Annotated in this window: 45 protein-coding genes; 26 read left to right on the top strand and 19 right to left on the bottom strand. The window is 72.1% G+C overall.

Annotated features, from left to right (window positions below):
* Window positions 1-52 precede the first annotated feature (52 nt).
* Window positions 53-556, top strand: coding sequence for an SAV_915 family protein (locus ACFY9V_RS28875; protein WP_391049427.1), 504 nt, complete (start codon window positions 53-55; stop codon window positions 554-556).
* A 69-nt stretch (window positions 557-625) separates the two neighbouring features.
* Here ACFY9V_RS28875 and ACFY9V_RS28870 read toward each other — a convergent pair whose 3' ends face one another.
* Entirely contained in the window at window positions 626-1,468 is an 843-nt protein-coding gene (locus ACFY9V_RS28870) for a UTRA domain-containing protein (protein WP_391163588.1), read from the bottom strand.
* Between the two features lie 352 nt (window positions 1,469-1,820).
* Here ACFY9V_RS28870 and ACFY9V_RS28865 point away from each other — a divergent pair, with 352 nt between their 5' ends.
* The 6 genes from ACFY9V_RS28865 (at window position 1,821) to ACFY9V_RS28840 (ending at window position 10,477) form a co-directional block, all read left to right on the top strand.
* Window positions 1,821-3,119 carry an extracellular solute-binding protein gene (locus ACFY9V_RS28865; protein WP_355338898.1) on the top strand — a complete coding sequence of 433 codons (1,299 nt, stop codon included), beginning with the start codon at window positions 1,821-1,823 and terminating at the stop codon, window positions 3,117-3,119.
* A gap of 78 nt (window positions 3,120-3,197) precedes the next feature.
* On the top strand, window positions 3,198-4,169 hold the full coding sequence (locus tag ACFY9V_RS28860) for an ABC transporter permease subunit (RefSeq protein WP_391163586.1): 972 nt from the start codon (window positions 3,198-3,200) through the stop codon (window positions 4,167-4,169).
* A gap of 179 nt (window positions 4,170-4,348) precedes the next feature.
* Complete coding sequence (locus tag ACFY9V_RS28855; protein WP_355339482.1) at window positions 4,349-5,098, top strand: carbohydrate ABC transporter permease; 750 nt, start codon at window positions 4,349-4,351, stop codon at window positions 5,096-5,098.
* 126 nt (window positions 5,099-5,224) lie between these two features.
* The gene (locus tag ACFY9V_RS28850) at window positions 5,225-6,811 is read left to right on the top strand and encodes a family 20 glycosylhydrolase (RefSeq protein WP_391163585.1); all 1,587 of its coding nucleotides are present in this window, start codon (window positions 5,225-5,227) and stop codon (window positions 6,809-6,811) included.
* Between the two features lie 54 nt (window positions 6,812-6,865).
* A complete protein-coding gene (locus tag ACFY9V_RS28845) occupies window positions 6,866-8,290 on the top strand; it encodes a cellulose binding domain-containing protein (RefSeq protein WP_355338895.1) in 1,425 nt (474 codons plus the stop codon).
* 195 nt (window positions 8,291-8,485) lie between these two features.
* Window positions 8,486-10,477 (top strand): sigma-70 family RNA polymerase sigma factor, encoded by a 1,992-nt coding sequence (locus ACFY9V_RS28840; RefSeq protein WP_391163584.1) that lies wholly within the window; start codon window positions 8,486-8,488, stop codon window positions 10,475-10,477.
* Window positions 10,478-10,496: 19 nt separating this feature from the next.
* On the opposite strand, the gene ACFY9V_RS28835 is transcribed toward ACFY9V_RS28840, so the two are convergent.
* The gene (locus ACFY9V_RS28835) at window positions 10,497-11,612 is read right to left on the bottom strand and encodes a DNA glycosylase AlkZ-like family protein (RefSeq protein ID WP_391163583.1); all 1,116 of its coding nucleotides are present in this window, start codon (window positions 11,610-11,612) and stop codon (window positions 10,497-10,499) included.
* 176 nt (window positions 11,613-11,788) lie between these two features.
* On the opposite strand from ACFY9V_RS28835, the gene ACFY9V_RS28830 reads away from it, so the two are divergent.
* Together ACFY9V_RS28830 and ACFY9V_RS28825 are read left to right on the top strand one after the other, a co-directional pair.
* The gene (locus tag ACFY9V_RS28830) at window positions 11,789-12,364 is read left to right on the top strand and encodes an RNA polymerase sigma factor (RefSeq protein ID WP_355338887.1); all 576 of its coding nucleotides are present in this window, start codon (window positions 11,789-11,791) and stop codon (window positions 12,362-12,364) included.
* On the top strand, window positions 12,361-13,428 hold the full coding sequence (locus ACFY9V_RS28825; RefSeq protein ID WP_391163582.1) for a CU044_5270 family protein: 1,068 nt from the start codon (window positions 12,361-12,363) through the stop codon (window positions 13,426-13,428). The genes ACFY9V_RS28830 and ACFY9V_RS28825 overlap by 4 nt, the downstream gene beginning before the upstream one ends.
* A 121-nt stretch (window positions 13,429-13,549) precedes the next feature.
* On the opposite strand, the gene ACFY9V_RS28820 is transcribed toward ACFY9V_RS28825, so the two are convergent.
* The 5 genes from ACFY9V_RS28820 to ACFY9V_RS28800 form a co-directional block, all read right to left on the bottom strand.
* Entirely contained in the window at window positions 13,550-14,722 is a 1,173-nt protein-coding gene (locus ACFY9V_RS28820) for an XdhC family protein (protein WP_391163581.1), read from the bottom strand.
* A 43-nt stretch (window positions 14,723-14,765) separates the two neighbouring features.
* Window positions 14,766-16,232, bottom strand: a complete 1,467-nt coding sequence (locus ACFY9V_RS28815) for an NCS2 family permease (RefSeq protein WP_355338878.1) — start codon at window positions 16,230-16,232, stop codon at window positions 14,766-14,768.
* 136 nt (window positions 16,233-16,368) lie between these two features.
* On the bottom strand, window positions 16,369-18,783 hold the full coding sequence (locus tag ACFY9V_RS28810) for a molybdopterin cofactor-binding domain-containing protein (RefSeq protein WP_391163580.1): 2,415 nt from the start codon (window positions 18,781-18,783) through the stop codon (window positions 16,369-16,371).
* Between the two features lie 2 nt (window positions 18,784-18,785).
* Entirely contained in the window at window positions 18,786-19,262 is a 477-nt protein-coding gene (locus tag ACFY9V_RS28805; RefSeq protein ID WP_355338872.1) for a (2Fe-2S)-binding protein, read from the bottom strand.
* Window positions 19,253-20,158: a xanthine dehydrogenase family protein subunit M gene (locus ACFY9V_RS28800; RefSeq protein WP_355338869.1), complete on the bottom strand. Its 906-nt coding sequence runs from the start codon at window positions 20,156-20,158 to the stop codon at window positions 19,253-19,255. Before ACFY9V_RS28800 ends, ACFY9V_RS28805 begins: the two co-directional genes overlap by 10 nt.
* Before the next feature lie 272 nt (window positions 20,159-20,430).
* On the opposite strand from ACFY9V_RS28800, the gene ACFY9V_RS28795 reads away from it, so the two are divergent.
* Together ACFY9V_RS28795 and ACFY9V_RS28790 are read left to right on the top strand one after the other, a co-directional pair.
* Window positions 20,431-22,092 carry a PucR family transcriptional regulator ligand-binding domain-containing protein gene (locus tag ACFY9V_RS28795; protein WP_391163579.1) on the top strand — a complete coding sequence of 554 codons (1,662 nt, stop codon included), beginning with the start codon at window positions 20,431-20,433 and terminating at the stop codon, window positions 22,090-22,092.
* 222 nt (window positions 22,093-22,314) lie between these two features.
* Window positions 22,315-23,067, top strand: coding sequence for a hypothetical protein (locus ACFY9V_RS28790; protein WP_391049409.1), 753 nt, complete (start codon window positions 22,315-22,317; stop codon window positions 23,065-23,067).
* A gap of 102 nt (window positions 23,068-23,169) precedes the next feature.
* On the opposite strand, the gene ACFY9V_RS28785 is transcribed toward ACFY9V_RS28790, so the two are convergent.
* Both ACFY9V_RS28785 and ACFY9V_RS28780 read right to left on the bottom strand, forming a co-directional pair.
* Window positions 23,170-24,012, bottom strand: a complete 843-nt coding sequence (locus ACFY9V_RS28785) for an NmrA family transcriptional regulator (RefSeq protein ID WP_355338860.1) — start codon at window positions 24,010-24,012, stop codon at window positions 23,170-23,172.
* A gap of 87 nt (window positions 24,013-24,099) precedes the next feature.
* Window positions 24,100-24,828 carry a GntR family transcriptional regulator gene (locus tag ACFY9V_RS28780; RefSeq protein WP_355338857.1) on the bottom strand — a complete coding sequence of 243 codons (729 nt, stop codon included), beginning with the start codon at window positions 24,826-24,828 and terminating at the stop codon, window positions 24,100-24,102.
* 418 nt (window positions 24,829-25,246) lie between these two features.
* On the opposite strand from ACFY9V_RS28780, the gene ACFY9V_RS28775 reads away from it, so the two are divergent.
* From ACFY9V_RS28775 to ACFY9V_RS28765, 3 genes are all read left to right on the top strand, one after another.
* On the top strand, window positions 25,247-26,230 hold the full coding sequence (locus ACFY9V_RS28775) for an acetylxylan esterase (RefSeq protein ID WP_391163577.1): 984 nt from the start codon (window positions 25,247-25,249) through the stop codon (window positions 26,228-26,230).
* A gap of 226 nt (window positions 26,231-26,456) precedes the next feature.
* The gene (locus ACFY9V_RS28770) at window positions 26,457-27,332 is read left to right on the top strand and encodes a (2Fe-2S)-binding protein (protein ID WP_391163576.1); all 876 of its coding nucleotides are present in this window, start codon (window positions 26,457-26,459) and stop codon (window positions 27,330-27,332) included.
* 175 nt (window positions 27,333-27,507) lie between these two features.
* A complete protein-coding gene (locus ACFY9V_RS28765; protein WP_355338847.1) occupies window positions 27,508-28,575 on the top strand; it encodes a DUF2637 domain-containing protein in 1,068 nt (355 codons plus the stop codon).
* Window positions 28,576-28,655: 80 nt separating this feature from the next.
* Here ACFY9V_RS28765 and ACFY9V_RS28760 read toward each other — a convergent pair whose 3' ends face one another.
* A complete protein-coding gene (locus ACFY9V_RS28760) occupies window positions 28,656-29,111 on the bottom strand; it encodes an ATP-binding protein (RefSeq protein WP_391163575.1) in 456 nt (151 codons plus the stop codon).
* Between the two features lie 384 nt (window positions 29,112-29,495).
* Between ACFY9V_RS28760 and ACFY9V_RS28755 the strand changes: the two genes are divergently transcribed.
* Complete coding sequence (locus tag ACFY9V_RS28755) at window positions 29,496-32,336, top strand: hypothetical protein (RefSeq protein WP_391163574.1); 2,841 nt, start codon at window positions 29,496-29,498, stop codon at window positions 32,334-32,336.
* Between the two features lie 165 nt (window positions 32,337-32,501).
* Here ACFY9V_RS28755 and ACFY9V_RS28750 read toward each other — a convergent pair whose 3' ends face one another.
* Window positions 32,502-34,244 (bottom strand): pyruvate dehydrogenase, encoded by a 1,743-nt coding sequence (locus ACFY9V_RS28750; RefSeq protein ID WP_355338838.1) that lies wholly within the window; start codon window positions 34,242-34,244, stop codon window positions 32,502-32,504.
* A gap of 86 nt (window positions 34,245-34,330) precedes the next feature.
* A complete protein-coding gene (locus ACFY9V_RS28745) occupies window positions 34,331-37,225 on the bottom strand; it encodes a protein phosphatase 2C domain-containing protein (protein WP_391163572.1) in 2,895 nt (964 codons plus the stop codon).
* 380 nt (window positions 37,226-37,605) lie between these two features.
* On the opposite strand from ACFY9V_RS28745, the gene ACFY9V_RS28740 reads away from it, so the two are divergent.
* The 5 genes from ACFY9V_RS28740 (at window position 37,606) to ACFY9V_RS28720 (ending at window position 41,484) form a co-directional block, all read left to right on the top strand.
* A complete protein-coding gene (locus ACFY9V_RS28740; RefSeq protein WP_355338832.1) occupies window positions 37,606-38,601 on the top strand; it encodes a helix-turn-helix domain-containing protein in 996 nt (331 codons plus the stop codon).
* Window positions 38,602-38,844: 243 nt separating this feature from the next.
* A complete protein-coding gene (locus tag ACFY9V_RS28735) occupies window positions 38,845-39,327 on the top strand; it encodes a DUF456 family protein (protein WP_391049398.1) in 483 nt (160 codons plus the stop codon).
* 156 nt (window positions 39,328-39,483) lie between these two features.
* Window positions 39,484-39,870, top strand: coding sequence for a PPOX class F420-dependent oxidoreductase (locus ACFY9V_RS28730; protein ID WP_355350185.1), 387 nt, complete (start codon window positions 39,484-39,486; stop codon window positions 39,868-39,870).
* A gap of 193 nt (window positions 39,871-40,063) precedes the next feature.
* Window positions 40,064-41,110 carry a LacI family DNA-binding transcriptional regulator gene (locus ACFY9V_RS28725; protein WP_355350182.1) on the top strand — a complete coding sequence of 349 codons (1,047 nt, stop codon included), beginning with the start codon at window positions 40,064-40,066 and terminating at the stop codon, window positions 41,108-41,110.
* Between the two features lie 236 nt (window positions 41,111-41,346).
* A complete protein-coding gene (locus ACFY9V_RS28720; protein ID WP_188282881.1) occupies window positions 41,347-41,484 on the top strand; it encodes a hypothetical protein in 138 nt (45 codons plus the stop codon).
* Window positions 41,485-41,521: 37 nt separating this feature from the next.
* On the opposite strand, the gene rsgA is transcribed toward ACFY9V_RS28720, so the two are convergent.
* The gene (gene rsgA / locus ACFY9V_RS28715) at window positions 41,522-42,670 is read right to left on the bottom strand and encodes a ribosome small subunit-dependent GTPase A (protein ID WP_391163570.1); all 1,149 of its coding nucleotides are present in this window, start codon (window positions 42,668-42,670) and stop codon (window positions 41,522-41,524) included.
* A 372-nt stretch (window positions 42,671-43,042) separates the two neighbouring features.
* On the opposite strand from rsgA, the gene ACFY9V_RS28710 reads away from it, so the two are divergent.
* Window positions 43,043-43,984, top strand: a complete 942-nt coding sequence (locus tag ACFY9V_RS28710) for an aldo/keto reductase (RefSeq protein ID WP_391163569.1) — start codon at window positions 43,043-43,045, stop codon at window positions 43,982-43,984.
* A gap of 24 nt (window positions 43,985-44,008) precedes the next feature.
* Here ACFY9V_RS28710 and ACFY9V_RS28705 read toward each other — a convergent pair whose 3' ends face one another.
* The 6 genes from ACFY9V_RS28705 to ACFY9V_RS28680 form a co-directional block, all read right to left on the bottom strand.
* Window positions 44,009-45,025, bottom strand: a complete 1,017-nt coding sequence (locus ACFY9V_RS28705; RefSeq protein WP_355350172.1) for a LacI family DNA-binding transcriptional regulator — start codon at window positions 45,023-45,025, stop codon at window positions 44,009-44,011.
* Window positions 45,026-45,184: 159 nt separating this feature from the next.
* The gene (locus ACFY9V_RS28700) at window positions 45,185-45,505 is read right to left on the bottom strand and encodes an L-rhamnose mutarotase (RefSeq protein ID WP_391163568.1); all 321 of its coding nucleotides are present in this window, start codon (window positions 45,503-45,505) and stop codon (window positions 45,185-45,187) included.
* 81 nt (window positions 45,506-45,586) lie between these two features.
* Window positions 45,587-46,690 carry a rhamnose ABC transporter substrate-binding protein gene (gene rhaS / locus ACFY9V_RS28695; RefSeq protein WP_391049393.1) on the bottom strand — a complete coding sequence of 368 codons (1,104 nt, stop codon included), beginning with the start codon at window positions 46,688-46,690 and terminating at the stop codon, window positions 45,587-45,589.
* A gap of 80 nt (window positions 46,691-46,770) precedes the next feature.
* Complete coding sequence (locus tag ACFY9V_RS28690) at window positions 46,771-47,916, bottom strand: ABC transporter permease (RefSeq protein WP_391163567.1); 1,146 nt, start codon at window positions 47,914-47,916, stop codon at window positions 46,771-46,773.
* A complete protein-coding gene (locus tag ACFY9V_RS28685; RefSeq protein ID WP_355350160.1) occupies window positions 47,909-48,964 on the bottom strand; it encodes an ABC transporter permease in 1,056 nt (351 codons plus the stop codon). The genes ACFY9V_RS28690 and ACFY9V_RS28685 overlap by 8 nt, the downstream gene beginning before the upstream one ends.
* A complete protein-coding gene (locus ACFY9V_RS28680) occupies window positions 48,961-50,481 on the bottom strand; it encodes a sugar ABC transporter ATP-binding protein (protein WP_355350157.1) in 1,521 nt (506 codons plus the stop codon). The genes ACFY9V_RS28685 and ACFY9V_RS28680 overlap by 4 nt, the downstream gene beginning before the upstream one ends.
* A 299-nt stretch (window positions 50,482-50,780) precedes the next feature.
* Here ACFY9V_RS28680 and rhaI point away from each other — a divergent pair, with 299 nt between their 5' ends.
* The 5 genes from rhaI to ACFY9V_RS28655 all read left to right on the top strand — a co-directional run.
* Window positions 50,781-51,947 carry an L-rhamnose isomerase gene (rhaI, locus tag ACFY9V_RS28675; protein WP_391163566.1) on the top strand — a complete coding sequence of 389 codons (1,167 nt, stop codon included), beginning with the start codon at window positions 50,781-50,783 and terminating at the stop codon, window positions 51,945-51,947.
* A gap of 248 nt (window positions 51,948-52,195) precedes the next feature.
* Window positions 52,196-54,250 (top strand): bifunctional aldolase/short-chain dehydrogenase, encoded by a 2,055-nt coding sequence (locus ACFY9V_RS28670; RefSeq protein WP_391163565.1) that lies wholly within the window; start codon window positions 52,196-52,198, stop codon window positions 54,248-54,250.
* A 335-nt stretch (window positions 54,251-54,585) separates the two neighbouring features.
* A complete protein-coding gene (locus ACFY9V_RS28665) occupies window positions 54,586-56,091 on the top strand; it encodes an FGGY-family carbohydrate kinase (protein WP_391163563.1) in 1,506 nt (501 codons plus the stop codon).
* Between the two features lie 61 nt (window positions 56,092-56,152).
* Window positions 56,153-56,974 (top strand): (Fe-S)-binding protein, encoded by an 822-nt coding sequence (locus ACFY9V_RS28660; protein ID WP_355350145.1) that lies wholly within the window; start codon window positions 56,153-56,155, stop codon window positions 56,972-56,974.
* On the top strand, window positions 56,971-57,671 hold a 701-nt coding region (locus ACFY9V_RS28655; protein WP_391163561.1), incomplete at its 3' end, for an LUD domain-containing protein. The genes ACFY9V_RS28660 and ACFY9V_RS28655, both read left to right, overlap by 4 nt.

The following is a 57,671-nucleotide window of genomic DNA, read 5'->3' as shown; positions in this document are numbered from 1 at the left end:
CACGCCTCGACCTCGCCGAATGCGCGTCCGGCGGCCGGGTTACGGTGGCTGCATGCACGTGAGCCAGCACGACGGACCCGGTGACCGGACTCCCGAAGGACAGCCCCACGAGCAGACGGCCCCCGCGACGGCCCGCGAGACGCCCCCCGGGCCGGTCTCGCCGACCGCGGAATCCGTGCCCGTACCGGAAGGGCCGCTGTATGTGCCGGTGCGACAGGGGCCCGCGGGCTATGTCGTACGGCTGTGGCGTACGCCCGTCGGCAGCAGGACGGCGGTCGCCTTCACCAGTGACCAGCGGCTGCGCTCGGTGCTGGGGCCGACCCAGCCGTGGATCAAGCTCTCGGAGAGCGCGCTGCGCGCGATGGCCGAGCCGCTGGGCGCCCGGCATCTGACCGTCGACCCGCTGCTGACCGCCCGGCCCCCGGCTTCCTGGACCGATCCGGCGGCGGGCCGCCCCTGCCCGCGCCGCGGCACCGACGGCGCCGCGGCGGGCGCCGCTGAAGGGGACGAGGGCGGCGACGGCATACGCCAGCAACCGGCGGGCCTGGCACCGTAGTTCGCCGTTCGAGACCCCGGCACGCTGAGGGTGCGCCGCGGCGCACCCTGAGCACGTACGCCCCCGGCCTCAGCCCGCGGGCTGCACCTCCCCCACCATCTGCGCCGTCACGTCCCCGCGCCCCGCGAGGTCGCCCGGCGGGATGCCCGGGTGGTGCCGGTCGGCGGACTGCGCGGTCGCGGGCGCGGCGTCGCCGAGGGCCAGCCGGGAGACGATCCGGTAGCGGTCGCCGCGGTAGACGGAGTGGACGTACTCCACCGGGCGGCCGGTGGCGTCCTTGGTGAGCCGTTCGAAGAGCAGCGCCGGTGACAGGACGGGCACGCCGATCAGCCGGGCCTCCTCGTCGTTGGTCACGGTGGGCTCGATGGACTGGACGGCCTCGTGCACGTGGACGCCGTGCCGGGCGCGCAGGAAGTCGTAGAAGTCGCCGGACTCCATGTCCGCCGCGTGCAGGCCGGGCACGAGGTCGGCCGGGACGTGCAGGTATTCGATGGCCATCGGCTCGTCGTCGACCAGCCGGAGCCGGGCGATGTAGGTGATCTCGGCGGCCGGGGAGATGCGCAGCTTGCGGCCGACGCGGGCGCCCGCCTGCACGGTGGTGAACTCCAGGACGCGGCTGGCCCAGGTGCCGGACGCCTGCGGGAGGCGGTGCGCCTGGCCGTCGAGCGCCAGCTCCTGGGTGATCTTGGCGCGGGCGACGAACATGCCGCGGCCGTGTTCGCGGACCAGCAGTCCCGTGGTGACCAGTTCGTCCACGGCGGAGCGGAGCGTGGGGCGGGAGACGCCGAGCTGCTCGCACAGGGTGCGCTCCGACGGGATCGGGTCGCCGGGCGCGCGCGACTCGACCAGTTCCATCAGGTAGTCGCGGACCCGTTCGCGTTTCAGCGCCGAGCGCGGCGGCTCGCTGGCCATGGGGGGCACCTTCCTGCCGCCGACGGGTCACCGGTGTGCCGCCGTCGTGCGGGTGAGTTCGTATGACGTGCTGCTGAGTTCGGGGGCGTGCCGGTGGGTTCATGTGACGTGCTGGTGAGCTGAGGTTATCCAGATGCTGACCAGTATGCCAGCGCTCCTTGCCACCTGGCTTTCGGGGGCCTCATTCGTATACGGCCTGCGTGTGGCGGGTGCGCGGCGGACGGCGGGTCGGCGGGCGACGGGTGCGCGAACTCTTGACGTGCTCAGTGGTCTATGCCATTTTCACTGACCAGCACTAGACCAGTTGGCAAGTGGTAAGTCCTGTTCGCTCCCTGCCCGAGGTGACATCCCCGTGAGATCCAGACTCGTTCCCGGCGCCGCGGCGCTCGTCCTCGCCGTCGCCGCGCTCTCCGCGTGCGGCTCCTCCTCCGGATCCGGCGGCTCCGGTGACTCCGGCGGCACCGGCGGTTCCGCCAAGACGCCGGCCCCCGCCAAGCTCACCGTGTGGATCATGCGCGGCAGCATGTCCGACGGTTTCCTCAGCCGCTTCAGGTCCGACTTCGAGGCCGGGCACAAGGGCACCACCCTGGACATCCAGATCCAGGAGTGGGACGGCATAGGCCAGAAGATCACCAGCGCGCTGGCCAGCAACGACGCACCCGACGTGATGGAGGTCGGCAACACGCAGGTCGCGCAGTACGCGGCGAGCGGCGGCGTCAAGGACCTCACCGACAAGGTGACCGACCTCCAGGGCGCCGACTGGATTCCCGGCCTCGCCGACCCCGGCAAGATCGACGGCAAGCAGTTCGGCATCCCCTGGTACGCGGCCAACCGCGTCGTGATCTACAACAAGGACCTCTTCTCGAAGGCGGGCATCGCCGCGCCGCCCAAGACCCGCGACGAGTGGATCCAGGACACCACCAAGCTCAACACCGGGGGCAACGACGGCATTTACCTGCCGGGACAGACCTGGTACGCGCTGGCCGGATTCATCTGGGACGAGGGCGGCGACCTGGCGGTCCAGGACGGCGACAACTGGAAGGGCGCGCTGGACACCCCGCAGGCCAAGGCGGGCATGGAGTTCTACAAGCGGCTCCAGGCGCTCGGGAAGGGCCCGAAGGACTCCGACGAGGCCAAGCCGCTCCAGGCTGACGTCTTCGCCAAGGGCAAGAGCGCGCAGATCATCTCGGTGCCCGGCGGCGCCGACGCCATCGTCAAGGCCAATCCCGCGATGAAGGACAAGATCGGCTTCTTCCCGATCCCCGGCAAGACCGCCGACAAGCCGGGCGCGGTCTTCACCGGCGGCTCCGACCTGGTGATCCCCGAGGCGTCCCGGCACCAGGCGCTCGCCTACGAGGTGGTCAAGGCGCTCGCGGGCACCAAGTGGCAGACGGACATGGCCAAGGAGATGAGCTACGTGCCCAACCGCACCTCGCTCGCGGGGGTGTTGGCGGGCAACGAGGGCGCCTCGGTGATGGCGGTCGGCGCGGCCAACGGCCATGCCACGCCCAACTCGCCCAACTGGGCGGCGGTCGAGGCCAACAACCCGATCAAGCAGTACATGACGCAGGTGCTGACCGGCAGCGACCCGGACGCGGCGGGCAAGACGGCCTCGGCGGCCGTCACCAAGGCCCTCAACACCGCCTCCTGACCGGCCACGCCCCGCCCGCTCCCTATCTGATCCGCGTCCGCCCGACAGCGTCCGATCAGCGCCCCGAGGAGAACCGCCGTGCTCACCGCTCCCAACGCCGCCTCACGGCCGGCCGTCGCGGAACCGCCACCGCCGCCCCGCGAACGCCGGCGCCGCCGCCGCCCGCTCGCCGCGGTCTGGCCGTATCTGCTGGTCGCCCCCACCGTGGTGGGCACGGCCTTCCTGCTGGTCTACCCGCTGGTCAGAAACACCGTCATGTCGTTCCAGCACTTCGGCCTCGGCGAGCTGATCCGCGGCGGCGCCACCTGGGTCGGCTTCGCCAACTACCGTACGGTGCTGGACGATCCGGAGTTCTGGACGGTGGTCCGCCGCACCCTGTGGTGGACCGGGCTGAACGTCGTGCTGATCATGGTGCTCGGCACGCTGGTCTCGCTGATGCTCGTCAAGCTCGGCAAGCGGATGCGGCTCGCGGTGATGAGCGGTCTGGTCCTGGCCTGGGCCACTCCGGTGATCGCGGCCACCACGATCTTCCAGTGGCTGTTCCAGTCCCGTTTCGGAGTGGTCAACTGGCTACTGGTAAAGCTGGGCTTCGAGTCGTACCGCGACTACACCTGGTTCGCGCACGGCGGCTCGACCTTCGCGATCCTGGTGACGCTGGTGGTCTGGCAGTCCGTGCCGTTCGCGGCGCTGACCCTCTACGGCGGCCTGACCACGATCCCGGCGGAGCTGTACGAGTCGGCCAGGATCGACGGCGCGGGCGCCTGGCAGACCTTCCGGCTGGTCACCTTCCCCATGCTGCGCCCGCTGTTCGCGCTGATCACCTCGCTTGAGGTGATCTGGTGCTTCAAGTGCTTCGCCCAGATCTGGGTGATCAGCGAGGGCGGTCCCAACGGGGCGACCACCACGCTGCCGGTCTACGCCTTCCAGATCGCGCAGTCCCTGCACAAGTACGACCTCGGGTCCGCGGTCTCCACGCTGACCGTCCTGATCCTGCTCGGCGTGCTGGTCTTCAACCTGCGCCGGATGTTCCGTGAGGAGGGCGCGCAGTGAGCACGTTCACCGCAACTGGTAAGGCCCCGCGCGCGGGCGGACCGGGCGGACCGGGCGGACCGGGCGGCGCGGGCGGCGCGGGCCGTCGGAAGCGGCCGGGCCGCGGGTCCCTGCGGCGGCTGCCGCTCAATCTGGCCGCGCTGTTCACGCTGGCGGTCGCCGCCTTCCCCGTCTACTGGATGGTGATCACGGCCTTCAAGCCGACGACCGCCATCCAGGCCGACACCCCGTCCTTCCTGCCGCTGCACCCCACCTTCGCGCACTTCCGCACGGCCATGCACGCCGACGGCTTCGGCACCTTCTGGCGCAACAGCCTGACCGTGACGCTCGGCGCGGTGCTGATGTCGCTGGTGGTGGCGCTGCTGGCGGCCTTCGCGGTCGGCCGGATGCGCTGGCGCGGCCGGCGGGCCTTCATCCTGCTGGTCTTCACCGCGCAGATGGCGCCGTGGGAGGCGCTGCTGATCCCGATGTACGTGATCGCGCGGGACACCGACATGCTCGACAAGCTGTCGATGCTGACGCTGGTCTACTTCATGACGACGCTGCCGTTCACGATCGTGACGCTGCGCGGCTTCCTCGCGGCGATCCCGGTGGAACTGGAGGAGGCCGCCCAAGTGGACGGCTGCACAAGGCCGCAGGCGTTCCGCCGGGTCACCTTCCCGCTGCTCGCGCCCGGCCTGCTGTCCACGTCGCTGTTCGGCTTCATCACGGCGTGGAACGAGTTCGCCTTCGCCAACACGCTGATCATCAAGAACCAGGACGCCCGCACGCTGCCGGTCTGGCTCTCCTCGTTCAGCAATGTCTTCGGTACCGACTGGGGCGCCACGATGGCCGCCTCCTCGCTGTTCATGCTGCCCGTGCTGCTGGTCTTCCTCGTCCTCCAGAACCGGGTCACCACCGGAATGACCGCCGGCGCCGTGAAGGGCTGACCGCGCGACCGCTCCCCGCGCCCTCTGTCCGCGCCCCCTGCCCGCGACCGCTCCCCACGCCCGCTCCCAGGTCACCTCGCTCGACGCCGTCGACCGCCGACCCCCGCCGCCCCCACTGGAGCCGCTGTGATCATTCCGCACCCCTCCCATCTCGCCCGTATCCCCGGCCACTTCACCTTCGACGCGACCACGTCCGTCCGGGCGAGCGACGGCGCCCAGGGCGCGGCGGACCTGCTGCGTACGCTGCTCGCGCCCGCCACCGGGCTGCCGCTGCGGCCCTCGCCCACCGGCCGGGTGGTGCTCGCGCTCGACCCCGAACTCGGCGGTCTCGGCGCGGAGGGCTACGGCCTGACCGTCGGGCCCGACGCGGTGCTGCTGCGGGCGGCCAGGCCGGCGGGGCTGCTGCACGGTGTGCAGACGATCCGTCAACTGCTGCCCGCGCAGGCCCTGTCGGAGCGCCCGGAGAGCGGGGTGGCCTGGCGCATGCCGTGCGTGCAGGTCACGGACGTGCCGAGGTTCGGCTGGCGGGGCATGATGCTGGACGTCGCCCGGCACTTCCAGCCGGTGTCGTTCCTGCGGCGCTTCGTGGACCTGCTGGCGTTCCACAAGCTGAACGTGCTGCATCTGCACCTGACCGACGACCAGGGCTGGCGGATGCCGGTCGCCGCCTACCCCCGGCTCACCGAGGTCGGCGGGGCCAGGTCCCGCTCGATGATCGGGCGTTCGGGCAGCGGCCGGTTCGACGACCTGCCGCACGCGGGGGCGTACACCGCCGCAGAGCTGCGGTCGCTGGTCGCCTACGCGGCCGAGCGCGGCGTCACGGTGGTGCCGGAGATCGAGATGCCGGGGCACACCCGCGCGGCGCTGGCGGCCTATCCGCACCTGGGGAACGTGCCGGGGCGCGAGCTGGACGTGTGGACCGAGTGGGGTGTGTGCCGCAACATCCTCGGCGTCCACGACGAGGTGCTGGACTTCTGCCGCACCGTGCTCGGCGAGGTGCTCGACGTGTTCCCCTCCTCGTACGTGCACATCGGCGGCGACGAGTGCCCGGTCACCGAGTGGGAGGAGAGCCCGGCGGCGCGGCGGCGCGCGGCGGAGCTGGGCCTGGCCGCGCCCAAGGACCTGCGCGGCTGGTTCCTCGGGCGGATCGGCGACTTCCTGATCGAGGCGGGGCGGCGCCCGCTGTGCTGGGCGGAGGACTCGGGCACGCTGCCGCCGGAGTTCACCGTGATGCCGTGGCGGGACACCGACCACGGGCTGGCCGCCGCCCGGCGCGGCCACGACGTGGTCATGGCGCCGCACCGCTCCACGTATCTGGACTACCCGCAGACCGAACAGCCCGGTGAACCGCTCGGCCAGGCGGGCGGAATCGTCGACCTGCGGGCCGTGCACGGCGGCGAGACCGTACCCGCCGACTGGGAACCGGCCGCGGCGGCACGGGTGCTGGGCACGCAGGCGCAGCTCTGGAGCGAATTCGTGCCGACCGCCGAACACGCCGAGTACCTGGTCTTCCCCCGGCTGTGCGCGCTCGCCGACCGGGCCTGGAATCCGGCGGGCGACTGGTCGACGGACTTCCTGCCCGCCCTGCTCCGGCACGAGGACCGGCTGGCGGCGCTGGGTATCGCCCACCGGACGATCCCGCACCCCGCGGTCCCGCCGCCCACCCCCCGAGCCACCTCCCGCACCACCTCTCCCCGGACCATCTCCCAGTAGTCCCGCACCATCACCCCCCTCTGGAAAGGGATCACCGTGTCAGGAAAGTTCCGCATGTCGACCCGCGTCCGTACGGCGATGGCCGTCTGTACGGCGGCCGGTCTCGCCTGCGCCGCGCTCACCGCGATGCCCGCCTCGGCGGCGCAGGACTCGCTGAGCGCGCAGTACCGCACCAGCGCCTCCGGCGCCACCGCCGACCAGTCGGAGCCGTGGCTGGAGGTCACCAACACCGGCAGCACCACGGTGCCGTTGAACACCGTCACCGTGCGGTACTACTTCAAGTCCGACGGCCCGAACGTCAGTTACCGCTTCGCGTGCTCGTGGGCGGTCAAGGGCTGCGGCAACATCACCGGCACCTTCGGGACGCTGGCCAATCCGACGGCCACCGCGGACCGCTACCTGGAGATCGGCTTCACCTCGGGCGCGGGTTCGCTGACGCCGGGTCAGAACACCGGTGACATGCAACTGCGGTTCTACCGCGCCGACTGGCAGACCCTCACGCAGTCCGACGACTACTCCTTCAACGGCTCGCAGACGGCCTACGCGAACTGGAACAAGGTCACGGTGCAGAAGAGCGGCGCCGTGGTCTGGGGCACCGCGCCCGCGGGCAACGACCCGACCAACCCGCCCACCACTCCCCCGACCACCCCGCCGACCGGCAACCCGACCGGTCCCGCGATGTTCGACGACTTCACCTACACCTCCAGCTCCGACCCGGCCGTGCAGCAGCACGGCTGGACGGTCAAGTCCGGTCAGGGCGGCCCCGGTGTGGCCGGCGCCACCTGGTCGCCGCAGGACGTGACCTTCGTCGCCGACGGCGCGAGCAACAAGGTGATGAATCTGCGGCTCACCACCGACGGCACGGCGGCGGGCACCAAGGAGACCGAACTCCAGACCACCGCAAGGAAGTTCAAGAACGGCACCTACGCGGCCCGGGTCAAGTTCAACGACACACCGACCGGCGGCCCCGACGGCGACCACGTCAACCAGACCTTCTTCACCTTCACGCCGCTCAACGCGCCGATGGACCCGAACTACAGCGAGCAGGACTTCGAGTACCTGCCCAACGGCGGCTGGGGCGAGACCCAGAACATCATGTACGAGACGTCCTGGGAGACCTACAACCCGGACCCGTGGAACGCGGTCAACACCCACGGCCAGCAGTACGGCAGCCTCGACGGCTGGCACAACCTCCAGATCACCATCGACAACACGAACATCACCTACTACATCGACGGCAACCAGGTCGCGCAGCACGGCGAGCCGTACCTGCCCGAGACGCCGCAGTGGATCGACTTCAACCACTGGCTGATCGACCTCGCGGGCCAGACGAGCAACACCCCGCGCTCGTACAACCAGCAGGTCGACTACGTGTACTTCCTCAAGGACCAGGTGCTGACGCCCGCCCAGGTGCAGACCCAGGTCGCGGCCTACCGCACGGCGGGCACCACCTTCACGGACACCGTGCCGTCCTCCTGATCCGGTGGCGCGGCCGGGCCCCCGGACCGGGGGCCCGGCCCGCCGTCCGGTCGCCGGCCCCCCGGACCTCCCCGCGCGGGAAGTCCGGGGGGCCGGCGGGTTTCTGTTATCCCCCTGGTCGTGGCAGCGTCTCCTGTCCGAGGGCAGATACGTGTCACCCGGCCGGAGTCCGGGCCAGGACGGAGTGTGAGCAGCATGCGCGCAGGCGACCGGGTCGGTCCCGACCCCGCGTTGGTGAGTGCCGCGCGGGCGGGCGACCAGGCGGCACTCGACCGGCTGGTCGCGGAGTGCCTGCCGCTGGTCTACAACATCGTCGGGCGCGCCCTGGACGGGCACGACGATGTGGACGACGTGGTGCAGGAGACGCTGCTGCGAGTGGTCCGCGGCCTGTCCGACCTGCGCGACCCGGCGGCGTTCCGCTCCTGGCTGGTGGCCATCGCGGTCCGCCAGGTGCGCGACCGCGAGCAGGCGCGAAAGGCGGCGTGGCACCAGCAGACCGCCCTGGACGCGGCGGAGCTGATACCGGACCCGGCCTCGGACTTCGCCGCCGTGACGATCCTGCGGCTCGGGCTGACCGACCAGCGCCGGGAGATCGCGGAGGCCACCCGCTGGCTGGACCGCGACGACCGTACGCTGCTCGCGCTGTGGTGGCTGGAGGAGACCGGCGACCTCGGCCGCTCGGAGCTGGCCGACGCCCTGGGCCTGACCCGGCAGCACGCCGCGGTGAAGGTCCAGCGGATGAAGGAACAGCTCGAAACCTCGCGCACGGTGGTGCGGGCGCTCGGCGACGCGGGCGGCTGCGCGGGTCTCACGCATGTGACCAGCGGCTGGGACGGTGTGCCGAGCCCGCTGTGGCGCAAGCGCTTCGCGCGGCACATCCGCGGCTGCCCGGACTGCGGGCAGCGCGGCCGGACGCTGCTGCCGATGGACCGGCTGCTCAGCGGGCTGCCGCTGCTGCCGGTGCCGCTCGGGATGCCGTTCAGCGCGCCCTTCGGCGGGCACGCCCCGGCGGTGCCCCCGCACACCGGCCCCGCGGGCCCGCCGCCCGCGCACTCCCCGATACCCCCCTCCCAGGCCGCTCCCCAAGCGGCGGCCCCGCGCACCGCTCCGCGACACCGCCCCCCACGGCGGAGCGGTGCGCCCCGGGGAATCCGCGGCAGGCTGCTGCACGGTCCGCTGAGCGTCCCGGCCGCCGCGATGGGCGCGGTCGCGGCGGTGGCGGCCGGAGCGCTGCTGGCCGTGCACCTGTCGGCCGACCGGTCCCCCGGCACCCCGGCCGCCGACAGCACGCCGATCCGTCCTTCGGTGACGATCTCGGCGCCCGCCACGACCGCCTCCCCCTCCCCCACGCCGTCCGCGACGAGGACCGGCGCCAAGCCGACGACGAAGCCGCCGCGCAAGCCCACGCCGACGACCCACGCGCCGCCGCCCGCGGCGCCGCCGCCGGTCGCGCCGGTCTCCTCGGTCCGCAAGGGCGTCGGGGTGTGGTCCTTCCCCGGTGTGAACACCGCGCTCGACCGGTCGGGCGCGGGCTGGTACTACACGTGGTCCACGACGCACGGCGGCATCAGCGGACCCGGCTTCGTGCCGATGATCTGGGGCGGTGACAGCGCGAGTCCGACGGCGCTGGCGCAGGCGAAGGCGGCGGGTCCGTACCTGCTGGGCTTCAACGAGCCGGACATGGGCGGCCAGGCGAACATGACGGTGGATCAGGCGCTGTCGCTGTGGCCGAAGTTGATGACGAACGGCAAGGTGCTCGGCAGTCCCGCGGTCGCCTACGGCGGTGACACGGCCGGCGGCTGGCTCGACCGGTTCATGTCGGGGGCTCAACAGCGCGGCTACCGCGTCGACTTCATCGCCCTGCACTGGTACGGCGGGGACTTCACGACGCCGAACGCGGTCTCCCAGCTCAAGTCGTATCTGACGGCGGTCCACAACCGGTACAACAAGCCGATCTGGCTCACCGAATTCGCGCTGATCGACTTCGCCAACGGCGTCCGCTTCCCGACCGACAGCCAGCAGGCCGCCTTCGTGACGGCCGCGACGAAGATGCTCGACGGGCTGCCTTGGCTCCAGCGGTACGCCTGGTTCGGGCTGCCCGCCGACGACAGCAAGCCGAGCAGCGGGCTGTTCCACAGCGGTCCGGTGGAGACGGCGGCGGGGCGGGCGTTCGAGGCGGCGCGCTGAGCGGTCGCAGCGCGCCGCCTCACCCGGCGGGTCGCTCGAACCGCACCTCGGGCGTCCGCGCCCGCGGGTCGGAGGCGGCCAGCAGCCGCAGACCCTCCGCGTCGAGCGCGTCCCGGTCGGCCGGGCGCAGCGGCGCGAAGGGCGCGACGACGACGGCCGCGGTGTCCTTGGCACGCTCGAACCGCCAGGTGCCGCCGACGAATCCGTCGACCAGGACCGTGCCGCGGATGATGCCGTTGACGGTCATCACCCGCGGCCGGTGCTCGTCGGCGAGGACGCGGGTGCGGTCGGCGTGCGAGAGCAGCAGATTGTCGAAGTCGGCGACGAAGCGCGCGGAGACCTCGGTGGCGGGGTCGGTGAGTTCCGCGTCCGGCAGGTCGTACAGCTCCCTGCCGTCCTCGGCGGTGTAGGTCCGGCAGTCCAGCGCGGTGAAGACCTTCTTGAGGCCGGTGAGTCCGCACCACTTCTGCATGTCGGCGGGGGTGGCGGGGCCGTACGCGGCCAGGTAGCGGCGGACCAGCGCGGCCGGTTCCGCGGCGGTCGCGGCGGGGTCGGCCATCGGCTGTCCCAGCCAGTCGTCCAGCAGGGCGTAGGCGGGCTGGGCGCTCGCGCCCCACAGCCCGCGCGGCGGCACCTGTGCCAGCGGCGCCCACACCCGTAGCGCGTTGACCAGCGAGGCGGGGTCCGCGTCGGGCCAGCGGGCGCTCAGCGCGGTACGCAACTCGGCGGGTCCCAGCGGCCGTTCGGCCAGCGCCTCGCGGCCGTGCGCGACCAGTTCCGCGCGGTCGACGCCCGCGGCCCCGGCCGCCCACTGCGAGCCGCGAAACCCCCGGTCCAGCATCGGCTGGATCCACGGCCGCAGCCGCAGCGCGTCCGCCGCCGTCACCAGATGCACGGTGCCGCGCATCAAGACGACGCGCACCACCGCGCGTTCGGTGAGCAGCGTGCCCAACTCGTCGAAGCGGAAGCCGTTCAGCCGGGTCCACAGGCCCGGATAGGGCGAGGTGGGGTGCTGCGACTGGAGTCCGAGCAGATGGGCGACGGCGTCCTCGGCGGCCGTCCGCCGCCGGTCCAGCAGAAGCTGGCGCGCGAGCAGGGTCCGGTTGAGAGTGCGGCGGTCGAGCGGCGTGAGCATGGCTCCTACGCTAGGGCCCGTCGCGGACAGTCGCTGTCCGCGACGGCGGGCGGGCGGTGCGGGCGGTGCGCGCGACGGCCGAGCCACTGACCACCCTGACCTGCGGGAAGAAACGGTTTTCGGTCCCCGAACCAAGTGATGGGTGACAGGTGGCAGACAGCACAGGAGGTCCCCGCGTGCAGATACCCACGCACGAGCCCGGACGGAACCGAACCCCGTTCGGCGAGGTGTACGAGGCGCACTTCGACGCCGTTCTCGGCTTCATTACCCGGAGAACCACCGACCGGCACTTGGCCGCCGACCTGACCGCCGACGTCTTCGTGGCCGCGCTGGAGGCATTCGAGGGTTACGACCCCAGGCGCGGCACGCACCTCATGTGGCTCTACGGGATCGCCCGGAACACCACGGCCGCGCATGCCCGCCGCGCGGTACGTGAGCGGGACGCGGTGGCCGCGGTCAGCGGTCGGCGGCTGCTGGACGAGCAGGACATGCAGCGCTTCGAGGAGCGCATCGACGCCGAATGGGCGGCCAGGGAGTTGCTCGCCCGGCACGCCGGGCTCTCCGAGCCGCTGCGCGCGGTGATCGACCTCGTCGCTGTCGACGGTCTCACGACCAAGGAGGCCGCGAAGGTGCTCCGGATCTCCCAGGCGACCGCCCGGGTCCGCCTGCACCGCGCCCGCGCCGCCCTGCGTGCCGAATCCACCACCCCGTCCGCCGCATTCGATTCCCCCCTCACGGAGGTCACCCGATGAACACCCCGGTCGGATTCAAGCAACGCCTCGGTGCCGAGCTGGCCCTGCTGGAACAGGTACGAGCCGAACAGCGGGAAACAGAGCGGGCATCCCGACGAAAGCCGCCGGTGGCCGCCCGCGGGATGCTCGCACGTCCCGCCGTACGTCGGACCGCGTTCGCGGGCCTGGCCGCGGGCGTGGCGGCCACCACGATCGTCGCGACCTCCTCCGTCCGGGAAGCGCAGCCCCGGCCGGTACACGCCATGACGGTCGCCCAGGTGCTGGACGCCGCCGCGGACAACGCCGCGAAGGGCCCGGGCAAGGAGCCGGGTCTCCACCAGTGGTTGTACACGGACGATGTTGTCTGCGTGACGACGTGCGGGCACGAGCGGTCCTGGTACCGGTACGACGGTCTCAAGAGCGCGTCGGTCGGCAAGTCATTGGCGTCAGGAAACCGCACTGCCGTCCAGGTGCGCGATGTCTTCACCCCCTTCCGCTCGGGGAAGGTCGGGGACCATCCGCGGGAGACCCGCGAGGTTCTGTCCCGACTGCCCACCGATCCCCACGAGCTCCTCAGGCGGGTGAGTACTGACCCCTTCTTCAACAGTTCAGGAGAAGAGCCGGGCGCGGCCCCCACCAACGGAATATTCCACAGCCTGGGTGAACGGCCCCCGGCCGTCACACCCGCAGCGCAGTTCACCAGGATCCTCCACATTCTGCGGACCGCATCGACCGTCCCGCCCCGGATCAACGCCGCGCTTTACCACGCGCTGGCGCTGATCCCCGGAACCACGCTGGTCAGCACGCCGATGCGAGACGCGGCCGGTCGGCCGGGACTCGCCATCGCCTTCGATTTCCACGATCGGCAACGAACGCACGAGTACCTCATCCTGGACCCGAGCACGTACACCTACCGCGGCGACCGCGTCGACTGGCACGGAGAGAGCGACTTCTCCGATTCCTTCGCCCGCGTGACGACCGGCGTCGTCGACCATCCCGGCCAGATGCCCGGCAGCCCCGCCCCGGACCCCTCGGACATCGTGGAACTGCCCCCGGTCGTCCAGGCGCCGCTCAAAGCACGCTGACCGACACCGCCAACAGGAGTTCGGGCCGCCCTGGACCCGGGCCTCGCAATGGGGGGTGCGGCGAGGTCCGGGTCCGGGTCCCGATCGGGACCCGCACCCGGTCTCGGCGGGCCGGTGGCCGCTACGCGGCCGGGGAGCCCAGGCGGCGGGACGGGGTCTTGGGCTCGTGGTGGATCGGGGTGCGGGCGCCGGTGAGGGGGGCGCCGGAGCCGCCGCGCGAGTGGGCGACGATCTCGGCGGCGATCGACAGGGCGGTCTCCTCGGGCGTGCGGGCGCCGAGGTCGAGGCCGATCGGCGAGTGGAGCCTGGCCAGGTCGAGTTCGGTCACCCCGGTGTCGTGCAGCCGGTCCAGGCGCGCGAGATGGGTGCGGCGCGAGCCCATCGCGCCGATGTAGGCCAGCGGCAGCCGCAGCGCCCGCTCCAGCAGGGGGATGTCGAACTTGGCGTCGTGGGTGAGGACGCAGACCGCCGTACGGCCGTCCAGCCGCCGCTGCCGCGCCTCTGCCTCCAGGTAGCGGTGCGGCCAGTCGACGACCACCTCGTCGGCCTCGGGGAAGCGGCGGGCGGTGGCGAAGACCGGCCGTGCGTCGCAGATCGTCACGTGGTAGCCGAGGAACTTGCCCGCCCGTACCAGCGCGGACGCGAAGTCGATCGCCCCGAAGACCAGCATCCGCGGCGGCGGCACGCTGGCCTCGACCAGCAGGGTGAGCGGCGCGCCGCAGCGGCTGCCGTCCGCGCCGATCACGACGGTCCCGGTGCGCCCGGCGGCCAGCAGCGCGCGGGTCTCGGCCGCCGCCGTACGGTCCCGCTCGTCGTCACCGAGCGAGCCCGCGTACGCACCGGCGCCCTCGGCCTCGCGGACCAGCAGCGCCCGGCCCAGCAGCTCCGCCGGGCCCTCGACCACACGGGCCACCGCCGCCGCCTCGCCGGAGACGGCCGCGGCCAGCGCCGCGACGACCTCGGGCCGTACCGCGGGGTCGATCCGCTGCACGAAGATGTCGATCGCGCCGCCGCAGGTCAGGCCGACGGCGAAGGCGTCCTCGTCGGAGTAGCCGAAGTGCTGGAGGACCGCGGCCGCGTCGGGGCCCGCGGCCAGCACCTCCCGGCACAGCTCGTAGACCGCGCCTTCCACGCACCCGCCGGACACGCTGCCGATGGCGTCGCCGCCGCCGTCGACGGCGAGCGCCGCACCGGGCTGGCGCGGGGCGCTGCCGCCGGTCGCGACGACCGTCGCGACGGCGAACGGACGCCCGAGACCGCACCAGCGGTACAACTCGTCAGCGATGTCCAGCATGGCGTTCCAGCTCCTTCTTCCTACAACTCGCTCTTCCCGGCGGTCACTTGACGCCGAGCCAGCCCTCGATCGGGTGCAGGGCGAAATAGACGACGAAGACGGCCGTGAGAATCCACATGAACAGCCCCGGCTCGCGCCACTTGCCCTGCGCGGCCTTGATGGCGGTGTACGAGACGACCCCGGCGCCGACTCCCGCGGTGATGGAGTAGGTGAACGGCATGAGGGCGACGGTCATGAAGACCGGTACGGCCACGGCGCGGTCGGACCAGTCGACGTGCCGTGCGTTGCTCATCATCATCGCGCCGATCACGACGAGCGCGGCGGCGGCGACCTGGCCGGGCACGATCTGGGCCAGTGGGGTGAAGAACAGGCCGAGCGCGAAGAGGACGCCGGTGACGACCGAGGACAGGCCGGTGCGGGCGCCCTCGCCGACGCCGGTCGCGGACTCGATGAAGACGGTCTGCCCCGACGCTCCCGCGACGCCGCCGATCGCGCCGCCCGCGCCGTCGACGAACAGCGCCTTCGACAGGCCCGGCATCCGGCCCTTGTCGTCGGCGAGCCCGGCCTCGGTGCCGACGCCGATGATGGTGGCCATCGCGTCGAAGAACCCGGCGAGCACCAGAGTGAAAACGATGACGCCGACGGTCATACCGCCGATCGAGCCCCAGCCGCCGAACTCGACATGGCCGAAGAGCCCGAAGTCCGGCATCGAGACCGCGCTGCCCTCCAGCTTGGGCGCGCTGCCTCCCCAGTCGGCCGCCGTGAGGTCGCCCGCCGCGTTGACGATCACGGACAGGACGGTGCCGGCCACGATGCCGATCAGGATCGCGCCCGGCAGATTCCTGGCCTGGAGCATGAAGATCAGCAGCAGGGTCACGCAGAAGAGCAGCACGGGCCAGCCGCGCAGCTGGCCGCCCGCGCCGAGGGCGACCGGGGCCGTGCCGTGCGGGTCGCCCTTGCCGACGAAACCGGCGTTGACCAGGCCGATCATCGCGATGAACATGCCGATGCCGATGGTGATGCCGTGCTTGAGCGCCAGCGGTATCGCGTTCATGACGATCTCGCGCAGCCCGGTGACCACCAGCAGCACGATGACGCCGCCGTAGATCACGCACATACCCATAGCCTGCGGCCAGGTCATGTTCGGAGCCACTTGGGTGGAGATCACCCCGGCCACGCTCAGCCCCGCCGCGAGCGCGAGCGGCACCTTGCCGACGAAGCCCATCAGCAGGGTGGAGACGGCGGCGGCCAGCGCCGTCGCGGTGATCAGCGCGGCGTGGCTGAGCTTGTGCCCCGCGACGTCGGGTCCCGACAGCAGCAGCGGGTTGAGGAGCAGGATGTAGCACATCGCCATGAAGGTCGTGATGCCGCCGCGGACCTCGCGGGGGATCGACGAGCCTCGGGCCGAGATGTGGAAGTACCGGTCGAGCCAGGATCTCCCGGCGGGCTGTCGCGAGCCTTCGCCCGCGTCCTCCGCCGCCGTCCGCGGCTCTACTGGCGTCTGGGTCATGGTGCCAACTCCCAAGGTTCACAGGGGCACTCGTACGCGGTGTACGGGATTTGGGATCTGCGTGGCCTGCACGACCCGGGGGACGGCCCGAGACGAACAAGAAAGGGGGACCGGGGGGCGGGAGCCCCCCGGCCGCCTAGGTTCCGGTCAGGTGCTCCGGCCGGATCGGGGTCCGGTTCAACTCCAGCCCCGTCGCGTTCCTGATCGCCGCGAGGACCGCGGGAGTGGACGACAACGTGGGCGCCTCGCCGACGCCGCGCAGGCCGTAGGGCGCGTGCTCGTCGGCGAGTTCGAGCACGTCGACCGGGATGGTCGGCGTGTCGAGGATCGTGGGGATCAGGTAGTCCGTGAAGGACGGGTTGCGGACCTTGGCGGTCCTGGGGTCGACGATGATCTCCTCCATCACCGCCACGCCCAGGCCCTGCGTGGTGCCGCCCTGGATCTGGCCGACGACCGACAGCGGGTTGAGCGCCTTGCCGACGTCCTGGGCGCAGGCGAGTTCGACCACCTTGACCAGGCCCAGTTCGGTGTCGACCTCGACCACCGCGCGGTGCGCGGCGAAGCTGTACTGGACGTGGCCGTTGCCCTGTCCGGTGCGCAGGTCGAACGCGACGGTCGGGCGGTGCCTGAACTCCAGTTCCAGGTCGACGGCTTCGTCCTCCAGGACGTCCGCGATGTCGGCCAGCGCCTCGCCGCCGTCGGTGACGACCTTGCCGCCCTCCAGCAGGAGTTCGGCGGTGGCCCACGCCGGGTGGTAGGTGCCGAATTTGCGGCGGCCGGTCTCCAGCACCTTCTCGCGTACGGCTTCGCAGGTGTTCTTCACCGCGCCGCCGGTCATGTACGTCTGCCGGGAGGCGGAGGTGGAACCGGCCGAGCCGACCCGGGTGTCGGCGGGCTGGATGGTGACCTGGGTGACGCCGAGTTCGGTGCGGGCGATCTGGGCGTGCACGGTGACGCCGCCCTGGCCGACCTCGGCCATCGCGGTGTGCACGGTCGCGACCGGCTCGCCGTTGATGACCTCCATCCGCACCCGGGCGGTGGAGTAGTCGTCGAAGCCCTCGGAGAAGCCGACGTTCTTGATGCCGACCGCGTAGCCGACACCGCGTACGACGCCTTCGCCGTGCGTGGTGTTGGACAGGCCGCCGGGCAGCGCGCGTACGTCGGCGGCTCCCCCGGCCACCTCCCACTGGCGCTCGGGCGGCAGCGGGCGGGCCTTGACCCGGCGCAGCAGTTCGGCGACCGGCGCGGGCGAGTCGACGGGCTGGCCCGTCGGCATGAGCGTGCCCTGCTCCATGGCGTTGAGCTGTCGGAACTCGACCGGGTCCAGGCCGAGTTCGGCCGCGACCTTGTCCATCTGCGCCTCGTAGGCGAAGCACGCCTGGACCGCGCCGAAGCCGCGCATCGCGCCGCAGGGCGGGTTGTTGGTGTAGAGGGCCAGCGCCTCGATGTCGACGTCCTCGACGACGTACGGGCCGACCGACAGGGAGGCGGCGTTGCCGACGACGGCCGGGGAGGCGGAGGCGTAGGCGCCGCCGTCCAGCACGATCCGGCACTTGATGTGGGTGAGCTTGCCGTCGCGGGTCGCGCCGTGCTCGTACCAGAGCTTGGCGGGGTGGCGGTGGACGTGGCCGAAGAAGGACTCGAAGCGGTTGTAGACGATCTTGACGGGCTTGCCGGTGCGCAGCGCCAGCAGGCAGGCGTGGATCTGCATCGACAGGTCCTCACGGCCGCCGAAGGCGCCGCCGACGCCGGAGAGCGTCATCCGGACCTTCTTCTCCGGCAGCCCGAGGACCGGCGCGATCTGCCGCAGGTCGGAGTGGAGCCACTGGGTGGCCACGTAGAGGTCGACGCCGCCGTCCTCGCCGGGCACGGCCAGGCCGGACTCGGGGCCGAGGAACGCCTGGTCCTGCATGCCGAAGACGTACTCGCCGCTGACGACCACGTCGGCGCGGGCCGCCGCCGCGTCCGCGTCACCGCGCACGATGGGCTGGCGGTGGACGATGTTGGGGTGCGGGACATGGCCGATGTGGTGGTCCTCGCGGCCCTCGTGGACCAGGACGGCACCCGGCGCGGTGGCGGACGCCTCGTCGGTGATCACCGGCAGGTCGACGTACTCCACGCGGATCTTCGCGGCGGCGCGGCGCGCGGTCTCCGGGTGGTCGGCGGCGACCAGCGCCACCGGCTCGCCGTGGTGGCGGACCTTGCCGTGGGCGAGGACCGGGGTGTCCTGGATCTCCAGGCCGTAGTTCTTCACCTCGGTGGGCAGGTCGTCGTAGGTGAGCACCGCGTAGACGCCCGAGGTGGCCAGCGCCTGCGAGGTGTCGATGGAGCGGATCTCGGCGTGCGCGACGGTGCTGCGCAGCGTGTAGCCCCACAGCATGTCCTCGTGCCACAGGTCCGAGGAGTACGCGAATTCGCCGGTGACCTTCAGGATGCCGTCAGGGCGCAGCGTGGACTCGCCGATGCCGCCCTTGGAGGCGGCGCCCTGAGTGAGGCTGGTGGGTGTCCGGGTGACGGACGAACCGGCGCCGGGCGCGGGTGTGTTGGGCATGCTCACACCGCTCCTTCGGTACGGGCGGCGGCCAGCCGTACGGCGTCGAGGATCTTCTCGTAGCCGGTGCAGCGGCACAGGTTGCCGGACAGCGCCTCGCGGATGTCGCCGTCGGACGGCTCGGGGACGCGTTCGAGCAACTCGTCGGCGGCGACCAGCAGTCCGGGGGTGCAGAAGCCGCACTGGACGGCGCCCGCGTCCACGAACGCCTGCTGGACGGTGGAGAGTTCACCGCCCTCACCGGCCAGGCCCTCGACGGTGACGACCTCGCGGTCCTGCGCCTGGCCCGCGGCGACCAGACACGAACACACCGGCACGCCGTCCAGGCGGACCGTGCAGGAGCCGCATTCGCCCTGCTCGCAGGCGTTCTTGGAACCGGGCAGGCCCATCCGCTCGCGCAGCACGTACAGCAGGCTCTCGCCCTCCCATACGTCGTCGGCTTCCTGCGGACTGCCGTTGACGGTGAAGGTCACGCGCATGGCTTGCTCCTGTCGTCCAGCTCGTGGGGCTCGTTGCCGCGGTACTGCTCCCAGGACCAGCCGAGCGTGCGGCGGGCCATGACGGCCAGCGCGTGCCGCCGGTAGGACGCGGTGCCGCGGACGTCGTCGATCGGGTTGGCGGCCCCGGAGACCAGCTCCGCGAACTGCCGGGCGACGGCGGGCGGGATCACCCCGCGGCTCTCCCACAGCCCGGCCTCGTCCAGCGCGGCGGCCAGGAACTCCTCGGCCGTCCGCGCCCGGATCGGGGTGGGCGCGGCCGAGCCGATGCCGGTGCGGACCTCGCGGATCTCGGGGTGCAGGGCCAGGCCGAAGGCGCAGACCGCGATGACCATCGCGTTGCGGGTGCCGACCTTGGAGAACTGCTGCGGCCCGGTCGCCTTCTTCAGCCGCACGGCGCGGATCAGCTCGTCGGGCTCCAGCGCGTTGCGCTTCACCCCCCGGTAGAAGTCGTCGATGGGGATCAGCCGGGTGCCGCGTACGGACTGCGCCTCGACCTCGCCGCCGCCCGCGAGCAGCGCCGGGTGGGCGTCACCCGCCGGGGAGGCGGTGCCGAGGTTGCCGCCGACACCGCCGCGGTTGCGGATCTGCGGGGAGGCGACGGTGTGGCTGGCCAGCGCGAGGCCGGGCAGCTCGGCTCTGAGGTTCTCCATGATCCGGGTGTACGGGACGGAGGCGCCGAGCCGGACGGTGTCCTCGGCCGCCTCCCACTCCTGGAGCTCACCGATGCGGTTCAGGTCCAGGAGAAACTCGGGCCTGCGGTGGTCGAAGTTGATCTCGACCATCACGTCCGTGCCACCCGCGATGGGCACAGCGGAGGGATGCTCGGCCTTGGCGGCGAGCGCTTCCTCCCAGCTGGCGGGGCGCAGGAATTCCATGGGGTTCTCTTCTCGAATCCGAGTGGGCTGTTCATGTCCTGTACACGCGGGGTGGCCCCAGTACACGGCTGTGGGGCCGTCCGGGTGCAGTCACCGAAAACATGAAGCGGTTGGCTGGCCAAGGGGTGGGTCTTGTAGATTCCTCCGAAAGGGTCCGCTCCGAAACCTCGCGGCAGCCCACCCGCAACACCGGTGTTCGACACTGCGACCCGGGCTCCCGCGACGACGGCCGGGACCGCGACCACGACCCGGCAGAGGACAAGGCGACGACTATGCGGCTGCGCGCACTGCTGGACACCGAGGCCCTCGGCCTGCGGCTGCTCGGCGGCGAGGACGAGCTGGACCGTACGGTCCGCGGGGTGATGACCACGGACCTGCGCGACCCCAGCCGCTATCTGACCGGCGGCGAACTGGTCCTCACCGGTCTGGCCTGGCGGCGCGGCCCCGGCGACTGCGAGCCCTTCGTCCGGCTGCTGGCCGGCGCCGGGGTGGCGGCGCTCGCGGCGGGCGAGGCGGGGCTGAGCACGATCCCGCAGGATCTGGTGGCTGCCTGCGCCCGGCACCGGCTGCCGCTGTTCGCGGTGGACGAGACGGTGGCCTTCGCGACCGTCACCGAGTACGTGGTCCGGCAGGTCTCCGGCGGCCGGGCGGGTGATCTCGCGGCGGTCGTGGACCGGCACCGGCGGCTGATGTCGTCGGGGCCCGCGGGCGGCGGCCCCGACGCCGTGCTCGACCTGCTCGGCAGCGACCTGGACCTGCGCGCCTGGGTGCTGTCCGCGGTCGGCCGGGAGATCGGCGGCTCGGGCCAGTCGCTGGCCGCCTCGGTCCGCGCCGAGCTGGCCGGCGCCCAGCAGGCCGCCGCCCGCACCGCCCGGCCCGCGCCGCACCGCGTCGCGGTCCAGGGCGGCCGGATCTACTCGCTCTTCCCGGTCCGCGCGGGGGCTGAGGACGTACGGGCGACCGTACTGTCCGACTGGTTCCTCGCCGTCGAGGCGGACGCCGGAGAGTGGCCCGCGGAGCGCCTGGACCTGCTGCACGGCGTCACGCAGCTCATCGCGGTGGAGCGGGAGCGGCGGGACGCGGCCCGTACGGTACGGCGGCGGCTGGCCGCGGAGGTCTTCGAGCTGGTGCGCGGCGGGGCGCCGCCCGCCGAGATCGGCGCCCGGCTGCGGGCCGCGGCGCCCGTCCTGGTGCCGGGCGCGGGCGGCGCGCCGCAGTGGCAGATCGTGGTCGCCCGGGTCGACTGGGCGGGCGGCGACCTGGCGCCGGGACCGGTGGCGCGGGACCTGCTGGAGGAAGTGCTGGTCGACCCGGCGGCGGCCGGGGCCGAGGCGACGGACCGGATCGCGGTGGCGCACCTGGACGACAAGGCGATGGCGCTGGTACCGCTGCCGCCGCCGGTCCCCGGCGCCCAGGAGGGCGGCGAGGACTCCCCCGCGACCCTGCACGCCGACCGGTTGCTCGACGTGCTGCGCGGCCCGCTCGGCCGCGGGCTCGCCGACGACGGACGGCTGACCATCGGCGTCAGCGCCGCCGTGCAGTCCGCCGAGGGGCTGCGCGGCGCCCTGGAGGAGGCCAGGCACGCGCGCCGGGTGGCCGCGGCCCGCCCCGGCCGGGTCTGCGTGGCCGGGCACGAGGAGCTGGCCTCCCACGTCCTGCTGCTGCCCTTCGTCCCCGACGACGTGCGCCGCGCCTTCACCGCCCGGCTGCTCGACCCGCTGCGCGCGTACGACCGCAGGCACCGCGCCGACCTCATCCCGACCCTTGAGGCGTTCCTGGAGTGCGACGGCTCCTGGACGCGCTGCGCCACCCGGCTGCACCTGCACGTGAACACGCTGCGGTACCGGATCGGGCGGATCGAACAGCTGACGGGGCGTGATCTGTCGCGCCTCGAGGACAAGTTGGACTTCTTCCTCGCGCTGCGGATGAGCTGACGGCACGGCGGTACGGGCGGCGCGCCCGCCGAAGCCGCCGTCGAATCTCCTTCACACGTTCACCTGTTGGACCGTCCGACCTGCCGAACAGGCATTAGTGATCCCGTTCACAAAAGGTGATCTCCAACCCCTTGGCGTGGACCCCCGCGCCATGTTGGACTTCGGCCACTGCACGTAAGCAGGAACTCGCACTCGCTCGACGACGCGCTTGGGGGAGAGACTGTGGCGGAAACCGCCCTGTCGGAATCGGTGGTCGGGGAACCGGACGTATGGCGGCTGCGGGCTCGCGGCTGCTGGGCGGAGGCGGCGACACTGCTCGCGCCGTTCTGCGCCGACCACGCCGGAGCCGCGCTACGGAGGGCGGAACTGCTGGTCGAGGGGTGTTTCTACCACCTCGACGGCTGGTCCGAGGCGGAGGACGCGCTGCGCGCCGCCGAAGCGCTGGCGGGCACCGACGAGGAGCGCGGCGCCGCCGCCTCCGAACGGGGGTACCTCGCGTACGGCGCGACGCTGTTCTCCGTACGCGACCGCGCCGACGAGGCCAGCTCCGCGTTCGGCCGCGCCGCCGCGCTGCTGTCCCCCGCCTCTCCCGGCAGGCCGCTGCTGGACTTCCGGCGCGGCCTGGTCGCCGAGAACATCGCCGCCAATCCGGCTGCCGCCCGCGCCGCCTACCGCCGCGCCCACGCCGGCGCCGTCGCCCACGGCGACGTGTTCCTGACCTCCTTCACCTGGCGCCACCTCGCCGGGCTCGCCGCCGCCGACGGCGAGATCGCCGAGGCCCGGCACGGCTTCGCGGAGTCCCTCCGCATCCGCGTCTCCCTCGGGCACCTCGTCGGCACCGCCCCGGCGCTGCTCGCCCTGGCCGATGTCGAGGACGAGCCCGAGGCCGCCCGGCTCCGCCTTGAGGCCGCCCGCCTCTACGCCCTCCTGGACGGCGTCCCCACCTGGCTCGCCCCGGCCTTCACGGCGGCCTAGGGCAGGCCCCCGCCACCGGCCCCGGCGGGGCGGTTCGGTCGTCTCCGGGCACCGGCCGGTGGCGGCGGCCCGCGCGGTTGCGTTCCCCGGGGCGGCGCGGGGTCAGCCCCGGGTCCAGGCGCCTTCGGAAGCGGCCCGCAGGGCGTATTCGGTGAAGTCGCGCGGCGGACGCCCCAGGGCTTGCCGGACGCCGTCCGCGGTGTGGGCGTTGCGGCCGTCGAGGACTTCGGTGAACAGGTCGGTGAGGAGCGAGACCAGCTCGGCGGGAAGCCCGTGGGAGCCGAGCAGGGCGGCGTACTCGGCGGCCGGCAGGTGCGTGTACCGGATGTCGCGCCCCGTGGCGCGGGCGATCTCGGCGGTGGCCTCGCCGAAGGTGAGCAGGCGGGGCCCGGTGACCTCGTACACCTTCCCCTCGTGCCCCGGCGCGGTCAGCGCGGCCACGGCGACGTCCGCGACGTCCTCGGCGTCGACGAAGGGCTCGCCGACCTCACCCGCGGGCAGCGCGATCTCCCCGGCGAGCACCGGCTCCAGCAGATAGTCCTCGCTGAAGTTCTGGGCGAACCAGCTCGACCGTACGATCGTCCAGTCGGCGCCGCTGTCCTGGACGGCCCGCTCGCCGCGGAGCGCGCCCGGCTCGCCGCGGCCGGAGAGCAGGACCAGCCGCCGTACGCCCAGCTCCACGGCGAGCGCGGCGAAGGCGCCCACGTCGTCGGCGCCCTCGGGCGCGGCCAGGTCCGGGGAGTAGGCGATGTAGGCGGCGCGGACGCCGTCGAGCACCTTCGGCCAGGTCCCCCGGTCCTCCCAGAGGAACGGCGGCTCGCCCGCCCGCGAGCCGATCCGTACCCGCAACCCGTGCTCGCGCAGCCCGGCGGCGACGCGGCGGCCGGTCTTCCCGTTGCCGCCGAGGACCAGCACCGTCTCGTGTCGTGCGTCTGTCGTCGTCATGGGTCAAGCCAACGTCAGCGGCCCTCCCCGGACCATGGCCGACCCGCTCACCGGCATACGCGGGCGTCTTCGGCCGTCTCGACCGGCTCAGCCGCGGGCGGCGCCCGAGAAGTGCTCCCTGACCAGCGCCTCGACGGTGTCGGTGTCCCCCGCGACGAGAGCGTCGAGCAGTACGGCGTGCTCGGTGGCGTCGGCGAGCAGCTCCGCCGGGGCCGGGCGGGCGGCGTGCGGCGGGCGCGGGACGGCCAGCGGCCACTGGGCGCGGCGGTGCAGCTCGTCGGCGACGGAGACGAGCTGGAGGTTGCCCGACAGGCCCAGCATCGCGCGGTGGAAGGCGCGGTCGGACTCGGCGTAGGCGGCCCGGTCGCCGAGGGCGGCGGCGGTCACGGTCGCCTCGGCCAGCGGGCGCAGCGCCTCCCACTGGTCGGCGGTGACGCTGCGGGCGAGGCCGAGGACGACGGGCACCTCGAGCAGGGCGCGGATCTCGGCCAGCTCCGCCAGGTCGCGGGCGCTGCGCTCGGTGATCCGGAAGCCGCGGTTGGGCAGCACCTCGACGGCGCCCTCGCGGGCCAGCAGTTGCATGGCCTCGCGGATGGGCGTGGCGGAGACGCCGTAGCGGCCGGCGAGGGCGGGCGCGGAGTGCACGGTGCCGGGCGGCAGCTCACCGCTGACGAGCGCGTGCCGCAGCGCTCCGAGCACCTGGTCGCGTACGGACAGCCGCTCGGGCATGCGCCGCGGCGCGGGCAGCTCCGGCTGCCCGGCGTGCGGGTGGTCGCCGCGTACCTGCTCGGCGCCCCCGGGTGCGGCTCGTTCCACGCGGCGTCCCTCTCCGTACTCCGTGAGCGTGACCGGCCGTCCTGGCCGTGACCGGTGACCAGTGCCTGGTGACGCCACTCGGGTGGCGCAGTGCGGTAAGCGTAACCCGCGCCGGTGGTGTCCCCGGCCGCCCGCGCATTACCCCCGCGGGGTATCGTGCGGAGCGCCGTACGCGCGCCGGTCACCGCCCGCCGACGGGAATTCCCCGCACCGGATTCCGTGCGACGCAGTGACGTCGGACAGGTCCGACGTCAGCTTCCGGAACCACGAGTGGACTGGTCCAACGGCCTTATCCCCCAACAGCATTGGACCAGTCCGAGAGAACGGACCGGGCTGGCGGAGCCGACCGGGCGTGCGGTCTCGTTTATTCTTGTGCGACCTTGTTTACTCTCGGTTCGCTCTCGCCCATGGAGTCCGCATGGCCCTGTTCGATCTGCCCCTCGAAGAACTGCGCTCGTACCGGCCGGAGCGCCACGAGCCCGACGACTTCGACGCCTTCTGGAAGCGCACGCTCGACGAGGCGGCGCGGTCGGCTCCCGACGCCGAATTCCTGCCCGTCGACGCCGCGTTGACGGCCGTCGACGTCTTCGACACGACCTTCTCCGGCTGGGGCGGCCACCCGATATCCGCCTGGCTGGTCGTGCCGCGCGGCGCGGAGGGCCCGGTGCCGTGCGTGGTGCAGTACATCGGGTACGGCGGCGGGCGCGGCCTGCCGCACGACCATCTGGTGTGGGCCGCCACCGGCCGGGCCGTGCTGGTGGTGGACACCCGCGGCCAGGGCGCGGTGGGCCGCAACAGCGCGGGCTCGACGCCGGACCCGCACGGCGGCGGCAACCCGCAAGCCCCCGGCTTCATGACCCGCGGCATCCTGGACCCCGAGGCGTACTACTACCGCCGGGTCTTCACCGACGCCGTCCGCGCGGTGGACGTGGCGGCGGCCCATCCCGCCGTCGACGCCGCGCGGGTGTACGTGGCCGGCGGCAGCCAGGGCGGCGGCATCGCGACCGCCGCCGCCGGACTGCACCCGGGGGTCGCCGCGGCGCTGATCGACGTGCCCTTCCTGTCGCACTTCCGGCGCGCGCTGACCCTCACCGACCGGGACCCGTACCAGGAGATCGTGCTGTTCCTGGCGACCCAACGCGGCACGGACGACGACGTGTTCACGACCCTCTCGTACTTCGACGGCCTCAACTTCGCCGCCCGCGCGACGGCTCCCGCGCTGTACTCGGTGGCCCTCATGGACCAGGTCTGCCCGCCGTCGACGGTCTTCGCCTCGTACAACCACTGGTCGGGCAGCACGAAGGACATCAGCGTCTACCCCTGGAACGGCCACGAGGGCGGCTCCGCCGAACACCGCGCCACCCAGCTCCGCTGGCTCCGCGACCTGGAGGCGCAGCGGTAGCGGACCGACGCGACACGCCCGGCGCGGGCGGCGGCCGGGGCGGGCAGCGGCCAGGGCGGTCCGGAGGGGGGCGCGGGGCAGCCGGAGGGGGGCGTGCGGGCACGCCTTTCCCCCGAATGCCGTAGTGGCAAACACCCCGGCTTGCTCAAGAACCCTTCTCCATGAGTAAGGTAAGCCTTACCTCGTAACGATCTCGTGTCGCTCGAAACACCCGATGGTGAGCCGCATGCCCGTGTCCAGAATCCTGCCGCCCGCCGCACCGACCGGCTCGCCACTGACCATGGCGTACGACCGGCTCGCCGAGGCCTTCCCCGGCCTCGTCGTGACCGAGGCGACCGACGTGACCCAGCCGCTGCCGCACGGCCCCGGCTGGGTCGGGGCGCGCGAACTGGCGGACGGCGGCGCGGCGGCGGACGCCCTCACGGACACCGTCGCCGCCCAGGTCACGGCCGACCACGGCCGCCGCCCGCGGCCCGACGTGGCGGCGGCGCTGGCACTGCACCGCTACGCGTGGCCCGCGTGCCTGCTCTTCACCGTGCCGTGGTTCCTCAGCCGCCGGGTGCCGCGGCTGGCGGTCACCGACGTGTCCTTCCACCGCGCCGCGGGCCGGATGACCGTACGGCCGCGCTCCTTCGCCTGCCTGCCGGACGACCCGGCCGCGGCGCTCCCCCACGCCCGCGTCGTGCCCGACGAGGCGGCACTGCGCGACGAACTGCGGGCCGCGCTGGCCGAGCATCTCGCGCCGCTGCTGGAGGGATTCGGGCCGCGGCTGCGGCGCGGACCGCGTGCGCTGTGGGGCATGGCGACCGACGAGATCACCGAAGGGCTCTGGCGCGTGGGGACGTTGCTGGGCGAGGAGGAGCGGGCCGCGGCGGAGCTGGCCGCGCTGCTGCCCGGTGGCACTACGCCGTATGCGGGAGGCGCCGCATTCCGCGAACTGACGGTCCCGACCGGTACTGACGTACCGTCACCGCCCGTGAGCCGGACCCGGGACCGGCTCACCTGCTGCCGGTTCTATACGATCAGTCCGGCCGATGCCTGCACCACCTGCCCGCGGACCTGCGACGCGGACCGGATCAGGCGGCTGGTCTCGGCGGCCTGACGATCACGCTACGATCTCGCTCAACTGAGTTGTTGTGGCACGGAAGTTCGAGCAATCCATCCGAAGGCGTGCTCTTGGGCCATAACCTCTCCAGTCATCCGCGCTCTTCGCAAAGATGTCGCTCGTAAGCCGTCCCGCGGCCCGAGCGCGACGGAAGCGACACTAGGAATCGCACATGAGACTTACGGACATATCGCTGGACTGGGCGCTCTCGGGGGCCATCGGCCTGGTCGTCCTCGTGGCCTGCGTGCTCGTCTTCCGCAACCGCAAGGCGAGTTCGAGCAGCGCCGACGGCGCCCAGGTGGATTCGTGGGAGCGCAGTGAGGAGCGCCGTCGCCGCAAGGAGGCGATATACGGCAGCGCCTCGTACGTGCTGCTCTTCTGCTGCGCCGCCGTCGCCGCGGCCCTCTCCTTCCACGGCCTGGTCGGCTTCGGCCGGGAGAACCTCAACCTGACCGGCGGCTGGGAGTACCTGGTCCCGTTCGGCCTGGACGGCGCGGCGATGTTCTGCTCCGTGCTGGCCGTCCGTGAGGCCAGCCACGGTGACGCTGCTCTCGGCTCGCGCATGCTGGTGTGGCTGTTCGCCGGCGCCGCCGCCTGGTTCAACTGGGTGCACGCGCCGCGCGGTATCGACCACGCCGGTGCTCCGCAGTTCTTCGCCGGGATGTCGCTCTCGGCCGCGGTCCTCTTCGACCGCGCGCTGAAGCAGACCCGCCGGGCGGCGCTGCGCGAGCAGGGGCTCGTACCGCGTCCGCTGCCGCAGATCCGCATGGTGCGGTGGATGCGGGCACCGCGTGAGACGTACGCGGCCTGGTCCCTGATGCTCCTCGAAGGCGTACGCACGCTGGACGAGGCGGTCGAGGAGGTCCGGGAGGACAAGCGGGAGCGCGAGCAGAACGTGATGCGCCGCCGCGACCACGACCGGCTGGAGCGGGCGCGCGTCAAGGCGCTCAACCGGCAGCACAGGAACTGGCCGCGCGGTGGCGGCCGGGGCGGCCGTCAGGTCGAACTGCCTCCGGCGGCCAGTGCCGCGGGCGGCAGCGGCCAGGCCGCATCGGAGCCTGCCATAGAGGCCCACGCGGCCGAACTCCCCGTCCGCGCCCGTCCGGCGCTCCAGCCGGTACGCGAGGACGCCGCGGCCCCCTTCACCATCGACCTGACGGCGGAGGACGACACGATGACCCTCCCCCGGCTGGACTCCCTGGAACGCAAGCTGGAGGAAATGGAACGCCAATTCGGCTGAGCCGAAAGCCGGTTGTCGACTGCCGCCCACGGGTGGTGGGGCACGGGAGAGATACCCGGGCCCCCGCCCCGTGGGCGCTGTCACACGCGGCGGGCGTCGAGTTCGAACCAGACGACCTTGCCCTTGCCGCGTGAGTGCGCGCCCCAGGCGTCGGCCAGGGACTGCACGAGGAGCAGCCCGCGGCCCGAAGTGCCGTGGTCCTCGGGGGCGGTCGCCTGGGCCGGGAGCCTCGGGTGCCGGGCGAGGTCGTCGTAGACCTCGACGCGCAGCCGCTCCCCGGCCGTCCGCCCGGGGACGAGTGTGGCGGTGAGCACCGCCCCGTCGGTGGTGTGCTGCAGTGCGTTGGTGACCAGCTCGGTGGCGAGCAGCTCCGCCGTGTCGCAGAGCACGGGCACTCCCCAGTCCCGCAGATGCTCGCGCAGCAGGCGACGCACCTCGGCCACGGCCGGGAGGTCGGCGTGCCGCACCGTATGCCGCAGTATCTGCCCCGTGATGTCCGTCTGATCCCCCAGTTCCCCTGCTTCGGGCTCTTCCATGGCCCCGCTCCGGTCGCCGCCGCGATTCCCCGGTCGAACTTTCTTGCCGATAGGCATTCCCAGCCCCACAGGTTCCAGTCCTGCGCGCGTGATCCCCTGATGTGTCCCGGATGCGCGCAGCCGACGTCACATCGGAGGTCTGCGGATCGCGCCGCCGCCGTCGCGGATTCTCAACCCGGGCAGGCACTCTGACCTCCACTCCCTGAAGAGGTCCGATGTATAGCCGAGTCGGCGTTGTGAAAATCCTTGACACTACGCGGTCACGGCCTCCACTCTGTGGCGCACTCATCCCATGTGTCTCTTGGGTGTTGCGCCTGTGTTGTCGTCCCGTTGCCTCGGGAGGGGCCCGTGTACTCACCGCAAGGAAAACTCGGACGTCGGCGAATGATCCGACCACCCGCGCTCGTCACCACCGCACTTCTGGCGGCGGGCCTGCTCACCGCGGGCCTGCTCGTCCCCGCCGCCGCCCCGCCGGCCGCGGCGGCGACCGCGACCACGGCCTGGCAGAACGGCGGCTTCCATGTCGACACCCCCAATGTGATCCGGCGCTCGAACATCGTGCTCGGCTCGCCGAACACCGCCGCCGCGCAGTCGCTGCCGCTGGGCAACGGCTCGCTGGGCGCCGCCGCCTGGGCCGCGGGCGGCTTCACCGCGCAGCTCAACCGCGCCGACACCCTGCCGGGCCGCAAGTCCCCGGGCCAGGTGCAGATTCCGGGCCTGTCCGCGCTGACGAACGCGAGCGACTTCAAGGGCTCGCTGGACGTCTACACCGGTGTGCTCACCGAGTCCGGCGGCGGCATGACCCTCAAGTCCTGGGTGTCGGCGACCAAGGACGAACTGATCGTGGACGTCACCGGCGCCGATCCGGGCGCCCAGCAGACCGCGACGCTGAGCCTGTGGTCGGGCCGCGGTCCGCAGGCCGCCGTCTCGGGCACCGTCGGCACGCTGGCCGAGACCTGGGTGGACAACCAGGAGGCGGGCTCCTCGGGCCGTACCTTCGGCTCGCTGGCCGCGCTCTCCGCGGGCGGTCGCAATGTCACCGCCTCGGTGGTCAACTCCACCCAGGTGAAGGTCGCGTTCACCCCCAACGCCGACGGCTCCTACCGGGTGATCCTCGGCGCCCCGACCTGGACCGGCGGCAACGCGGCGACCACCGCCGCGAATCTGCTCGGCTCCGACGCGACCGCCGCCGAGTCCTCGCTGCTGTCCTCCCAGCAGTCCTGGTGGTCCGGCTTCTGGGCCAACTCCGGTGTCCTTGAGGCGAATTCGGCCGACGGCACCGCGCAGTACATGGAGACGCTGCGCACCTTGTACCTGTACATGGAGGCCGCCTCGATGCGCGGCACCGTGCCGGGCAGCCAGGCGGGCGTCGCCGACATGTTCAACTTCGGCCAGGACCACCAGAACTGGACGCCGTCCGCGACCTGGCTGTGGAATCTGCGCACCCAGATCTCCGCGAACACCAGCAGCGGCAACTTCGCGCTGAACATCCCGATCTTCAACCTCTACCAGAACAACCTGGCCGCCATCGAGGCGTGGACCAAGCAGCAGATGGGCGGCACACCGGGCGCCTGCGTCCCCGAGGTCATGCGGTTCAACGGCAACGGCGGCGACCCCGGCAACGGCGCCAACGCGGCGTGCAGCCAGCCGGGCAGCCCCAACTGGAACGCCCTGAACATCACCTCGGGCGCCGAGATCAGCCTGTTCATCTGGCAGCAGTACCTGGCCACCGGCGACATCAACTTCCTGCGCACGTACTACCCGTTGCTGAAGTCGTCGGCGACCTTCCTGCTCAACTACCAGAAGGTCGGCTCGGACGGGAAGCTGCACGCGGTCGCCAACGCGCACGAGACGCAGTGGGCGGTGCAGGACCCGACGACCGACCTGGCCGCGGACGCCGCGCTCTTCCCCGTGGTGATCAAGGCGGCGCAGCTCCTCAACACCGGGGACACCGCGCTAATCTCGCAACTGACCACCGCGCAGGGCCAGATACCGGCGTGGGCGCGTACCGACTACGGCCGTACGCAGGTGCTGCCGCCGTCGGCGGACGCGTCGAACAACGACATCATCGCGTACTCGTACCAGCCGACCGCGCAGATCAGGAACAGCGAGAACATCGACCTGGAGCCGGTGTGGCCGTACAACCTGGTCACCGACGACCCGGGGTCGCTGCGGGACCTGGCGGTGCGCTCGTACAACCACCGGGCGGTGACCGGGGGCAACGACTGGAGCATGGACGCGATCGACGCGGCCAGGCTCGGGCTGGCCAGTGAGGTCGCGGCGAGGCTGACGTCGATCACCCAGAGCCACCAGGTGTACATCAACGGGCTGGCCGACCTCGGCAACACCGTCGGCACGGAGGCGTACATCGAGCAGGCGTCCGGTGTCGCGACCGCGCTGAACGAGGCGCTGGTGCAGGACTACGACGGGCTGCTGCGGATCGCCCCGGCCTGGCCGGCCGGCTGGGACGCGGCGGGCACGGTCTCGGTGCAGGGCAACACCAAGGTGGACGTGCAGGTCCAGAACGGCACCCCGGTCACGGTCGCCATCCAGGCCGGGTCGTCGCAGACCATGCGCGTGCGCAACCCCTGGCCGGGTCAGTCGGTGCAGGTGGTGAACGGTTCGAGCAACGCCGTCGTGGTCGCGCCGACCACCGCGGGCACCTTCAATGTGCCGGTCGCCTCGGGGCAGTCGTACCTCGTCGAGCCGGTGGCCGCGCCGACCACGGCGCTGCCCTACGCGCAGGTCTCCGGCTCCCCCGCCACCGCCGCCAAGCACCTGGGCAATGTGCAGATCGGTCTGGACGGCGGCGGCACCGCGCCCGGCGGCGGCACGGTGGTCTCGCTGCGCGCGCACGCCAACGGCCAGTACGTGACGGCGGACAACGCGGGCGCGGCGCCGCTGATCGCCAACCGTACGGCCATCGGGCCCTGGGAGCAGTTCGACGAGATCGACCAGGGCGGCGGTTGGATCGCGCTGCGCGCGCACGCCAACAACAAGTACGTGACGGCCGACAACGCGGGCGCCGCCCCGCTGCTCGCCAAGGTCAACGCGGTCGGCACCTGGGAGCAGTTCCAGCTCGTGCGCAACGGCGACGGGAGCGTCAGCCTGCGGGCGCGGGTCAACAACCAGTACGTGACGGCCGAGAACGGGGGCGCGGCGGCGCTGATCGCGAATCGGGCGGCCATCGGGCAGTGGGAGGAGTTCGATCTGATCCAGAGTTGACTGCTTTTCCTCCGTCGGCCCCCTGTTCCGTCCCGCGGTACCCGTACAGCGACGGCTGATTGTCCGGGCACCGCTGGACCGGGACGGGGGGGTCGAGCCGGTGGAAGGTGCCGGTCGGGGTGTGCCGGAGGGCGCGGTCCTGGGTCACAACGGAGCCGAACGGGGCTACGGGCGCGGCACGTTGCGCAGATTGGAGCGCGCGAGCTGCACCATCTTGCCGACGCCGCCGTCCAGTACGACCTTGCCCACCGACAGCGCGAAGCCGCCGATCTGCTCGCCGGTGATCTTCGGCGGGATGGACAGGGCGTGCGGGTCGGTCACGACGTCGACCAGGGCGGGCCCCTTGTGCCGGAAGGCGCCGCGCAGCGCGTCCCGCAGGTCCTTGGGCTTCTCGACCCGGACGCCGTAGGCCCCGGCGGCGTTGGCGATGGCCGCGAAGTCCGGGTTGTGGTTGGTGGTGCCGTACGCGGGCAGGCCCTCGACCATCATCTCCAGCTCGACCATGCCGAGCGAGGAGTTGTTGAACAGCACGACCTTGACGGGGAGTTCGTACTGGACGAGCGTCAGGAAGTCGCCCATCAGCATGGTGAAGCCGCCGTCGCCCGACATCGACACCACCTGCCTGCGGCGGTCGAGGAACTGCGCGCCGATCGCCTGCGGCAGCGCGTTCGCCATCGAGCCGTGCGTGAAGGAGCCGATGACGCGGCGCTTGCCGTTGGGCGTCAGATAACGCGCCGCCCACACATTGCACATGCCGGTGTCGACGGTGAACACCGCGTCGTCCGCGGCCTCTTCGTCGAGCACGGACGCCACGTACTCCGGGTGGATCGGCACGTGCTTGTCGACCTTGCGGGTGTACGCCTTCACGACGCCTTCCAGCGCGTCGCTGTGCTTCTTCAGCATCCGGTTGAGGAATTTGCGGTCGGACTTCTCCCGCACCTTCGGCGTCAGGCAGCGCAGCGTCTCGCCGACGTCGCCCCACACCGCCAGGTCCAGCTTCGAGCGGCGCCCGAGGTGCTCGGGCCGCACGTCGACCTGCACGATCGTCACGTCGTCCGGCAGGAAGGCGTTGTACGGGAAGTCGGTGCCGAGCAGGATCAGCAGGTCGCACTCGTGCATCGCCTCGTACGCGGCGCCGTAGCCGAGCAGACCGCTCATGCCGACGTCGTACGGATTGTCGTACTGGATCCACTCCTTGCCGCGCAGGGCGTGGCCGACCGGGGCCTTGACGCGTTCGGCGAAGGCCATCACCTCGTCGTGCGAGCCCGCGGTGCCGCTGCCGCAGAACAGGGCGACCTTGTTGGCGCCGTTGACGAGCCGGGCGAAGACGTCGAGTTCCGCGTCGCCGGGGCGGACGGTGGGGCGGCGGGTGACCAGGGCGTGCTCGATGCTGCGCTGCGGCGCGGTCTGGGCGGCGATGTCGCCCGGCAGGCTGATGACGCTGACGCCGCCGCGGCCCACCGCGTGCTGGATGGCGGTCTGGAGGACCCGCGGCATCTGCGCCGGGTTGGAGATCAGCTCGCTGTAGTGGCTGCACTCGCGGAAGAGCTGGTCGGGGTGGGTCTCCTGGAAGTAGCCGGTGCCGATCTCGCTGCTGGGGATGTGCGAGGCGAGCGCCAGCACCGGGGCCATCGAGCGGTGCGCGTCGTACAGGCCGTTGATCAGGTGCAGATTGCCGGGGCCGCAGGAACCCGCGCAGGCCGCGAGCTTGCCGGTGAGCTGGGCCTCCGCGCCCGCCGCGAAGGCCGCGACCTCCTCGTGGCGTACGTGCACCCATTCGATGGAACGGTTGCGGCGTACGGCGTCCACGACGGGGTTGAGGCTGTCGCCCACCACCCCGTACACGCGCTGTACGCCCGCGCGCACCAGCACGTCGATGAACTGCTCGGCCACGGTCTGCTTCGCCATCGGGCCCACCTGTCCTCGTCGGTGACTCCTCTCATCTCACCGGGAAGTGGGTGGCCCCGCATCCGGGAGCGCCGGGGCGCGCCCGGTCACGCGTCCCAGACGGTCACCGCCGTCCGGTCGTCGGCGTAGCCCTTGACGCGGGTCTGGGCGTCGGCCAGATACGCGGCCATGCCGGGCGGTCCCGCGCCCCAGCGGCCTGCCAGGTGGACGGCCAGCGCGGGCTCGCCGCGCAGCGGTTCCGCGAGGCCGCCGCTGCACATCACCAGCGCGTCGCCGGGCTGCGCGACGGTGGCCCGGAAGCGGAACGGCGCCGCCGTCTCGTCCGGCGCCAGGTCCAGGTCCTGCCAGGTGTCGTCCCTGATCCGGAACAGTCCGCCGTCGCCGACGCCGAAGAACAGCCGGGTCCGGCACTCCGGGTCCGCGGGCAGCAGCAGACAGCGCAGCGAGGCGGTGTACGTGCCCTCGTCCAGGCCCAGGTCCTCGCCGCGGGCCCGCAGGCGTCCGTAGCAACGGTCGGTCAGCCGGTGCAGGCCCGACTTGAGCGAGCCTCTGCGGGCCGCGCGCAGGTCGTCAGAGAGCCGGTTCCTGCTCCGGCCGACCGCGCCCGCGATCCACCGCACCGCGTCCTGCGCCGCCTTGTGCGCGTCGTCCGCCGCGCGGGCGCCGCTGGCCATCGCGACCAGCAGCAGCGCCTCGTCGCCGCTGCCGAAGCGGGCCGTGAGCAGGGCGTCCCTGCGGGGCTGGCCCCGGTACCGCGCCGAGTCGCCGCGCAGCGACACCGTCCGGACCGTCATGCGGCCGTACCGCGCGCCGTCCAGCACCGTGTCCGCCACCAGGGCGCCGAGGTCGTCCGGTTCCGCCTCCGGCCACGCGGTCGGCTCCGCCGCGTACGTCGGCGGTCCCCCGCCCACCACCTCCGGCTCCGCGACCTCGTCGCGCGCCCCCACCGCCGCCACCCACCCGGGCGGCAGCTCCGGCGCCCACCGCACCTCCCCTTCCACGAACGCCGTCTCCCGCCCCCACCCCGCCGCCGACCCGGCCGCCTTCCCTGCGCCCTCGGTCGCCCCGGTCCCGGCGTCGGCACCGTCCCGCTCCCCCGCCTGCCCCTTCCGCCCGCCGACCGGCACGCCGACGACCGCGGGCCCCGCCCACGGACGGCGGGGCTCGACCGAAGCGGACGGCTGCGGGGGATTGGGCTGATCGGGCCCCGGTACGTCGGACTCGCCCGGCACCGCCGGGACAGACTCGGCGTCAGCCGCCTGCGAAGGGCGTGACGGATCGGGTTCCGGCTCGACCGGTTCGGCCTCGGCCGCAGGCGTCTCCGGAGAAGGACCCGGCTGGGCCGGTGCCTCCGGAGAAGGACCCGGCTGATCGTTCTGCGCTGCGGTCGGCACACCCACGGCAGTCGGACCCACCCAGGGAAGGCGGGGCTCGGCCGGGGCGGACTGCTGCGGGGGGCTCGGCTGATCGGGCTCCGGTACGGCGGGCGGCGGGGCCGCCCAGGAGCGATCGACCTCCGCCCCGGGCGGGACAGCCCAGGGAGAGCCGGGCTCCGGGGAGGCGGTGGGGGCCTCCCGGTCGGCCGGGACAGGCGCGGCGTCAGCCGCCTGCGGGGAGGGACCCGACTGGGCGGACTCCGCCTCGGTCGGGGGGACCCACGGGCGGCGGGGCTCGGGCGGGGCGGACGGCTGCGGGGGAATGGGCTGGGCGGGCTCGTCCGGTGTCGCAGGGGCGGGTGGTTGGGCCGCCGAAGGGGAACGACCGGGGGCAGGTCCGGGCGGGGCGGTCTGCGGGCTCGGGGGTGCGCTCGGCGTGGTCGGGGCGGGCGGCCAGGGGTAGTTGGGGTCCGCCGCGCCGGTCGGGGCGGTAAGCGGGCGGTGGGGCTCGGCCTCGGGGCGGTCCGGCTCGGGGGTGGCCCAGGAGTTGTCGGAGGGGGGCGGCTCGGGCGCGGGGCGGCGGGCTGCCAGGAGTTGGTCGAGCGCCGAGTCGTTCGGCGACGGCGGTCCGGAATCGTCCGGCTCGGCCGGTGCCGGTTCGGCCGGTGCCGGTTCGGCCGTCTCGGGGGTCGGGGCCTGCCAGGCGGTGCGGGGCCAGAGGGCAGGCTCGTCCGGGGAAGCGGGCGGGGGGTCCTCGACGGCGAAGGTCGGGGTGGCCGACCACGCGTCCCACGAGGCTCCGGGCGTATCGCCCTCCGGCGCCTCCGGCTCTTCGGCGACGGGCTCCGGCGCCGGTGCCGGCTCGGGGGCGGCCGAAGGTGAGCGGGTCCACCAGGAGTCGGACGCGGGGCGCGGCGCCTCGCGGGGCTCCGGGGCGGGGGCCGACGGCTCGGGGCGTTCCGCGAAGGTGGGAGCGGACGACCAGGCGTCCCAAGGGCGTTGCTCCGGCCGAGGCGGCGGAGTGGGCTCGGGCGCGGCGGCCTCCGGAGTCTCTTCCGGTGGCGGCGGCGCCGTGCCGAAGGTCGGCTCGGCCGACCAGGCGTCCCACGCGGGAGCGTCATCGACCGGCGGCGCGTCCGGCGCGGCGATCGACGGCTTGGCGGGTGGTTCGGCCGAGGACTCGACCGGCGGCTCGGCCGGCCGCTCGGCTGGCACCACGTCGGCCGGCACCACGTCGACCGGCACCACGTCGACCGGCACCACGTCGACCGGCACCTCGGGCGACGCGTCCTGCTGAGCCGGAATCGACACCGAAGCGGGCTCCGGAGCCGAGACCGGCACCGTGGTCGGGACCGGCGCCGGAGGCGCACCCGGTGTGCGCGGCGGCCCCGGCCAGGAAGGGGGCGGAGGCGGCGGAGTGGGCCGACGCAGTCGCAACGTGTCGGCGGCCGGCGTCGGCGGCGGAGGCGCCACCGCGTCCAGCGCCGTATCGAAGTGCGCGTCGACGGAATCCGGCGTGGCGGACGGCGTGGCCGCGTCGTCGTCGTACAACTGACGCCACCAGTCGTCCTCTTGGCTGCTGTGGGAGTCCCCCTGCTGGCTCATGCCCTTATTGTCCACCGCACGGGCCGCCGGGAAACGTGGAACCGCCGGGCCGGCCCCGCCCCCACAGCAGGGCCGCCCGGCGGAGTCGCCGTCCCCGGCCGGGACCTCGGGAAAGATCCTCCGGGGACCGCACCGAGACCTTCGGACGCGTCCGGAGACTTCTTGCGGGGGCTGCCACGGACACCGTCCCCGGCGCCCTCCGTCCCGACTCCCGCGAAGCCACCGGAAAGCTCCCCGTGAAGCTCTCCGTCAAGCTCTCCGCAAAGCTCGGTGTCGATCACACTGGCAGAGCGGACCTGCGGGAGTACAAGATGACCAAGGCGGGAAACCGCCGTGGCTCATTTCCGCCACCGTCACCATCACCGCAGGGAGGGGGCTCCGTGCTCGGCGCCATCGGTCTGGACGAAGTGCAGGAATCGGCCTACCGGGCGCTGGTCGGCCTGGGCGCGGCCGAGGTCGGCGACCTGTCGCACCGCCTCGGGCTGAACGAGGAGGACGCGGGCCGCATCCTGCGCAGGCTGGAGGGGCACGGGCTGGTCGCGCAGTCGTCGGCGCGGCCCGGCCGCTGGGTCGCCGCGCCACCGGCCGTGGCGCTGTCGGCGCTGCTGACCCGGCAGCGGCACGAGTTGGAGCAGGCGGAGCTGGCCGCCGCCGTCCTGGCCGCCGAGTTCCGCGCGGAGGCGACGGAACCGGCCGTGCACGACCTGGTCGAGGTGGTCACCGGCGCCAACGCGGTGGCGCAGCGCTTCCTGCAACTCCAGTTCGGCGCGGAGAGCGAGGTCTGCGCCCTGGTCACCGACCGCCCGGTGGCCATCACCGGGACGGAGAACGACGCCGAGCAGGAGGCGTCCCGACGCGGCGTCACGTACCGCGTGGTGCTGGAACGTTCCGTCGTGACGAGCCCGAGCGGTTTCACGGAGGTGTCCGCCGCGCTCGGCAGGAACGAACAGGTGCGGGTGGTGGACCGGGTGCCGACCAAACTGGTGGTGGCCGACCGGTCGTTGGCGATGGTGCCGCTGACCCGCCGCCTCGCCCAGCCCGCCGCGCTGGTCGTGCACGCCAGCGGGCTGCTGGAGTCGCTGATGGGGCTGTTCGAGGGAGTGTGGCGGCAGGGGATGCCGCTGAGCCTGGACGGGACGGGCACCGTGGCCGAGGAGTCCCCCGAAGCGCCGGACAGCACCGACCTGCGCATCCTCTCGCTGCTGCTGGCCGGTCTGACGGACGCCTCGGCGGCCAAGCAGCTCGACCTCGGGCTGCGCACCGTGCAGCGCCGGGTCAAACGGCTGATGGAGATCGCCGAGGTCACCACCCGCCTCCAGCTCGGCTGGCACGCCTACGAACGCGGCTGGGTGGCGCGCGGCGACACGGACGTATGAGCGCGGGGCCGTACGCGGCGGCCGGTGACCGGTGGCCGGGCCGACGGTCCCGCCGGTCCCGCCGGAAGGGTGAGCGCGCCACCGGACGGTTGACGGCGCGGCGGACCGACGACGTCCCCACGGCGTACGGACGGCGTACGAGCGGCGTACGCGAGTGGTCCTGCGGGTCTCGGACAGGTCTCGCCTTGCGCCCCGAGGGTGATCCGCCCGGCGGACGGGCGCTTCATCGGGCAGGGTGGGCTCATGGGGACCGCACAGGTGTGCCTGATCGGCGCGGTGATGCTGCTCGGACTCGTCGGTGTGCTGGCCCCCGGCGTGCCGGGGACGCTGCTCTGCTGGGCCGCCGTCATGTGGTGGGCGACGCAGGAGCACACGAGCCTGACCTGGGGCGTACTGGCCGGGGCGACCGGTCTGCTGGCCGTCGTCCAGGTGGTGGTGTGGCTGCTCCCGGCGCGCCGGATCCGCGATTCGGGCATCACCTGGCACACCGTGCTGGTCGCGGGCTCCTTCGCCATCGCCGGTTTCTTCCTGATCCCGGTGGTGGGCGCGGTCCTCGGCTTCGTCGGCACGATCTACGCGACCGAGCGCGTACGCCTCGGCGGCCACCGCGCCGCCTGGACCGCGACCCGCACCGCGATGCGCGCGGTGGGCGGCTCCGTCCTGGTCGAACTCCTGGCGTGCCTCGTCGTGGCGGGCGCGTGGCTGGGCGCGGTGATCGCGGGCTGACCGGCACCCGGCCCCGCGCTCAGGGGGAGACGTACGGGGTGTGCGGTCGTACGGACATACGTATGGCCGTACGACCGCGCGTCCCCACTCGGCCTAGGTCCTGGATAGGTCAAAGGTCCAATGGCCCGGTGTGCTCACCCGTGTGAGGGTGAGGGCATGGCGATCAAGACACCCAGGACAGCGCTGACCGAGGCCGAGCTGCGCTATCTGCGCACGCAGCGCCTCGGGCGGCTGGCGACCGTGGACGCGCAGGGCCGTCCGCAGGCCAATCCGGTCGGCTACTTCCTGCGCCCGGACGGCACGGTCGACATCGGCGGCTACACGATGGGCGCCACGAAGAAGTGGCGCAATGTGGCGGCGAACCACTACGTGTCGCTGGTCGTGGACGACATCGCGGGCACCGACCCGTGGACGGTGCGCGGGGTCGAGATCCGCGGCACCGCCGAGCAGGTCGTGGGCCCGCACGACCTCGGCGCGCAGATGAGCGACGAGTTGATCCGGATCCACCCGTACTCGATCATCGGCTGGGGCCTGGAGGACTGACCCCGCGCGCCGGACCTCGCCGGGCGTCGCTCGCACCACCGTCGCCCGGCCCGCACAAGGCGCACACACGGCACACCCGTCTCACCTGCCGAACCGACACGGAGAGCGCTCTCACGCCCCGCCGGGGGACCCGTTACGCTGTGCGCGTACCGGCCCCCGGTTTTCTGTTATTTCCGCGTGAAGGAGACGTCCCTTGTCCGACCCGAGCTTCGCGCCGCGTCCTACGCTGGAGGCCGTCGCCGCGCGGGCCGGGGTGTCGCGTGCCACCGCCTCGCGGGTGGTCAACGGCAGCGAAGGGGTACGGGCGCCGCTGGTGGAGCGGGTCCGCAAGGCCGTGGACGAGCTGGGGTATGTGCCCAATCAGGCGGCCCGCACGTTGGTGACGCGGCGCAATGACGCCATCGCGGTGGTGGTCGCCGAGCCGGAGACGCGGTTCTTCACCGACCCGTTCTTCGCGCAGCAGGTGCGCGGGATCAGCAAGGAACTCACCGCGCGGGACAACCAGTTGGTGCTGCTGTTGACCGAAGGGGCCGCCGATTACGAGCGGGTCGGCCGTTATCTGGCGGGCGGACACGTCGACGGCGCGCTGATCTTCTCGCTGCACACCGACGACTCGCTGCCCGTGCTGGCCCGCAGGGCCGGAGTGCCCACGGTGATCGGCGGGCGGCCCGGCTGGACCGACTTCGACAGCGACCACGGCACGTTGTACGTGGACTGCGACAACCGGGGCGGCGCACGGGACGCGGTACGGCACCTGCTGAGGATCGGCCGCCGCCGGATCGCCCACATCGCGGGGCCACTTGACCAGACGGCGTCGGTGGACCGGCTGGACGGGTTCCGTGACGTGCTGCCGGAGACCGACCCGCGGATGATCGCCGAGGGCGACTTCACCCCGGAAGGCGGCGCCCGCGCCATGGCCGAACTCCTCCAGCGCTGCCCCGACCTGGACGCCGTCTTCGCCGCCTCCGACGTCATGGCCTCCGGCGCCCTGCGCGTCCTGCGCACCTCAGGACACCGCGTCCCCGACGACATCGCCGTCGTCGGCTTCGACGACATGGTCTCCGTCGCCGAATGGACCGACCCGCCCCTGACCACCGTCCGCCAGGACATCGAGGAAATGGGCCGCCTCATGGCCCGCCTCCTCCTGCGCGCGGTGGCGCCGCCGACGGGCCCGCAGAGCGTTCCCGCCCTGTCCTCCATCGTCACGCCGACGCACCTCGTGGTCCGCGCCTCCGCCTGAGCGCCGAATCCCGGCCCGAGCACCACACTTCCCCCTGAGCGCCGCACCGCGCCCGTCCGAGGGCACTCGGCACCGCCCGACTCCGCCTGACATACCGTCACTTCATCGGATCGAACCCACGCGCGAACACCGGTCCCCCACCTGTGGGTTGGGAACGTCGGGCGAAGGGAAGGTCACGAACAGGTAGCGAAGGTGAGGGCACGGTGAAGGCCGTGCCGGAGGCGAGGAGGTCCGACATGGCATACAGCGTGATTCTCGGCGTCGTGATCGTCGTGCTCGTGGTCGCCTGTGTCGTCGGCTCGTTCTGGAGTGCGGGCAGCCCGATCGCGGTGCGGCGCCGCCACCAGCAGGGTCCTGGCGGCGGCGCCGGATAGGGTCCGCACCCGTACGGTCGGCCGTACGGGACCGGGTTCAGGACCGGCGGCGGTGGCCGCCGCCCCCGCCGCGCTTGCGCTCGTACATCTCCCGGCCCGCCGCGGTCCGTTGCTTCCACTCGCGCCGCATCTCGGAGCGCAGCCGCTGGTCGGTGCGTGAGGCGATCCACGCGTTCTCGCGCAGCAGCTTGCGGTAACTCTCCAGACGGCGGTGCTGCAAGGTGCCGTCCTCCAGCGCGGCCAGGACGGCGCAGCCCGGCTCCGACTGGTGCGAGCAGTCCTGGAAGCGGCAGTCGCGGGCCAGTTGCTCGATCTCGGAGAACACCTGGTGGAGCCCGGACTCCGCGTCCCACAGGCCGACCCCGCGCAGCCCCGGCGTGTCGATCAGCACCCCGCCCTGCGGCATCGGCAGCAGGTCACGCGTGGTCGTGGTGTGCCGGCCCTTGCCGTCGGAGTCCCTGGTGGCCTGCACCTCCTGCGCTTCGCGCCCCAACAGGGCGTTGGTGAGCGTGGACTTGCCCGCGCCCGACTGGCCGAGCAGCACCGAGGTGCCGCCCGCCAGCAGCTCCGACAGCGCCTCGATCCCCTCCCCGGTCGTGGCGCTCACCACCAGGACCGGCACTCCGGGCGCCGCCGATTCGGCGTCCTCCAGCAGATAGGTGGTGTCCGGCACGAGGTCCGCCTTGGTCAGCGCGACCACCGGTTGCGCGCCGCTCTCCCAGGCCAGGGAGAGGAAGCGTTCGAGGCGCCCCAGATCGAGGTCGGCCGCCAGCGACACCGCGATCACCGCGTGGTCGATATTGGCCGCGAGCACCTGGCCCTCGGAGCGCTTGGACGACGCCGACCGTACGATCGCGGTCCTGCGCGGCAGCAGCGCCCGTACCGACGGGCCCTTCGGCTGCGCCGGGTCCGGGTCGAACGCCGCCCAGTCCCCGGTGCACGCCACGAGCATCGGATCCGGCGAGTGCACCGGATCGGTGTCGGCGCGGACCGTCAGCAGACCGTCCGCGCCGTCGGGGACGACGACGTCGCACATCCCCCGGTCGACCCGCACGATCCGCGCGGGCACCAGTCCGTCCGCCGCGTACGCCGAGAAGGCGTCGTCCAGCAGCGAGTCCCAGCCGTACGGGACGAGTGAGGACCAAGAGGAGGACGACGACGAGAAGGAAGAAGACGAGAAAGACAAGGGAAACCCTTCCAACAGGGCCCCGGCACCGCGCGTCCGATCGGCGCGGCAGAAGAAGAGAGGTCAGCCGGAGACCACAGAGGTGAACTGAATGAACTTCCGCATCTGGGCAGCGCCCATCACCAAGGCAGTCATCGAGTCACACCTCCTGGCCGTACTCACGAGCCGACAGCGGCGAGCCACTTCCGCGGCTCCCGCTCCAACATCAGGGACCGTAGCCCCTCCCCCACCGCCTCCGCCACCGAATTAACGCCCGCCGCCGCGGGCGGGCTGAGAGCGCCGGAGCAAAGCGGAGGGATCTCCGGTAGTGGTACGGTCGAAGAAGCGGAGTGACCTCCGCTTGTTCTGGTGTCGCACGGGAACGGGATGCTCATGGCTTCCAGCGGGATGACCTCGGACGGGACGACGGCCGGCGGGGCGCGGCGGGCCGGAGGGGCGGGGGCGCTGGCCGGGCGGACGGTGTCGCGCGTCGGGTACGGGGCGATGCAACTGACGGAGCGGGCCGGGCGGGCCGCCGCGGTCGCCGTACTGCGGCGGGCGGTCGAACTCGGGGTGGACCACGTCGATACGGCGCAGTTCTACGGCGACGGCTTCGTCAACGGGGTGATCCGCGAGGCGGTCAGGTCCGAGGACGAGGTGCTGGTCGCCAGCAAGGTGGGGGCCGCACCGGATTCCGGCGGCCCGGTGCACCTGCGACTCGCGCAGAAGCCCGAGGAGTTGCGGGCGGCCGTGGAGGACAATCTCGCGAGCCTCGGCCTCGACCGGATCCCGCTGGTGAATCTGCGCCGCACCGATGTCGGGCCGGGCCTGCGGGCCGAGGGCGACCAGGTGGTCGAACTCGACGACCAGCTCGCGACGATGGTGGCGCTGCGCGACGAGGGCAAGATCGGCGCGATCGGGCTGAGCAGCGTGAGCCTGGACAATCTGCGCCGGGCGATCCCGGCGGGCATCGCGTGCGTGCAGAACGCGTACAGCCTCGTGGCGCGCGACGACGAGGACATGCTGGCCCTCTGCACCGCGCAGGACATCGCGTGGGTGCCGTACTTCCCGCTCGGCAGCGCCTTCCCCGGCCTGCCGAAGGTGACCGACGAACCGGCGGTGATCGCCGCGGCGCGGGCGCTGGGCGCCACCCCCTCCCAGATCGGCCTGGCCTGGCTGCTGCACCACGCGCCGAACGTCCACCTCATCCCGGGCACGTCGAACACCGCCCACCTCGAAGCGAACGTGGCCGCGGGCGCGCTCACGCTCGACGCCGCGACCCTCGCCGCGCTGGACGCCGTCCCGACCCGGCCGAACGACGCCCCGCTCACGTAACGCGGGGCGCGCGGCCGGACCCCCTCAGCGCGCCCCGAGGCTGGAGCCGCGCACGACCAGCTCCGGCTGGAGGACGACCTGGCGGTGCTCGTGGCCCTCGGGGTCCGCCGTCTCCTCCAGCAGCATCTCGGCGGCGAGCCGCCCCATCGCGACGGCGGGCTGCCGGACCGAGGTCAGCGGTACGGCCGCGGCGGCGGCGAATTCGATGTCGTCGTAACCGACGATGGCCATCTCCTCGGGGACCGCGATCCTGGCGGCGAAGACCGCCTGGAGGACCCCGAGGGCCAGCAGGTCGTTGGCGCAGAAGACGGCGGTGGGCCGGGGCGCCAGGCCGAGCAGCCGGGCTCCGGCGTCGCGGCCCGCCGAGACGTCCAGCCGCTCGGCGGACACCTCGGTCAGCGATTCGGGCGGCAGTCCGGCCTCGGCCAGCGCGGCGAGCGCCCCGGCGCGGCGGTCGCGGACCTGCGGGAGTTCGGGCGGGCCGCCGACGTAGACGATCGAGCGGTGTCCCGCGGCGATCAGGTGCTGGGCGGCGAGGCGTCCGCCGACGACGTCGTCCACCGAGACCGAGCAGACGGCGACGTCGGCGGAGACCCGGTCGACCAGGACGTACGGAATGCCCTGGCTGCGCAGCGTCTTGAGGCTGTGTCCGGTCGCGTCGGCGGGGGTGACCAGCACGCCGCGCACCCGCTGCTCGGCGAAGAGCGACAGGTACTCGACCTCCTCGCTGGTGCTCTGCGCGCTGTTGCAGACCATGACGCCGAGTCCGGCGGCGCGGGCGGCGCGCTCGGCGCCGCTGGCCACGTCGACGAAGAAGGGGTTGCCCATGTCGAGGACGAGCAGCGCGACGATACGGCTTGCCCCGGCCCGCAGTTGGCGGGCGGACTCACTCCGTATGTAGCCGAGGCGGCTGATGACCGACTGCACCCGGGTCCTGGTCTCCTCGGACACCAGGTCCGGGCGGTTGATCACATTGGAGACGGTCCCGACCGAGACACCCGCCTGCCGTGCCACGTCCTTGATCCCAACCATGGGCTCCACTGCTCCGTCCCGCCCGCCGCAGGCAGGGCTCCTCGTAACGCTCATCCGGCGTCGGCGCGACGTGCTCGACGTTCACCCGGAATCAACGCATTGAACTTATTCAAGCACAGTGCGTGCTGGTTGATCCGGCACGAACTGAATCGTTCCAACCTCTCATGTTCACGGAAGGTGGAACACCTCGGTGAGCGGGACCATCGCCGCGTCGGGCGCGGCGCCGTCCAACTCCTCGAAGAAGCCCGCCATTTCCGCCTGCCAGCGGGCGTTCACCTCCGTACCGTCCATGGCGGCGCGCGCCCGCTCGAAGTCCTCGGTCTCCAGATAGCCGACGAGCAGGCCGTCCTCGCGCAGGAACAGCGAGTAGTTGTGCCAGCCGGCGGCGGACAGCGCCTCACGCATGCGCGGCCAGACGTCCGCGTGCCTGGCACGGTACTCGTCCAGCCGTTCCTGACGGACCTTCAACACAAAGCAGACGCGCCGCACTTGAGGATTTCCTTCCGCACACCGCCGGCCCGGACCCACAGGGCCGGCGGTCCAACTGCCTTACTGGATGGTGCCGTCGGCTCAGAAGTTGAACTGGCCGATGTTCGCCTTGTCGAAGACGGTCGGCTTGCCGAGGACGATGACGCTGTCCTTGCCGACGGTGAAGGTGCCCATGTCGCCCGCGGTGAAGGTCTCGCCCTCGGCGCCGGTGATCTGGCCGGAGGCCAGCGCGACGGCGGTGTAGCCCGCGAGCGCGCCGAGCTTGGCCGGGTCCCACAGCTCAAAGGACTGCACGGTGCCGTTGTTGACGTACGCGCGCATGTCGTTGGGCGTGCCCAGGCCGGTGAGCTGGACCTTCCCCTTGTACTTGGAACCGCTCAGGTACTGCGCCGCGGCCTTGATGCCGACCGTGGTCGGGGAGATGATCCCCTTCAGGTTCGGGTACTGCTGGAGCAGGCCCTGGGTCTGCTGGAACGACGCCTGCGCGTCGTCGTTGCCGTAGGCGACCTTGACGAGCTGGATGTCCTTGTACTCCGGCTTCTTCAGCTCGTCCTTCATGAAGTCGATCCAGGTGTTCTGGTTGGTGGCCGTCTGGGCCGCCGACAGGATCGCGATCTGGCCCTTGTTGTTGATCTGCTTGGCCATCAACTGGACCTCGGTACGGCCCAGGTCCTCCGCGCTGGCCTGCGAGACGAACGCGTCACGGCAGTTGGTGTTGGTGTCCGAGTCGTACGTGACGACCTTGACGCCGTTCTTGCGGGCCTGGTTCAGCGCGGTGCACAGCGCGCCGGGGTCCTGCGCGGACACCGCGATGGCGCTGACCTGCTGCTGCGTCAGGGTGTTGACGTAGCTGACCTGGCCCGCGGTGTCGGTGCCGCTGCTGGTGCCGACCTCCTTGTACTTCTCGCCGAGCGCCTCGACGGCCTTCTTGCCGCCGTTGTCGGAGATGGTGAAGTACGGGTTGTTCACCTGCTTGGGCAGGTAGGCGATGGTCAGGCCCTTCTTGACGGGCGCGTTCGGGTCGGCGGAGGCCGACGCCTTCGTACCGGATCCGGCGGAGGCCGATTCCGAGTCCGAGCTGGACTTCTTGGTGGTGCCGCCACAGGCAGCGGCGCTGAGCGCGACGACGGCGACAACGGCGACCGCGGCCGCGGCGCGACGGGCGGGGGCGGTTCTGTACGACATGCGGGTGTCCTTTCGATGCCGCACTCGCGGCAGGTGACGACCAGGTGAGGGTGTTCGGACGACGTGCGTGGTGCGGGGGGTCAGGTGGCGGCCAGTGCGGCCGGTGGTGGCGCGTCGGCGGTTCTGCGCCGGGCTCGCGCCCTGCCCACCTGCCGGGCCACCCGCGGTGCCAGTACCGAGATCACCAGCAGGACTCCGGTGATCAGGATCTGGGACTGCGCGGAGACGTTGATCAGACTCATCACGTTCTGGAGCGCGCCGAGCAGGAACACTCCGGCGATCGCGCCGCCCAGCGTGCCCTTGCCGCCGTCGAAGTCGATGCCGCCGAGCAGCACACCGGCGATGACGGACAGTTCGAGGCCGGTGGCGTTGTCGTAGCGGGCGCTGGCGTAGTGCAGGGCCCAGAAGACGCCGGTGAGCGCGGAGATCGTGCCGGTGGCGACGAACATCGACAGCTTCAGCCGCTTGGTGCGGATGCCCGCGAAGCGCGCGGCCTCCTGCGAGGCGCCGACCGCGAACAGCGAGCGGCCGACCGGGGTGGCGTGCAGGACGACGACCGCGATGACCAGCAGGACGGCCCACGGGATGGCGGCCTGCGGGATGAAGGTGCCGCCGATCCGCGCGGAGCCGAAGTCCAGGTACTGCTGCGGGAAGTCGGTCACCGAGTTGGAGCCGAGCACGATCTGCGCGATGCCGCGGTAGGCGGCCAGGGTGCCGATGGTGACGGCCAGCGAGGGCAGTCCGAGCCGGGTCACCAGCAGGCCGTTGACCAGGCCGCAGACCACGCCGAGCAGGATGCACAGCGGGATGATCATCTCGATGGCCATGCCGTCGTTCCACAGCTTGCCCATGACGGCGCCGGACAGGCCCGCGGTGGAGCCGACCGACAGGTCGATCTCGCCGGAGATCACCAGCATCGTCATCGGCAGCGCGATGAGCGCGATCGGCAGGGTGTTGCCGATCAGGAACGACAGATTCAGCGCGTTGCCGAAGTTGTCGACCAGGGAGAAGGAGCAGAGCAGCAGGACGACGAGCAGGGCTCCGACGACGGTGTCCCAGCGGAACGCGTCCCGCGCCCAACCGGTCGCCGTACGGCCCGCGGTGGCGGGCTTCGCGCTCGCGGACGGCTTCGTACCGGCGGACGGGTTCGTACCGGCGGGCGGCTTCGTACCGGCGGACGGCTTCGCGGCCTTCGCCGGACCGGTGGATTTCGTTGGCTCAGGCATGAGTTGTCGCACTCCTTGTCTGTGCGGCCCGCTTACGGAGCACCGCCGCGACCCGCAGCGCGACCACCCGGTCGACGGCGATGGCCAGCAGCAGGAGGACGCCGTCGATGGCCTGCACCCATACGGAGCTGACGCCGATCGAGGGGAGCACGCTGTTGATCGAGGTCAGCAGCAGGGCGCCGAGCGCGGCGCCGTACAGGCTGCCGGAGCCGCCGGTGAAGGCGACGCCGCCGACCACCACGGCGCTGACGACGGTGAGTTCGTAGCCGCTGCCGGTGCCGGAGTCGACATTGCCGAAGCGGGCGAGGTAGAGAGCGCCCGCCAGGCCCGCGAGGGCGCCACAGACGATGTAGGCGGTGAGGATGCGCTTGCGGACCGGCACACCGGCCAGCCGCGCGGCCTCCGGGCTCGAACCGAGCGCGTACAGGTCGCGTCCGCTGCGGTAACTGCGCAGGTAGTACGCGGCGATGATCAGCACGACCGCGGTGAGCAGCGCGAGATACGGGACGGCGCCGAGGCCGTCGTGTCCGAAGCTGCCGAAGCCCGACGGGAGGTCGGCGGCGGTGATCTGCTTGGAGCCGAACCAGATCGAGTCCAGGCCGCGGATGATGTAGAGCGTGCCGAGGGTGACGACCAGCGCGGGCACCTGGCCGAGGCTGACCAACAGGCCGTTGACGATGCCGAATCCGGCGCCGAGGGCGACCGCGATCAGGATGGCGACCAGCGGATTGCCGCCGCCGCGCAGGAACTCGCCCGCGGCGAAGGCGGTGATGCCCAGCGTGGAGCCGACCGACAGGTCGACGTTCCGGGTGATCACCACCATGGCCTGGCCGACCGCGACGAGCACCAGGATGGTCGCGTTGAGCAGCAGGTCCTTGATGCCCTGCTGGGACAGGAAGGCGCTGTTGTCGAGCTGGGTGGCCAGCAGCATCAGCACCAGGACGACGAGGATGGCCAGTTCCCTGACCTTCAGCACCCGGTCGAGGAGGCCGCCGGTGGAGGCCGTGTCCGGCGGCGCGGCCGACGCCGGTTTGGCGGTCATGGTCATGCCGCGTTCCTTCCGCGGCCGGTGGCCGCTGCCATGACGGATTCCTCGGTGGCGTCCGCGCGCGGGATGTCGGCGGCCAGCCGGCCCTCGTGCATCACCAGGACACGGTCGGCCATGCCGAGGATCTCCGGGAGGTCGGAGGAGATCATCAGGACGGCGAGGCCGTCGGCGGCGAGCTGCGAGAGCAGCCGGTGCACCTCGGCCTTGGTGCCGACGTCGATGCCGCGGGTGGGCTCGTCGACGATCAGCACCCGGGGGTCGGTGGCCAGCCACTTGGCCAGCACCACCTTCTGCTGGTTGCCGCCGGACAGCGTGCCGACGACATCGGCGAGCCGGGCGTACTTCACCTGGAGGCGCATGGCCCAGTCGACGGCGCGGCTGCGCTCGGCGCCGCGGTCCATCAGGCCCGCGCGGGTGGTGGCCTTGAAGCCGGTGAGATTGATGTTGCGCTCGATGGACATCTCCATGACCAGGCCCTGTTCGCGGCGGTCCTCGGGTACGAGGGCCAGGCCCGCGGCCATGGCGAGGCTGGGGGCGCCGGACTTCAGCGGGCGGCCGTCGACCTCGACCTCGCCCGCGTCCCAGCGGTCCACGCCGAAGACGGCGCGGGCCACCTCGCTGCGCCCGGCGCCGACGAGTCCGGCCAGGCCGACGATCTCGCCGCGCCTGACGTCGAAGGACACGTCGGTGAAGACGCCTTCACGGGTCAGCCTGCGCACGCTCAGCGCGACGTCGCCGACCTTGGCGTCCTGCTTGGGGTAGAGCTCGTCCAGGTCACGGCCGACCATCCGGCGGACCAGGTCGTCCTCGGTGAGGCCGTCGACCGGCTCGCTGGCGATCCAGGCGCCGTCCCGCAGGGTGGTGACCTGCTGGCACAGCGCGAAGACCTCTTCCAGCCGGTGCGAGATGAACAGGACGGCGGCGCCGTCCTCGCGCAGCGCCCTGACGACGCCGAAGAGCCGGGCGACCTCGCTGCCGGTGAGGGCGGCGGTGGGCTCGTCCATGATCAGCACGCGGGCGTCGAAGGAGAGCGCCTTGGCGATCTCGACGAGCTGCTGGTCGGCGATGGACAGGCCGCGGGCGGGCTGGTCGGGGTCGAGGTCGACGCCGAGCCGCTTGAAGAGTTGCTCGGTGGCCTTGTGCACGGCCTTGTGGTCGACCCGGCCGAGCGAGCGGCGCGGCTGGCGGCCGACGAAGATGTTCTCGGCGATGGAGAGGTCGGGGAAGAGCGTGGGCTCCTGGTAGATGACGGCCACACCGGCGTCGCGCGCGTCGGCCGGGCCGTGGAAGACCACCGGCGCGCCGTCGAGCAGTACCGTTCCGGTGTCCGGTCGGTGCACCCCGGCCAGTGCCTTGATCAAGGTCGATTTGCCGGCGCCGTTCTCCCCCGCGAGGGCGTGCGCCTCACCCGCGTACAGCCGCAGTGAGACGTCGCGCAGTGCCCGTACCGCGCCGAAGGACTTGCTCACCCCCTCCAGCGCGAGGACCGGAGTCCGTTCCGGTTCGGGGTCGGTCATTGATGTCTCCTGGATCTCCCGGTCTTGCGCCGCGGGGTGAAATGTTTCAATGGAGTTGCCGGGACGTTAGCCCCGCTTGATCAGGCCGTCAAGAGTCCGTGGAAGCCATTTCGGGAGATCAACCCCCGACGGACGGCCAATCGCGGCTGGAAAGAGACCCTCTAGCAGCGCGTCCGGCTCATGTGACACGATTCAATAACGGCGACCGGCCCGCCATCGGGTTCTCGTCATGACCATTGACATGGCGCAGTGTCGCCTTTAAGGTGAGCCGTCAAATGAAACGATTCACAGAGGTTGCCATGACAGACCTGTCGGCCGTGAAGGCGGCGCTGAAGTCCCAGCGGATCGAGACCCCTTCGTGGGCCTACGGCAACTCGGGCACCCGTTTCAAGGTGTTCAGGCAGGAGGGCGTGCCGCGTAACCCGTACGAAAAGCTGGACGACGCCGCCCAGGTGCACGCGGCCACCGGCGTCGCGCCCATCGTCTCCCTGCACATCCCCTGGGACCTGGTGGACGACTACGCGGCGCTCGGCGCGTACGCGAAGGAGCGCGGCCTGACCCTGGGCGCGATCAACTCCAACGTCTTCCAGGACGACGACTACAAGCTCGGCTCGGTCACCAACGCCGATCCCGCGATCCGCCGCAAGGCCGTCAGCTATCTGCTGGAGTGCGTCGACATCATGGACGCCACCGGCTCGCGCGACCTGAAGCTGTGGTTCTCCGACGGCACCAACTACCCGGGCCAGGACGACATCGTCGCCCGCCAGGACCGGCTCGCCGAGGCCCTGTCCCAGGTGTACGACCGGCTCGGCGACGACCAGCGGATGCTGCTGGAGTACAAGCTCTTCGAGCCCGCCTTCTACACCACGGACGTCCCCGACTGGGGCACCTCCTACGCGCACTGCCTCAAGCTCGGCGACAAGGCGCAGGTCGTCGTGGACACCGGCCACCACGCGCCGGGCACCAACATCGAGTTCATCGTCGCGTTCCTGCTGCGCGAGAAGAAGCTCGGCGGCTTCGACTTCAACTCCCGCTTCTACGCCGACGACGACCTCATGGTCGGCTCCGCCGACCCCTTCCAGCTCTTCCGGATCATGCACGAGGTCGCCAAGAACGGCGGCCTGGAGCAGGAGACCGGCGTCGCCTTCATGCTCGACCAGTGCCACAACATCGAGGCGAAGATCCCCGCGATCATCCGCTCGGTGATGAACGTCCAGGAGGCCACCGCCAAGGCGCTGCTGGTCGACCTCGACGCTCTCGGCGCCGCCCAGCGCGCCGGTGACGTACTGGAGGCCAACGCCGTACTGATGGACGCCTACAACACCGACGTCCGGCCGCTGCTCGCCGAGGTGCGCACCGAACTGGGTCTCGACCCCGACCCGATGGCCGCCTACCGCGGCTCCGGCTGGGCCACCCGCATCACCTCGGAACGCGTCGGCGGCGAACAGGCCGGCTGGGGCGCTTGATTTTTTAAGGCTCGGTTCACCTCCGCTGCGCTTAGTCGCTGTCGACGGTCGATCGTGCTCGGTTGCTCGTTCCTCACAACCTGCGCGCGTTCTCCCTTTCAACAGCGACCGCTCCGCTTCGGTTCACTCGCCGACTCTCCTGACGGCGAGCCCACGCGGCCGACCGGCTCCGCGACGCGCAGTGGAGCCTCCGAGCCGGTCGAGCTCGTCGCACCCGCACCCGTACTCATTCCTCCGAAGGACACCGCATGGCTTCCGCCTCCAGTTCCGACGACAGCACGGTCGGGGCGCTGCTCGGCCGTTCGAACCGGCTCGGATCCGATCCGCGCAACACCAATTACGCGGGCGGCAACACGTCCGCCAAGGGCACCGCGCCCGACCCGGTGACCGGGGCCGACACCGAGCTGATGTGGGTCAAGGGGTCCGGCGGCGACCTCGGTACGCTCACCGGCTCCGGTCTCGCGGTGCTGCGCCTGGACCGGCTGCGCGCCCTCACCGAGGTCTACCCGGGGGTCGAGCGCGAGGACGAGATGGTCGCCGCCTTCGACTACTGCCTGCACGGCAAGGGCGGCGCGGCGCCGTCGATCGACACCGCGATGCACGGGCTGGTGGACGCGGCGCACGTGGACCACCTGCACCCGGACTCCGGTATCGCGCTGGCGTGCGCGGCCGACGGCGAGGCGCTGACCAAGGAGTGCTTCGGCGACACCGTGGTGTGGGTGCCCTGGCGCCGCCCCGGCTTCCAGCTCGGGCTGGACATCGCGGCGGTCAAGGAGGCCCACCCGGAGGCGATCGGCTGTGTGCTGGGCGGGCACGGCGTCACCGCCTGGGGCGCCACCTCGCAGGAGTGCGAACGCAATTCGCTGCACATCATCCACACCGCGGAGACCTTCCTCCAGGAGCGCGGCAAGGCCGACCCGTTCGGCGCGATGCTCGACGGGTACGAGCCGCTGCCGGAGTCCGAGCGGCGCGCACGGGCCGCCGCGCTGGCACCGCTGCTGCGCTCGATCGCCTCCCAGGACCGGCCGCAGGTCGGCCACTTCACCGACTCCCCCGAGGTGCTGGACTTCCTGTCGCGCGCCGAGCACCCGCGGCTGGCGGCGCTGGGCACGTCCTGCCCGGACCACTTCCTGCGCACCAAGGTCCGCCCGCTGGTCCTCGACCTGCCCGCGGGCACGGCCCTCGACGAGGCCGAGGCCCGGCTGCGCACGCTGCACGAGGAGTACCGCGCCGAGTACGCCGCCTACTACGAGCGGCACGCCTCGCCCGACTCCCCCGCCATGCGAGGCGCCGACCCGGCGATCGTCCTCGTGCCGGGCGTCGGCATGTTCAGCTACGGCAAGGACAAGCAGACCGCGCGCGTCGCGGGCGAGTTCTACGTCAACGCCATCAACGTGATGCGCGGCGCGGAGGCCGTCTCCTCGTACAAGCCGATCGAGGAGTCGGAGAAGTTCCGTATCGAGTACTGGGAGCTGGAGGAGGCCAAGCTGCGGCGGATGCCGAAGCCGAAGCCGCTGGCCACCCGGATCGCGCTCGTCACCGGTGCCGGGTCCGGCATCGGCAAGGCCATCGCCCAGCGGCTGGTCGCCGAGGGCGCCTGCGTAGTGGTCGCGGACCTCGACGCGGGCAACGCCGCCGCCGTGGCCGAGGAGCTGGGCGGTCCCGACAAGGCCGTCGCGGTCACCGTGGACGTCACCTCCGAGGAGCAGATCGAGGCGGCCTTCGCCGACGCGCTGCTCGCCTTCGGCGGGGTCGACCTCGTCGTCAACAACGCGGGGATCTCGATCTCCAAGCCGCTCCTGGAGACCACCGCCAAGGACTGGGACCTCCAGCACGACATCATGGCCCGCGGCTCCTTCCTCGTCTCCCGCGCCGCCGCGCGCGTCATGATCGAGCAGAAGCTGGGCGGCGACATCGTCTACATCGCCTCCAAGAACGCGGTCTTCGCCGGGCCCAACAACATCGCCTATTCGGCCGTCAAGGCCGACCAGGCCCACCAAGTGCGTCTCCTCGCCGCCGAGTTGGGTGAGTACGGGGTACGTGTCAACGGCATCAACCCCGACGGGGTCGTCCGTGGTTCCGGCATCTTCGCCGGCGGCTGGGGGGCCAAGCGGGCGGCCGTCTACGGCGTCGAGGAGGCCAAGCTCGGGGAGTTCTACGCGCAGCGGACGCTCTTGAAGCGAGAAGTTCTTCCCGAGCACGTCGCCAATGCCGTCTTCGCCCTCACCGGCGGGGAGCTGACCCACACGACCGGGCTTCACATCCCCGTCGACGCGGGCGTCGCAGCCGCCTTCCTCCGCTAGGGCGTGTCACCCTGCGCAGGGCCGGTGTTCAAGGGCACGGCCCTAGGCGTTCGCCCTGCGCAGGACGTGCCCCGTCGGGGGCGCCGGGGGCACCTCCCGGCGTAAGGCTGGGGGAGGAAACTGCGCGACAAGCCCCCACCGGCCGGTGGTCGGGACACCACCGAATTGCCCCTCTGGGGCCGGTGGTGACCTGCGGGAGCGCTTCGGCTGAGCGCGCAGTTCCCCGCGCCCCCAAAAGATTCGGCCTAACGCCTCGCGTAGGAGAGCCGTTCCGGGGCGCGGGGCGGGAAGAATGAAGGACCGCACTCCGCAGGAGTGGCCGTATAAGGAGAGGCATGATCGGCGAACCCCCAGGCGCAAGCCCAGCCGCAGGCGTGTTCGCGGCGGCGGACCTCGGCGCGACGAGCGGCCGCGTCGTCGTGGGCCGGGTGGGCGGCGGGGAACTGGCCCTCACGGAAGTGAACAGGTTCGCGAATGTGCCGGTGCGGCTGCCGAGCGGGCTGCACTGGGACCTGCCGGGCCTGTTCACCGGCGTTCTGGACGGACTGCGCGAGGCGGCGAGGTCGGGCGCCGCGGTGGCGTCCGTCGGCGTGGACACGTGGGCGGTGGACTACGGCCTGCTGGACGCGGACGGCGCGCTGCTGGGGATCCCGTACCACTACCGGGACAGCCGTACGGCGCAGGTGGCGCCGCGGGTGCGGGACGAGGTCGGCGCGCAGGAGCTGTACGCGGCCAACGGCCTCCAGCACCTGCCGTTCAACACGGTGTTCCAGCTCGCGGCGGCGCGGGACACGGTCCAACTGGCCGCCGCGCGGACGCTGTTGCTGATCCCCGACCTGGTGACGCACTGGCTGACCGGCAGTGTCGGTGCGGAGGTCACCAACGCCTCGACGACGGGCCTGCTGGACGCCCGTACGGGCGAGTGGTCGCGGGACCTCGCCGACCGGATCGGCCTGGACCCGGCGTTGCTGCCGCCGCTGCGGCAACCGGGCGACAGCGCAGGGGAGTTGCTGCCGCACATCGTGGCGGCCACGGGTCTGGCGGCGGGGACGCGGGTCACCACGGTGGGCTCGCACGACACGGCCTCCGCGGTGGCGGCGGTACCGGCCACCGCGCCGGGTTCCGCGTACATCTCCTGCGGCACCTGGTCGCTGGCCGGGCTCGAACTGGACGCGCCGGTGCTCAGCGCGGCGTCGCGGGCCGCGAATTTCACCAATGAGCGCGGGATCGACGGCACGTTCCGCTATCTCAGGAACATCATGGGGATGTGGCTGCTGGAGGAGTGCCGTCGGGTCTGGGCCGCGCGCGGCGAGCCCTCCGAGCTGGCGTCGCTGCTCGCGGACGCGGGCCGCGCGGAGCCGTTCGGCGCGGTGATCGACCCGGACGCGCCGGAGTTCCTGGCACCGGCCGACATGCCCGCGGCCATCGCGGACTACTGCGTGCGTACGGGGCAGCGCCCGCCGGAGAGCCGGGGCGCGCTGGTCCGCTGCGTGCTGGAGAGCCTGGCGCTCGCGCACCGCAGGGTGCTGCGCAAGGCCGCCGAACTCGCCGACCGGGAGATCACCCACATCCATCTGGTCGGCGGCGGCAGCCGCAACGAACTGCTGTGCCGCCTCACCGCGGACGCGTCCGGGCTGCCGGTGATCGCCGGGCCCACCGAGGCGACCGCGCTCGGCAACATCCTCGTCCAGGCCCGCACCCACGGCCTTGTCGGCGACCTGGCCCGGATGCGGCAACTGGTCGCCGACACGCAGGAGTTGCGCCGGTACGAGCCGCGCGGTGACCTGCGCGCCTGGGACGCGGCGGACGCCCGTATCTCCGGTGCCCCCGCCGCCCCCTGACCGTCCGTCACCCGCCCAACCGCCGTCCGTCATCCGCCCGCACGACCCCGAGGGAGCCGCGATGCGTGCCGCCCTGTTTCTCACCTGCGTGAACGACACGCTCTATCCACGGACCGGCCAGGCCGTCGTCGCGCTGCTGACGCGGCTCGGCGTCGAGGTGGACTTCCCGATGGGGCAGACGTGTTGCGGCCAGGCGCACTACAACACCGGTTACCGGCACGAGGCGGAGCCTTTGGCGCGCCGCCAGGCGCGGGTCTTCGCCGGATACGACTACGTGGTCACGCCGTCCGGCTCCTGCGCGGCGATGGTGCGGGACATCTACCCGCGCCTCGGCGAACGGGCCCGGGAGGAGGGCCGCGGCGACGAGTTGAGCGAGGCGCTGGCCGACGTGGTGCCCAGGACGTACGAGTTGACGGAGTTCCTGGTGGACGTGCTGGGGGTGACGGACGTGGGCGCGTACTTCCCGCACACAGTGACGTACCACCCCACCTGTCACGGGCTGCGGATGCTGGGGCTCGGTGAGCGGCCCCGGCGGCTGTTGGAGGCTGTGAAGGGGCTTGAGCTGCGGGAGTTGGAGGGTGCGGAGGAGTGCTGCGGCTTCGGCGGCACCTTCGCCGTGAAGAATCCCGATGTCTCGGCCGCGATGGCCGCGGACAAGGTGCGGCACGCGGAGGAGACCGGCGCCGACGTGCTGTGCGCGGCCGACAACTCCTGCCTGATGCACCTGGACGGCACGATGTCCCGGCAGCGCACCGCCATCCGCCCGGTGCACATCGCGGAGATCCTGGCCAGTACGCGGGAGCACCCGCTGACGGTCCCGACCGCCGGGGTTCCGGTCCATGTCGCCACGGGCGGCGCGCGCAATGGAGGAGTGGTCCGATGAGTGGTACGTATCTGGGTCTGCCGTCGTTCCCGAAGGCCGCCGCCTCGTCCACGAAGGACACCCAGCTCCGCGCGAACCTCACCCACGCCACCCACACCATCCGCGACAAACGCGCCAGAGCCATCGCAGAACTCGCCGACTGGCCCCAACTCCGCGCAGCGGGCGCCGCCGTCAAGGACCACACCCTGCGCCACCTCGACCACTACCTCCTCCAGCTCGAGGAGAACATCACCGCCGCCGGCGGCACCGTCCACTGGGCCCTGGACGCCGACGACGCCAACCGCATCATCACCCGCCTCGTCCAGGACACCGGCGAAACCGAAGTCGTCAAAGTCAAATCCATGGCCACCCAGGAAATCGGCCTCAACGACGCCCTGACCGCCGCCGGCATCACCGCCTACGAAACCGACCTCGCCGAACTCATCGTCCAGCTCGGCAACGACCTCCCCTCCCACATCCTCGTCCCCGCCATCCACAAAAACCGCCACCAGATCCGCGACATCTTCCACACCCAGATGACCAAATGGGGCCGCCCCGCACCCGACAACCTCACCGACACCCCCGCCGACCTCGCCGAAGCCGCCCGCCTCCACCTGCGGGAGAAGTTCCTCCGCGCGAAAGTCGGGATCTCCGGCGCCAACTTCATGATCGCCGACACCGGCACCCTCGTCGTCGTCGAATCCGAAGGCAACGGCCG

Origin of the sequence: Streptomyces sp. NPDC008317, from assembly GCF_042955955.1 — a bacterium.
Lineage (GTDB): Bacteria > Actinomycetota > Actinomycetes > Streptomycetales > Streptomycetaceae > Actinacidiphila.
This window is presented reverse-complemented; position numbering and strand designations above follow the sequence as displayed.

What these genes read in the sequence shown, in the direction of transcription:
- ACFY9V_RS28875 (WP_391049427.1), top strand. Translation starts at nt 53, where the DNA reads ATGCACGTGAGCCAGCACGACGGACCCGGTGACCGGACTCCCGAAGGA.
- ACFY9V_RS28870 (WP_391163588.1), bottom strand. Translation starts at nt 1,468, where the DNA reads ATGGCCAGCGAGCCGCCGCGCTCGGCGCTGAAACGCGAACGGGTCCGC.
- ACFY9V_RS28855 (WP_355339482.1), top strand. Translation starts at nt 4,349, where the DNA reads ATGGTGATCACGGCCTTCAAGCCGACGACCGCCATCCAGGCCGACACC.
- ACFY9V_RS28845 (WP_355338895.1), top strand. Translation starts at nt 6,866, where the DNA reads ATGTCGACCCGCGTCCGTACGGCGATGGCCGTCTGTACGGCGGCCGGT.
- ACFY9V_RS28840 (WP_391163584.1), top strand. Translation starts at nt 8,486, where the DNA reads ATGCGCGCAGGCGACCGGGTCGGTCCCGACCCCGCGTTGGTGAGTGCC.
- ACFY9V_RS28835 (WP_391163583.1), bottom strand. Translation starts at nt 11,612, where the DNA reads ATGCTCACGCCGCTCGACCGCCGCACTCTCAACCGGACCCTGCTCGCG.
- ACFY9V_RS28825 (WP_391163582.1), top strand. Translation starts at nt 12,361, where the DNA reads ATGAACACCCCGGTCGGATTCAAGCAACGCCTCGGTGCCGAGCTGGCC.
- ACFY9V_RS28820 (WP_391163581.1), bottom strand. Translation starts at nt 14,722, where the DNA reads ATGCTGGACATCGCTGACGAGTTGTACCGCTGGTGCGGTCTCGGGCGT.
- ACFY9V_RS28815 (WP_355338878.1), bottom strand. Translation starts at nt 16,232, where the DNA reads ATGACCCAGACGCCAGTAGAGCCGCGGACGGCGGCGGAGGACGCGGGC.
- ACFY9V_RS28810 (WP_391163580.1), bottom strand. Translation starts at nt 18,783, where the DNA reads ATGCCCAACACACCCGCGCCCGGCGCCGGTTCGTCCGTCACCCGGACA.
- ACFY9V_RS28805 (WP_355338872.1), bottom strand. Translation starts at nt 19,262, where the DNA reads ATGCGCGTGACCTTCACCGTCAACGGCAGTCCGCAGGAAGCCGACGAC.
- ACFY9V_RS28800 (WP_355338869.1), bottom strand. Translation starts at nt 20,158, where the DNA reads ATGGAATTCCTGCGCCCCGCCAGCTGGGAGGAAGCGCTCGCCGCCAAG.
- ACFY9V_RS28795 (WP_391163579.1), top strand. Translation starts at nt 20,431, where the DNA reads ATGCGGCTGCGCGCACTGCTGGACACCGAGGCCCTCGGCCTGCGGCTG.
- ACFY9V_RS28785 (WP_355338860.1), bottom strand. Translation starts at nt 24,012, where the DNA reads ATGACGACGACAGACGCACGACACGAGACGGTGCTGGTCCTCGGCGGC.
- ACFY9V_RS28775 (WP_391163577.1), top strand. Translation starts at nt 25,247, where the DNA reads ATGGCCCTGTTCGATCTGCCCCTCGAAGAACTGCGCTCGTACCGGCCG.
- ACFY9V_RS28770 (WP_391163576.1), top strand. Translation starts at nt 26,457, where the DNA reads ATGCCCGTGTCCAGAATCCTGCCGCCCGCCGCACCGACCGGCTCGCCA.
- ACFY9V_RS28765 (WP_355338847.1), top strand. Translation starts at nt 27,508, where the DNA reads ATGAGACTTACGGACATATCGCTGGACTGGGCGCTCTCGGGGGCCATC.
- ACFY9V_RS28760 (WP_391163575.1), bottom strand. Translation starts at nt 29,111, where the DNA reads ATGGAAGAGCCCGAAGCAGGGGAACTGGGGGATCAGACGGACATCACG.
- ACFY9V_RS28755 (WP_391163574.1), top strand. Translation starts at nt 29,496, where the DNA reads ATGATCCGACCACCCGCGCTCGTCACCACCGCACTTCTGGCGGCGGGC.
- ACFY9V_RS28750 (WP_355338838.1), bottom strand. Translation starts at nt 34,244, where the DNA reads ATGGCGAAGCAGACCGTGGCCGAGCAGTTCATCGACGTGCTGGTGCGC.
- ACFY9V_RS28745 (WP_391163572.1), bottom strand. Translation starts at nt 37,225, where the DNA reads ATGAGCCAGCAGGGGGACTCCCACAGCAGCCAAGAGGACGACTGGTGG.
- ACFY9V_RS28735 (WP_391049398.1), top strand. Translation starts at nt 38,845, where the DNA reads ATGGGGACCGCACAGGTGTGCCTGATCGGCGCGGTGATGCTGCTCGGA.
- ACFY9V_RS28730 (WP_355350185.1), top strand. Translation starts at nt 39,484, where the DNA reads ATGGCGATCAAGACACCCAGGACAGCGCTGACCGAGGCCGAGCTGCGC.
- ACFY9V_RS28720 (WP_188282881.1), top strand. Translation starts at nt 41,347, where the DNA reads ATGGCATACAGCGTGATTCTCGGCGTCGTGATCGTCGTGCTCGTGGTC.
- ACFY9V_RS28710 (WP_391163569.1), top strand. Translation starts at nt 43,043, where the DNA reads ATGGCTTCCAGCGGGATGACCTCGGACGGGACGACGGCCGGCGGGGCG.
- rhaS (WP_391049393.1), bottom strand. Translation starts at nt 46,690, where the DNA reads ATGTCGTACAGAACCGCCCCCGCCCGTCGCGCCGCGGCCGCGGTCGCC.
- ACFY9V_RS28690 (WP_391163567.1), bottom strand. Translation starts at nt 47,916, where the DNA reads ATGCCTGAGCCAACGAAATCCACCGGTCCGGCGAAGGCCGCGAAGCCG.
- ACFY9V_RS28685 (WP_355350160.1), bottom strand. Translation starts at nt 48,964, where the DNA reads ATGACCATGACCGCCAAACCGGCGTCGGCCGCGCCGCCGGACACGGCC.
- ACFY9V_RS28680 (WP_355350157.1), bottom strand. Translation starts at nt 50,481, where the DNA reads ATGACCGACCCCGAACCGGAACGGACTCCGGTCCTCGCGCTGGAGGGG.
- rhaI (WP_391163566.1), top strand. Translation starts at nt 50,781, where the DNA reads ATGACAGACCTGTCGGCCGTGAAGGCGGCGCTGAAGTCCCAGCGGATC.
- ACFY9V_RS28670 (WP_391163565.1), top strand. Translation starts at nt 52,196, where the DNA reads ATGGCTTCCGCCTCCAGTTCCGACGACAGCACGGTCGGGGCGCTGCTC.
- ACFY9V_RS28665 (WP_391163563.1), top strand. Translation starts at nt 54,586, where the DNA reads ATGATCGGCGAACCCCCAGGCGCAAGCCCAGCCGCAGGCGTGTTCGCG.
- ACFY9V_RS28660 (WP_355350145.1), top strand. Translation starts at nt 56,153, where the DNA reads ATGCGTGCCGCCCTGTTTCTCACCTGCGTGAACGACACGCTCTATCCA.